This window comes from Streptomyces sp. NPDC002886 (genome assembly GCF_042888445.1).
In the GTDB taxonomy this organism is placed as follows: Bacteria; Actinomycetota; Actinomycetes; order Streptomycetales; family Streptomycetaceae; genus Streptomyces.
On sequence record NZ_JBIAPV010000007.1, the window covers coordinates 225882 to 282013 of the forward strand.

53 protein-coding genes, 3 tRNA genes and 1 pseudogene (2 of these 57 cut by a window edge) are annotated in these 56132 nt (G+C 70.9%); 33 read left to right on the forward strand and 24 right to left on the reverse strand.

The window, feature by feature from the left end; genetic code table 11:
* The 11 genes from dnaA to ACFYYB_RS29210 all read left to right on the forward strand — a co-directional run.
* Positions 1 to 1609, forward strand: partial view of a chromosomal replication initiator protein DnaA gene (dnaA, locus tag ACFYYB_RS29160; protein WP_389438709.1) — the 3' portion only. It extends 206 nt beyond the left edge of the window; only the last 1609 of its 1815 coding nucleotides appear in the window; the start codon falls outside the window, past its left edge; its stop codon occupies positions 1607 to 1609.
* Positions 1610 to 2487: 878 nt separating this feature from the next.
* Positions 2488 to 3618, forward strand: coding sequence for a DNA polymerase III subunit beta (gene dnaN, locus ACFYYB_RS29165; protein ID WP_243331110.1), 1131 nt, complete (start codon positions 2488 to 2490; stop codon positions 3616 to 3618).
* A 297-nt stretch (positions 3619 to 3915) separates the two neighbouring features.
* On the forward strand, positions 3916 to 4791 hold the full coding sequence (gene gnd / locus ACFYYB_RS29170; RefSeq protein WP_243331108.1) for a phosphogluconate dehydrogenase (NAD(+)-dependent, decarboxylating): 876 nt from the start codon (positions 3916 to 3918) through the stop codon (positions 4789 to 4791).
* 112 nt (positions 4792 to 4903) lie between these two features.
* The gene (recF, locus tag ACFYYB_RS29175) at positions 4904 to 6040 is read left to right on the forward strand and encodes a DNA replication/repair protein RecF (protein ID WP_389438712.1); all 1137 of its coding nucleotides are present in this window, start codon (positions 4904 to 4906) and stop codon (positions 6038 to 6040) included.
* A complete protein-coding gene (locus ACFYYB_RS29180) occupies positions 6037 to 6579 on the forward strand; it encodes a DUF721 domain-containing protein (RefSeq protein WP_389438713.1) in 543 nt (180 codons plus the stop codon). Before recF ends, ACFYYB_RS29180 begins: the two co-directional genes overlap by 4 nt.
* Before the next feature lie 405 nt (positions 6580 to 6984).
* The gene (gyrB, locus tag ACFYYB_RS29185; RefSeq protein WP_389438715.1) at positions 6985 to 9042 is read left to right on the forward strand and encodes a DNA topoisomerase (ATP-hydrolyzing) subunit B; all 2058 of its coding nucleotides are present in this window, start codon (positions 6985 to 6987) and stop codon (positions 9040 to 9042) included.
* Positions 9043 to 9082: 40 nt separating this feature from the next.
* Positions 9083 to 11698 carry a DNA gyrase subunit A gene (gyrA, locus tag ACFYYB_RS29190; protein ID WP_389438716.1) on the forward strand — a complete coding sequence of 872 codons (2616 nt, stop codon included), beginning with the start codon at positions 9083 to 9085 and terminating at the stop codon, positions 11696 to 11698.
* Between the two features lie 86 nt (positions 11699 to 11784).
* Positions 11785 to 12345: a DUF3566 domain-containing protein gene (locus ACFYYB_RS29195; RefSeq protein WP_389438718.1), complete on the forward strand. Its 561-nt coding sequence runs from the start codon at positions 11785 to 11787 to the stop codon at positions 12343 to 12345.
* A gap of 107 nt (positions 12346 to 12452) precedes the next feature.
* A tRNA-Ile gene (locus ACFYYB_RS29200) sits at positions 12453 to 12526 on the forward strand.
* 157 nt (positions 12527 to 12683) lie between these two features.
* Positions 12684 to 12818 carry a DLW-39 family protein gene (locus ACFYYB_RS29205; RefSeq protein ID WP_208809277.1) on the forward strand — a complete coding sequence of 45 codons (135 nt, stop codon included), beginning with the start codon at positions 12684 to 12686 and terminating at the stop codon, positions 12816 to 12818.
* Between the two features lie 124 nt (positions 12819 to 12942).
* Positions 12943 to 14247 carry a hypothetical protein gene (locus tag ACFYYB_RS29210; protein WP_389438720.1) on the forward strand — a complete coding sequence of 435 codons (1305 nt, stop codon included), beginning with the start codon at positions 12943 to 12945 and terminating at the stop codon, positions 14245 to 14247.
* Here ACFYYB_RS29210 and ACFYYB_RS29215 read toward each other — a convergent pair.
* Together ACFYYB_RS29215 and ACFYYB_RS29220 are read right to left on the reverse strand one after the other, a co-directional pair.
* The gene (locus ACFYYB_RS29215) at positions 14244 to 15539 is read right to left on the reverse strand and encodes a serine/threonine-protein kinase (RefSeq protein ID WP_389438723.1); all 1296 of its coding nucleotides are present in this window, start codon (positions 15537 to 15539) and stop codon (positions 14244 to 14246) included. The genes ACFYYB_RS29210 and ACFYYB_RS29215 overlap by 4 nt on opposite strands.
* Before the next feature lie 50 nt (positions 15540 to 15589).
* The gene (locus tag ACFYYB_RS29220; RefSeq protein WP_266879309.1) at positions 15590 to 16141 is read right to left on the reverse strand and encodes a DNA-binding protein; all 552 of its coding nucleotides are present in this window, start codon (positions 16139 to 16141) and stop codon (positions 15590 to 15592) included.
* A gap of 159 nt (positions 16142 to 16300) precedes the next feature.
* On the opposite strand from ACFYYB_RS29220, the gene ACFYYB_RS29225 reads away from it, so the two are divergent.
* Positions 16301 to 16373: transfer RNA gene (locus tag ACFYYB_RS29225), tRNA-Ala, on the forward strand.
* Between the two features lie 107 nt (positions 16374 to 16480).
* Positions 16481 to 17638, forward strand: coding sequence for an epoxide hydrolase family protein (locus ACFYYB_RS29230; RefSeq protein ID WP_389438725.1), 1158 nt, complete (start codon positions 16481 to 16483; stop codon positions 17636 to 17638).
* Between the two features lie 44 nt (positions 17639 to 17682).
* Here the strand turns inward: ACFYYB_RS29230 and ACFYYB_RS29235 are convergent, their stop codons facing one another.
* Both ACFYYB_RS29235 and ACFYYB_RS29240 read right to left on the reverse strand, forming a co-directional pair.
* Positions 17683 to 18528, reverse strand: coding sequence for a hypothetical protein (locus tag ACFYYB_RS29235; RefSeq protein WP_389438728.1), 846 nt, complete (start codon positions 18526 to 18528; stop codon positions 17683 to 17685).
* Positions 18529 to 18530: 2 nt separating this feature from the next.
* The gene (locus ACFYYB_RS29240; protein ID WP_389438731.1) at positions 18531 to 18656 is read right to left on the reverse strand and encodes a hypothetical protein; all 126 of its coding nucleotides are present in this window, start codon (positions 18654 to 18656) and stop codon (positions 18531 to 18533) included.
* A 244-nt stretch (positions 18657 to 18900) separates the two neighbouring features.
* Between ACFYYB_RS29240 and ACFYYB_RS29245 the strand changes: the two genes are divergently transcribed.
* Complete coding sequence (locus ACFYYB_RS29245) at positions 18901 to 19914, forward strand: LuxR C-terminal-related transcriptional regulator (protein WP_389438734.1); 1014 nt, start codon at positions 18901 to 18903, stop codon at positions 19912 to 19914.
* Here ACFYYB_RS29245 and ACFYYB_RS29250 read toward each other — a convergent pair.
* From ACFYYB_RS29250 to ACFYYB_RS29265, 4 genes are all read right to left on the reverse strand, one after another.
* Positions 19849 to 20883 carry a DMT family transporter gene (locus ACFYYB_RS29250; protein ID WP_389438736.1) on the reverse strand — a complete coding sequence of 345 codons (1035 nt, stop codon included), beginning with the start codon at positions 20881 to 20883 and terminating at the stop codon, positions 19849 to 19851. The two genes, ACFYYB_RS29245 and ACFYYB_RS29250, sit on opposite strands and share 66 nt — an antisense overlap.
* A gap of 53 nt (positions 20884 to 20936) precedes the next feature.
* Positions 20937 to 21671 carry a 2OG-Fe dioxygenase family protein gene (locus ACFYYB_RS29255; RefSeq protein WP_389438739.1) on the reverse strand — a complete coding sequence of 245 codons (735 nt, stop codon included), beginning with the start codon at positions 21669 to 21671 and terminating at the stop codon, positions 20937 to 20939.
* Between the two features lie 68 nt (positions 21672 to 21739).
* Complete coding sequence (locus tag ACFYYB_RS29260; RefSeq protein ID WP_327305731.1) at positions 21740 to 22945, reverse strand: argininosuccinate synthase-related protein; 1206 nt, start codon at positions 22943 to 22945, stop codon at positions 21740 to 21742.
* Between the two features lie 188 nt (positions 22946 to 23133).
* The gene (locus ACFYYB_RS29265; RefSeq protein WP_389438742.1) at positions 23134 to 23877 is read right to left on the reverse strand and encodes a hypothetical protein; all 744 of its coding nucleotides are present in this window, start codon (positions 23875 to 23877) and stop codon (positions 23134 to 23136) included.
* Between the two features lie 257 nt (positions 23878 to 24134).
* Here ACFYYB_RS29265 and ACFYYB_RS29270 point away from each other — a divergent pair, with 257 nt between their 5' ends.
* Positions 24135 to 24953, forward strand: a complete 819-nt coding sequence (locus ACFYYB_RS29270) for an isocitrate lyase/phosphoenolpyruvate mutase family protein (RefSeq protein WP_389438744.1) — start codon at positions 24135 to 24137, stop codon at positions 24951 to 24953.
* 84 nt (positions 24954 to 25037) lie between these two features.
* Here the strand turns inward: ACFYYB_RS29270 and ACFYYB_RS29275 are convergent, their stop codons facing one another.
* Positions 25038 to 26513, reverse strand: a complete 1476-nt coding sequence (locus tag ACFYYB_RS29275) for an MFS transporter (RefSeq protein ID WP_389438746.1) — start codon at positions 26511 to 26513, stop codon at positions 25038 to 25040.
* Positions 26514 to 26615: 102 nt separating this feature from the next.
* On the opposite strand from ACFYYB_RS29275, the gene ACFYYB_RS29280 reads away from it, so the two are divergent.
* The gene (locus ACFYYB_RS29280) at positions 26616 to 27098 is read left to right on the forward strand and encodes a MarR family winged helix-turn-helix transcriptional regulator (protein ID WP_389438748.1); all 483 of its coding nucleotides are present in this window, start codon (positions 26616 to 26618) and stop codon (positions 27096 to 27098) included.
* Between the two features lie 114 nt (positions 27099 to 27212).
* Positions 27213 to 27719, forward strand: a complete 507-nt coding sequence (locus ACFYYB_RS29285) for a LysM peptidoglycan-binding domain-containing protein (protein WP_389438751.1) — start codon at positions 27213 to 27215, stop codon at positions 27717 to 27719.
* A gap of 100 nt (positions 27720 to 27819) precedes the next feature.
* Here ACFYYB_RS29285 and ACFYYB_RS29290 read toward each other — a convergent pair whose 3' ends face one another.
* Positions 27820 to 28575, reverse strand: a complete 756-nt coding sequence (locus ACFYYB_RS29290; protein ID WP_389438755.1) for a DUF5324 family protein — start codon at positions 28573 to 28575, stop codon at positions 27820 to 27822.
* Positions 28576 to 28751: 176 nt separating this feature from the next.
* On the opposite strand from ACFYYB_RS29290, the gene ACFYYB_RS29295 reads away from it, so the two are divergent.
* Together ACFYYB_RS29295 and ACFYYB_RS29300 are read left to right on the forward strand one after the other, a co-directional pair.
* The gene (locus tag ACFYYB_RS29295) at positions 28752 to 29279 is read left to right on the forward strand and encodes a peptidylprolyl isomerase (protein ID WP_327305724.1); all 528 of its coding nucleotides are present in this window, start codon (positions 28752 to 28754) and stop codon (positions 29277 to 29279) included.
* 107 nt (positions 29280 to 29386) lie between these two features.
* Positions 29387 to 30256: a rhomboid family intramembrane serine protease gene (locus tag ACFYYB_RS29300; protein ID WP_389438758.1), complete on the forward strand. Its 870-nt coding sequence runs from the start codon at positions 29387 to 29389 to the stop codon at positions 30254 to 30256.
* Between the two features lie 106 nt (positions 30257 to 30362).
* On the opposite strand, the gene crgA is transcribed toward ACFYYB_RS29300, so the two are convergent.
* Entirely contained in the window at positions 30363 to 30617 is a 255-nt protein-coding gene (gene crgA / locus ACFYYB_RS29305; protein WP_250738676.1) for a cell division protein CrgA, read from the reverse strand.
* 91 nt (positions 30618 to 30708) lie between these two features.
* Between crgA and ACFYYB_RS29310 the strand changes: the two genes are divergently transcribed.
* The 6 genes and pseudogenes from ACFYYB_RS29310 (at position 30709) to ACFYYB_RS29335 (ending at position 34661) form a co-directional block, all read left to right on the forward strand.
* Positions 30709 to 31485 (forward strand): DUF881 domain-containing protein, encoded by a 777-nt coding sequence (locus ACFYYB_RS29310; protein WP_327305721.1) that lies wholly within the window; start codon positions 30709 to 30711, stop codon positions 31483 to 31485.
* Positions 31454 to 32185 carry a class E sortase gene (locus ACFYYB_RS29315; protein ID WP_389438762.1) on the forward strand — a complete coding sequence of 244 codons (732 nt, stop codon included), beginning with the start codon at positions 31454 to 31456 and terminating at the stop codon, positions 32183 to 32185. The genes ACFYYB_RS29310 and ACFYYB_RS29315 overlap by 32 nt, the downstream gene beginning before the upstream one ends.
* A 65-nt stretch (positions 32186 to 32250) precedes the next feature.
* Positions 32251 to 32451, forward strand: a complete 201-nt coding sequence (locus ACFYYB_RS29320) for a hypothetical protein (RefSeq protein WP_266960486.1) — start codon at positions 32251 to 32253, stop codon at positions 32449 to 32451.
* The gene (locus ACFYYB_RS29325; protein WP_254382122.1) at positions 32448 to 33086 is read left to right on the forward strand and encodes an aminodeoxychorismate/anthranilate synthase component II; all 639 of its coding nucleotides are present in this window, start codon (positions 32448 to 32450) and stop codon (positions 33084 to 33086) included. The genes ACFYYB_RS29320 and ACFYYB_RS29325 overlap by 4 nt, the downstream gene beginning before the upstream one ends.
* 167 nt (positions 33087 to 33253) lie before the next feature.
* A pseudogene (locus tag ACFYYB_RS29330) lies at positions 33254 to 33934 on the forward strand (class E sortase); the annotation flags it as partial.
* A 10-nt stretch (positions 33935 to 33944) separates the two neighbouring features.
* Positions 33945 to 34661, forward strand: a complete 717-nt coding sequence (locus tag ACFYYB_RS29335) for a class E sortase (RefSeq protein ID WP_389438766.1) — start codon at positions 33945 to 33947, stop codon at positions 34659 to 34661.
* A 25-nt stretch (positions 34662 to 34686) separates the two neighbouring features.
* Here the strand turns inward: ACFYYB_RS29335 and ACFYYB_RS29340 are convergent, their stop codons facing one another.
* The 7 genes from ACFYYB_RS29340 to ACFYYB_RS29370 all read right to left on the reverse strand — a co-directional run bounded on the left by ACFYYB_RS29340 (position 34687) and on the right by ACFYYB_RS29370 (position 44041).
* Positions 34687 to 35724, reverse strand: a complete 1038-nt coding sequence (locus ACFYYB_RS29340; RefSeq protein ID WP_389438769.1) for a restriction endonuclease — start codon at positions 35722 to 35724, stop codon at positions 34687 to 34689.
* Between the two features lie 141 nt (positions 35725 to 35865).
* A complete protein-coding gene (pknB, locus tag ACFYYB_RS29345) occupies positions 35866 to 37896 on the reverse strand; it encodes a Stk1 family PASTA domain-containing Ser/Thr kinase (RefSeq protein ID WP_389438771.1) in 2031 nt (676 codons plus the stop codon).
* A 216-nt stretch (positions 37897 to 38112) separates the two neighbouring features.
* On the reverse strand, positions 38113 to 39585 hold the full coding sequence (locus ACFYYB_RS29350; protein WP_389438773.1) for a peptidoglycan D,D-transpeptidase FtsI family protein: 1473 nt from the start codon (positions 39583 to 39585) through the stop codon (positions 38113 to 38115).
* Positions 39582 to 41018: an FtsW/RodA/SpoVE family cell cycle protein gene (locus ACFYYB_RS29355; protein ID WP_389438775.1), complete on the reverse strand. Its 1437-nt coding sequence runs from the start codon at positions 41016 to 41018 to the stop codon at positions 39582 to 39584. The genes ACFYYB_RS29350 and ACFYYB_RS29355 overlap by 4 nt, the downstream gene beginning before the upstream one ends.
* Positions 41019 to 41049: 31 nt before the next feature.
* Positions 41050 to 42525: a PP2C family protein-serine/threonine phosphatase gene (locus ACFYYB_RS29360; RefSeq protein WP_389438777.1), complete on the reverse strand. Its 1476-nt coding sequence runs from the start codon at positions 42523 to 42525 to the stop codon at positions 41050 to 41052.
* A gap of 147 nt (positions 42526 to 42672) precedes the next feature.
* Complete coding sequence (locus tag ACFYYB_RS29365) at positions 42673 to 43176, reverse strand: FHA domain-containing protein (protein ID WP_327305713.1); 504 nt, start codon at positions 43174 to 43176, stop codon at positions 42673 to 42675.
* A 10-nt stretch (positions 43177 to 43186) separates the two neighbouring features.
* Positions 43187 to 44041, reverse strand: a complete 855-nt coding sequence (locus ACFYYB_RS29370) for an FhaA domain-containing protein (protein WP_389438780.1) — start codon at positions 44039 to 44041, stop codon at positions 43187 to 43189.
* Between the two features lie 293 nt (positions 44042 to 44334).
* Here ACFYYB_RS29370 and ACFYYB_RS29375 point away from each other — a divergent pair.
* From ACFYYB_RS29375 to ACFYYB_RS29400, 6 genes are all read left to right on the forward strand, one after another.
* Positions 44335 to 44417: transfer RNA gene (locus tag ACFYYB_RS29375), tRNA-Leu, on the forward strand.
* 558 nt (positions 44418 to 44975) lie between these two features.
* Positions 44976 to 46613, forward strand: a complete 1638-nt coding sequence (locus ACFYYB_RS29380; protein ID WP_389439028.1) for a sensor histidine kinase — start codon at positions 44976 to 44978, stop codon at positions 46611 to 46613.
* A gap of 8 nt (positions 46614 to 46621) precedes the next feature.
* On the forward strand, positions 46622 to 47281 hold the full coding sequence (locus ACFYYB_RS29385) for a response regulator (RefSeq protein ID WP_389438782.1): 660 nt from the start codon (positions 46622 to 46624) through the stop codon (positions 47279 to 47281).
* A gap of 44 nt (positions 47282 to 47325) precedes the next feature.
* A complete protein-coding gene (locus tag ACFYYB_RS29390; RefSeq protein WP_389438784.1) occupies positions 47326 to 48771 on the forward strand; it encodes a DUF2252 domain-containing protein in 1446 nt (481 codons plus the stop codon).
* Between the two features lie 96 nt (positions 48772 to 48867).
* Positions 48868 to 49707: a J domain-containing protein gene (locus ACFYYB_RS29395; protein WP_389438786.1), complete on the forward strand. Its 840-nt coding sequence runs from the start codon at positions 48868 to 48870 to the stop codon at positions 49705 to 49707.
* A 137-nt stretch (positions 49708 to 49844) separates the two neighbouring features.
* On the forward strand, positions 49845 to 50189 hold the full coding sequence (locus tag ACFYYB_RS29400; RefSeq protein ID WP_250738739.1) for a rhodanese-like domain-containing protein: 345 nt from the start codon (positions 49845 to 49847) through the stop codon (positions 50187 to 50189).
* A 30-nt stretch (positions 50190 to 50219) separates the two neighbouring features.
* On the opposite strand, the gene ACFYYB_RS29405 is transcribed toward ACFYYB_RS29400, so the two are convergent.
* From ACFYYB_RS29405 to paaA, 6 genes are all read right to left on the reverse strand, one after another.
* Positions 50220 to 51371 (reverse strand): acyl-CoA dehydrogenase family protein, encoded by a 1152-nt coding sequence (locus ACFYYB_RS29405; protein WP_389438789.1) that lies wholly within the window; start codon positions 51369 to 51371, stop codon positions 50220 to 50222.
* A gap of 99 nt (positions 51372 to 51470) precedes the next feature.
* Positions 51471 to 52613 (reverse strand): 2Fe-2S iron-sulfur cluster-binding protein, encoded by a 1143-nt coding sequence (locus ACFYYB_RS29410; RefSeq protein WP_389438791.1) that lies wholly within the window; start codon positions 52611 to 52613, stop codon positions 51471 to 51473.
* Entirely contained in the window at positions 52614 to 53117 is a 504-nt protein-coding gene (gene paaD / locus ACFYYB_RS29415) for a 1,2-phenylacetyl-CoA epoxidase subunit PaaD (protein WP_389438793.1), read from the reverse strand.
* On the reverse strand, positions 53111 to 53869 hold the full coding sequence (paaC, locus tag ACFYYB_RS29420) for a 1,2-phenylacetyl-CoA epoxidase subunit PaaC (RefSeq protein WP_389438795.1): 759 nt from the start codon (positions 53867 to 53869) through the stop codon (positions 53111 to 53113). The genes paaD and paaC overlap by 7 nt, the downstream gene beginning before the upstream one ends.
* The gene (gene paaB, locus ACFYYB_RS29425) at positions 53866 to 54150 is read right to left on the reverse strand and encodes a 1,2-phenylacetyl-CoA epoxidase subunit PaaB (protein WP_243331024.1); all 285 of its coding nucleotides are present in this window, start codon (positions 54148 to 54150) and stop codon (positions 53866 to 53868) included. Before paaB ends, paaC begins: the two co-directional genes overlap by 4 nt.
* Complete coding sequence (paaA, locus tag ACFYYB_RS29430; RefSeq protein ID WP_389438798.1) at positions 54147 to 55208, reverse strand: 1,2-phenylacetyl-CoA epoxidase subunit PaaA; 1062 nt, start codon at positions 55206 to 55208, stop codon at positions 54147 to 54149. The genes paaB and paaA overlap by 4 nt, the downstream gene beginning before the upstream one ends.
* Before the next feature lie 145 nt (positions 55209 to 55353).
* Between paaA and ACFYYB_RS29435 the strand changes: the two genes are divergently transcribed.
* Positions 55354 to 56019, forward strand: a complete 666-nt coding sequence (locus tag ACFYYB_RS29435; RefSeq protein ID WP_389438800.1) for a DUF5819 family protein — start codon at positions 55354 to 55356, stop codon at positions 56017 to 56019.
* Positions 55956 to 56132, forward strand: partial view of an HTTM domain-containing protein gene (locus ACFYYB_RS29440; RefSeq protein ID WP_389438802.1) — the 5' portion only. It continues 1146 nt past the right edge of the window; 177 of the gene's 1323 nt are visible here — the first part of the coding sequence; the start codon lies at positions 55956 to 55958; the stop codon falls past the right edge of the window. Before ACFYYB_RS29435 ends, ACFYYB_RS29440 begins: the two co-directional genes overlap by 64 nt.

Sequence of the window (56132 nt, forward strand, 5' to 3'; positions counted from 1 at the left end):
CAGCGACGCCCTCAGCCGTGAGTGCGGCCGCCCCATCCGGATCGCCATCACCGTCGACGACTCCGCCGGCGAGCCCTCGCCCCCGGCCCCGTCCGGGTCCTCCTCCCGCGACGACTACGAACCGTACGGCGGTCAGCGCCCCGGCGGGCACACCGGACCGATGGGTCACACGGGCCCCGGCGGCCACAACGGCCCCGCCGATGACCAGCTCCCCAGCGCCCGCCCCGCCTACCCGGACTACCAGCAGCAACAGCGCTCCGAGCCCGGCGCCTGGCCCCGCGGCGGCCAGCAGGACGACTACGGCTGGCAGCAGCCCCGCCTCGGCGGCTTCCCCGAGCGCGACCCCTATGCCTCCCCGCAGCCGGGCTACATGCAGCAGTCCGAGCCCTCCTCCTACGACCAGGGCTCCTACGAACAGCAGAAGTACGAGCAGCAGCAGTACGAGGGCCAGCAGCAGCGCTCCTCCCGCCAGTACGAGCAGCAGCAGTACGAGCAGCAGTCCTCCCCGCGCCCGGTGCCCAGCCGGCCCGCGCCCTCGGCGCCGTCCGGCGGTTCCACCTCGGGACCGTTGGAGCCGACCGCCCGGCTGAACCCCAAGTACCTCTTCGACACCTTCGTCATCGGCGCCTCCAACCGCTTCGCGCACGCCGCCGCGGTGGCCGTCGCCGAGGCGCCGGCGAAGGCGTACAACCCCCTCTTCATCTACGGGGAGTCGGGCCTCGGCAAGACGCACCTGCTGCACGCCATCGGGCACTACGCGCGGAGCCTCTACCCCGGCACCCGGGTGCGGTACGTGAGCTCCGAGGAGTTCACCAACGAGTTCATCAACTCGATCCGCGACGGCAAGGGCGACGCGTTCCGCAAGCGCTACCGCGAGATGGACATCCTGCTCGTCGACGACATCCAGTTCCTCGCGAGCAAGGAGTCGACGCAGGAGGAGTTCTTCCACACCTTCAATACGCTCCACAACGCCAACAAGCAGATCGTGCTCTCCTCCGACCGGCCGCCCAAGCAGCTCGCCACCCTGGAGGACCGGCTCCGCAACCGCTTCGAGTGGGGCCTGATCACCGACGTCCAGCCGCCCGAGCTGGAGACCCGCATCGCGATCCTGCGCAAGAAGGCCGTCCAGGAGCAGCTCAACGCCCCGCCGGAGGTCCTGGAGTTCATCGCCTCCCGCATCTCGCGCAACATCCGCGAGCTGGAGGGGGCGCTGATCCGGGTCACGGCCTTCGCGAGCCTGAACCGGCAGCCGGTCGACCTGGGCCTGACCGAGGACGTCCTGAAGAACCTGATCCCGGGCGGCGAGGACAGCTCGCCCGAGATCACCGCCACCGACATCATGGCGGCCACCGCCGACTACTTCGGGCTGACCGTGGACGACCTGTGCGGCTCCTCGCGCAGCCGCGTGCTGGTCACCGCCCGGCAGATCTCCATGTACCTGTGCCGGGAGCTCACGGACCTCTCGCTGCCCAAGATCGGGGCGCAGTTCGGCGGCCGCGACCACACCACCGTCATGCACGCGGACCGCAAGATCCGCGCTCTGATGGCGGAACGCCGCTCCATCTACAACCAGGTGACCGAGCTCACCAACCGCATCAAGAACGGCTGACACCGGCTCTGTGGACGTGCCGTACGGGCGCCGCCGAGCCCTTCAAAACGCTTTTAGAGGGCGCTCCCGGGTCACTTCGGGGGCGCCCTTCTTCGTGCGTGCGCCCCTGGGCTGTTCGAATACGCCCCCTTGGAGGCAAGTCATCCACAGATTGGGCGACTTTCTTCCGTCCACACCCTGGGGACGGGTTCCACAACCCACAAGACTGTCCACAGGGCCCTGGTGTGAGGCACCATCAGGGCTGGTCAGACCCCTGTGGAATTGTGCGCAACGACTGTCCACAGGCTGTGGACGAAATATTCGTCCACAGGTCTGTCCACCGCGTTGTCCACCGGCGGTCCACAGCTTCCCGGGTCCTGTGCACAGGATCAGACGACTTCCCCACACCGTTGTCCACTGTTCGGCAACGGGGAACCCTCCATCACCGCCCCGAGTGAAAGCGGTCACACCGAAGTCGACGTTTGGGTTGTGGAGTACTCGGGAAAACCTGGGGACACACCTGTGGAGTAGTCGGGGTCATCTGGGGATGGCCTGTGCAGAAGTTTTCGTTCTCCACAGAGACACGTGGTTGTCCACCGGTACCGCCCACAGGGTGTGTGCATAAAAAACCGGGTCTGACCAGCAGAAACACTGTTATCCACCGTTTCCACAGGCCCTACTACTACCCCCATAGAGAGTTAGCCCGGTTTCGGTTTTCAAGCAGGTCCTGTGCACAACTCGGTGGATCGCCCTCCCCGACACCTCGCTCCCGACTTGACCGCCAGCAGCGACGACTGTCGGCGCCGTACGTCAGACTGGTCCCCGGCATCGGTCGAGGCATCGACGAGCCGACGACGAAGGCCGGCAGACGAGCGAGCAACAGCAGGAGGCGGTTTCCGGTGAAGATCCGGGTGGAGCGCGACGTACTCGCGGAGGCGGTGGCCTGGGCTGCTCGTAGCCTCCCGGCCCGGCCGCCGGTGCCCGTTCTCGCGGGCCTGCTGCTGAAGGCCGAGGAGGGCAAGCTGTCCCTCTCCGGCTTCGACTACGAGGTCTCGGCCCGCGTCTCCGTCGAGGCGGACGTGGAGGAGGACGGCACCGTCCTGGTCTCCGGCCGGCTGCTCGCCGACATCTGCCGCGCGCTCCCCAACCGTCCGGTGGAGATTTCCACAGACGGTGTACGGGCGACCGTGGTCTGCGGCTCCTCGCGATTCACACTCCACACCCTGCCTGTGGAGGAGTACCCGGCACTGCCGACGATGCCCACCGCGACCGGCACCGTGCCCGGCGAGGTCTTCGCCTCCGCCGCCGCCCAGGTCGCCATCGCCGCGGGCCGCGACGACACGCTGCCCGTGCTGACCGGTGTGCGCATCGAGATCGAGGGCGACAAGGTCACCCTGGCCTCCACCGACCGCTACCGCTTCGCGGTCCGCGAGTTCCTGTGGAAGCCCGAGGACCCCGAGGCCTCGGCCGTGGCCCTGGTGCCCGCCAAGACCCTCCTGGACACCGCCAAGTCGCTCACCAGCGGCGACACGGTCACCATCGCGCTGTCGGGCTCCGGCCAGGGCGAGGGCCTCATCGGCTTCGAGGGCGCCGGCCGCCGCACCACCACCCGCCTCCTCGAGGGCGACCTGCCGAAGTACCGCACGCTGTTCCCGACGGAGTTCAACTCGGTCGCCGTGATCGAGACGGCCCCGTTCGTCGAGGCCGTCAAGCGCGTGGCCCTGGTCGCCGAGCGCAACACCCCGGTCCGCCTGAGCTTCGAGCAGGGCGTGCTGATCCTGGAGGCCGGCTCCTCCGACGACGCACAGGCTGTGGAGCGCGTCGACGCGAAGCTGGAGGGCGACGACATCTCGATCGCCTTCAACCCGACCTTCCTGCTGGACGGCCTGAGCGCGATCGACTCGCCGGCCGCGCAGCTGAGCTTCACCACGTCCACCAAGCCGGCGCTGCTCAGCGGCCGCCCGGCGGTCGACGCCGAGGCCGACGAGGCGTACAAGTACCTGATCATGCCGGTCCGCCTCTCCGGCTGAGTCCGGACTCGACGCGGCAAGCCCCTCGGGCCCGTCCCCGCTCCTGGCGGGACCGGGCCCGAGGGCGTTCCCCCTCCCGCCCGCGAAGCGCCGTAGCGGCCCCGTAGCGGCCTCCAGGGGCTTCGCGGGAGTCCGTACGGAGCCTCGTGCGCGGCCCGGCCGCGCGCCTGGGCGCCGACACCCCGGAGTGCCCGTGGCGCCGGGCGCCACGGCCCGGCGTAGGCTCGGCACGGGGGGATGTCCCCGGGCAGGGGAGCACCCCGGCACAGACGGCCACAACGCTTAAGGAACCACCTGATGGAGCTTGGTCTCGTCGGTCTCGGCAAGATGGGCGGCAACATGCGCGAGCGCATCCGCCGCGCCGGCCACACCGTCATCGGATACGACCGCAACCCGGACCTCGCCGATGTCCACAGCCTGTCGGAACTTGTGGACAGCCTGCAGGCCCCCCGCGTGGTGTGGGTGATGGTCCCGGCCGGCGCGGCGACGCAGTCCACCGTGGACGAGCTCGCGGGCCTGCTCTCGCCCGGCGACATCGTCGTCGACGGCGGCAACTCGCGCTGGACCGACGACGAGAAGCACGGCGCCGAGCTGGCGGCCAAGGGCATCGGCTTCGTGGACTGCGGAGTCTCGGGCGGCGTCTGGGGCCTGGAGAACGGCTACGCGCTGATGTACGGCGGCGACAAGGAGCACGTCGCGGCCGTCCAGCCGGTCTTCGACGCCCTCAAGCCCGAGGGTGAGTTCGGCGCGGTGCACGCGGGCAAGATCGGCGCCGGGCACTTCGCGAAGATGGTCCACAACGGCATCGAGTACGCCATGATGCAGGCCTACGCCGAGGGCTGGGAGCTCCTGGAGAAGGTCGACTCGGTCACCGACGTCCGCGAGGTGTTCCGGTCCTGGCAGGAGGGCACGGTCATCCGTTCCTGGCTGCTGGACCTGGCCGTGAACGCGCTGGACGAGGACGAGCACCTGCAGCAGCTGCGCGGCTTCGCGCAGGACTCGGGCGAGGGCCGCTGGACGGTCGAGGCCGCGATCGACAACGCCGTGCCGCTGCCCGCGATCACGGCCTCGCTCTTCGCGCGCTTCGCGTCGCGCCAGGACGACTCCCCGCAGATGAAGATGATCGCCGCGCTGCGCAACCAGTTCGGCGGCCACGCGGTCGAGAAGAAGTAATCCACAACCGCTCCACAGGTCCACAGCTTCTGAGGGACCACGGCTTGTAGGTCCACAGCCTGTGGAGCGGCGTACGGCAGAGCAGCAGGAAGCCGGGGGAGGTCGGCGCCACATGCACGTTTCGCATCTCTCGTTGGCCGACTTCCGCTCGTACGCCCGGGCCGAGGTTCCCCTCGACCCGGGCGTCACCGCTTTCGTCGGCCCCAACGGGCAGGGCAAGACCAATCTCGTCGAGGCGATCGGCTACCTCGCCACCCTCGGCAGCCACCGGGTCTCCGCGGACGCCCCGCTGGTGCGGATGGGCGCCGAGCGCGCCGTCATCAGGGCCGCCGTCACCCAGGGCGAGCGGCAGCAGCTCGTGGAGCTGGAGCTGAACCCGGGCCGCGCCAACCGGGCCCGCATCAACAGGTCCTCGCAGGTCAGGCCGCGGGATGTGCTGGGCATCGTGCGCACGGTGCTGTTTGCGCCCGAGGACCTGGCCCTGGTCAAGGGCGACCCCGGGGAGCGGCGCCGCTTCCTCGACGAGCTCGTCACGGCGCGCTCGCCGCGCATGGCGGCCGTCCGCTCGGACTACGAGCGGGTGCTCAAGCAGCGCAACACCCTGCTGAAGTCGGCGGCGATGGCCCGCCGGCACGGCGGCCGCTCCATGGACCTGTCCACCCTCGACGTGTGGGACCAGCACCTGGCGCGCACGGGCGCGGAGCTGATGGCCCACCGGCTCGACCTGCTCGCGACGCTGCTGCCGCTGGCGGACAAGGCGTACGAGCAGCTCGCGCCCGGCGGCGGCCCGCTCGGGGTGGCCTACAAGTCTTCCGCGGGCGAGCAGGTGGACAGCGGCGAGGCGCGCACCCGCGAGGCGCTGTACGAGGTTCTCCTGGCCTCCCTGGCCGAGGTGCGCAAGGGCGAGATCGAGCGCGGGGTGACCCTGGTCGGCCCGCACCGCGACGACGTGGTGCTGCGCCTCGGGGAGCTGCCGGCCAAGGGGTACGCGAGCCACGGCGAGTCCTGGTCGTACGCGCTGGCGCTGCGGCTGGCCTCCTACGAGCTGCTGCGCTCGGAGGGCAGCGAGCCGGTGCTGATCCTCGACGACGTGTTCGCGGAGCTGGACGCGCGGCGCCGGGAGCGGCTGGCGGAGCTGGTGGCCCCGGGCGAGCAGGTGCTGGTGACGGCGGCGGTGGACGACGACGTGCCCGGGGTGCTGGTCGGGACCCGGTTCGCGGTGTCCGGCGGGGAGGTGACCCGGCTGTGAGCGGCAAGGAGCAGGACCCCGCGCAGGACCCGCCGCGCAGGGCGGCCGAGCCCTCGGGCGTGGACCTGGCGCGCCAGGCGCTGGCGGCCGCGCGCGAGCAGGCGCGGGCCCGCGGCAACGCGGCGCAGAACAAGAAGGGCGCCTACCGGCCGGGTCTGCGCTCGGGCGCCCGGGCGGACGGCCGGGATCCGATGCCGCTGATGGCGGCGCTGGACCGGCTGCGCACGGAGCGCGGCTGGGAGATGCCGATGGCGGTGGCCGGCGTGATGGAGCGCTGGCCGGAGATCGTCGGCCAGGACATCGCGACGCATTGCGTCCCGGACCGGTACGAGGACCGCGAGCTGGTGGTGCGCTGCGATTCCTCGGCGTGGGCGGCGCAGCTGAAGCTGCTGGCCCCGCAGCTGGTGGCGCGGCTCAACGCGGACCTGGGGCAGGGCACCGTGCGGCTGATCAAGGTTCACGGCCCGGGTGGCGGGCCGAAGCGGTACGGGCCTTGGCGGGCGCCGGGGAGCACCGGCCCGGGGGACACCTACGGGTGAGCGGACGAAGCCCGACCCGGCGTGGTTCACCACGTGCGGGCGGCTTCGCGTGCCCGTCGGCACGCACACCCGTACGGGTGAGTAGGGGTCCGGCGGTCACCCGTACGGACGGCTCCGCGGGTGGTGTCCCTCACGGTAGCGGGAGGTTGACAGCCCGAAGCGCTCAATGCCCGTGTGAGCCTCTTTGAGCCCCTCCCCGGATATGGGGAGTCGGAGAGAGGAGTTTCCGGGCGGCACATGCGGACTCAGGTACCGGCAAACGCCCATTCATGGGGGTGATACCGGTAGACTGAACGAGAATCCCGCGCACGCGCGGGATTCAGTCGAGTAAAGCTGACCACCGCTGACAACGCAGATCGACGCAGCCGCTCCCGCTTGCATGCATGCCGGCCCGGAGTACGGCCTGTGCTGTGCCAGAAAGGGCGCTTCGTGGCCGATTCCGGCAACCCCAACGACAACCAGTCCACAGTCGGCCAGAACGGCGAGGTCACTTCCTCGTACGACGCCAGTGCCATCCAGGTCCTCGAGGGCTTGGACGCGGTCCGCAAGCGGCCCGGCATGTACATCGGCTCGACCGGTGAGCGCGGGCTCCACCACCTCGTGTACGAGGTCGTCGACAACTCGGTCGACGAGGCCCTGGCCGGGCACGCGGACACCATCGACGTGACGATCCTCGCCGACGGCGGCGTGCGCGTGGTCGACAACGGCCGCGGTATCCCGGTCGGCATCGTGCCGTCCGAGGGGAAGCCGGCCGTCGAGGTCGTGCTGACGGTCCTGCACGCGGGCGGCAAGTTCGGCGGCGGCGGTTACGCCGTCTCCGGCGGTCTGCACGGCGTCGGCGTCTCCGTCGTGAACGCCCTGTCCACCAAGGTCGCGGTCGAGGTCAAGACCGACGGTTTCCGCTGGACCCAGGACTACAAGCTCGGTGTCCCGACGGCGCCCCTGCTGAAGAACGAGGAGACGTCCGAGACGGGCACCTCGGTCACCTTCTGGGCCGACGGCGACATCTTCGAGACCACCGAGTACTCCTTCGAGACGCTCTCGCGCCGCTTCCAGGAGATGGCGTTCCTCAACAAGGGCCTGACGCTCTCGCTGACGGACGAGCGCGAGTCGGCGAAGGCCACGATGGGCGCGGACACCGCCGAGGAGACCGACGACCAGCAGGCGCGGACGGTCAAGTACCACTACGAGGGCGGCATCGTCGACTTCGTGAAGTACCTGAACGCGCGCAAGGGCGAGCTGATCCACCCGACGGTCATCGACGTCGAGGCCGAGGACAAGGAGCGCATGCTCTCGGTCGAGATCGCGATGCAGTGGAACTCGCAGTACACCGAGGGCGTCTACTCCTTCGCGAACACGATCCACACGCACGAGGGCGGTACCCACGAAGAGGGCTTCCGCGCCGCGATGACGGGTCTGGTGAACCGCTACGCGCGCGAGAAGAAGTTCCTCCGCGAGAAGGACGACAACCTCGCCGGCGAGGACATCCGCGAGGGTCTGACGGCGATCATCTCGGTGAAGCTGGGCGAGCCGCAGTTCGAGGGCCAGACGAAGACCAAGCTGGGCAACACGGAGGCCAAGACCTTCGTGCAGAAGGTCGTGCACGAGCACCTCAACGACTGGTTCGACCGGAACCCGAACGAGGCCGCGGACATCATCCGCAAGTCGATCCAGGCGGCCACGGCGCGCGTCGCGGCCCGCAAGGCCCGTGACCTGACCCGTCGCAAGGGTCTGCTGGAGTCGGCCTCGCTGCCGGGCAAGCTGTCGGACTGTCAGTCCAACGATCCGACGAAGTGCGAGATCTTCATCGTCGAGGGCGACTCGGCCGGCGGCTCGGCCAAGTCCGGCCGCAATCCGATGTACCAGGCCATCCTGCCGATCCGCGGCAAGATCCTGAACGTCGAGAAGGCGCGCATCGACAAGATCCTCCAGAACACCGAGGTCCAGGCGCTGATCAGCGCCTTCGGCACGGGTGTGCACGAGGACTTCGACATCGAGAAGCTCCGCTATCACAAGATCATCCTGATGGCCGACGCCGACGTCGACGGCCAGCACATCAACACCCTGCTGCTGACCTTCCTGTTCCGCTTCATGCGGCCGCTGGTCGAGGCCGGGCACGTGTATCTGTCGCGTCCGCCGCTGTACAAGATCAAGTGGGGTCGCGACGACTTCGAGTACGCGTACTCGGACCGCGAGCGCGACGCCCTGGTCGAGCTCGGCAAGTCGCAGGGCAAGCGGATCAAGGAAGACTCGATCCAGCGCTTCAAGGGTCTGGGCGAGATGAACGCCGAGGAACTGCGCATCACCACGATGGACGTGGACCACCGCGTGCTCGGCCAGGTCACCCTGGACGACGCCGCGCAGGCCGACGACCTGTTCTCGGTGCTGATGGGTGAGGACGTCGAAGCCCGGCGCTCCTTCATCCAGCGCAACGCCAAGGACGTTCGCTTCCTCGACATCTGAGTCGGCTCAGCTGACCGCCTGAAAGGACCTTTGACCAGCAATGGCCGACGAAACCACGCCCACCGCCGCGGAATCCGCGGAGGAGCAGCCCGTCATGCGCATCGAGCCCGTCGGGCTCGAGACCGAGATGCAGCGCTCCTACCTCGACTACGCGATGTCCGTCATCGTCTCCCGCGCGCTGCCCGACGTACGGGACGGCCTCAAGCCGGTCCACCGTCGTGTGCTGTACGCGATGTACGACGGCGGCTACCGGCCCGAGAAGGGCTTCTACAAGTGCGCCCGCGTCGTCGGTGACGTCATGGGCACGTACCACCCGCACGGTGACTCCTCGATCTACGACGCCCTGGTCCGCCTGGCCCAGCCGTGGTCGCTGCGCATGCCGCTCGTGGACTCCAACGGCAACTTCGGCTCCCCGGGCAACGACCCGGCGGCCGCGATGCGCTACACCGAGTGCAAGCTCATGCCGCTGGCCATGGAGATGCTCCGGGACATCGACGAGGAGACCGTCGATTTCAAGGACAACTACGACGGCCGCAACCAGGAGCCCACGGTCCTGCCGGCGCGGTTCCCGAACCTGCTGATCAACGGCTCCGCCGGCATCGCGGTCGGCATGGCCACCAACATCCCGCCGCACAACCTGCGCGAGGTCGCGGCCGGCGCCCAGTGGGCGCTGGAGCACCCGGAGGCCTCGCACGAGGAGCTCCAGGACGCGCTCATCGAGCGGATCAAGGGCCCGGACTTCCCGTCGGGCGCCCTGGTCGTGGGCCGCAAGGGCATCGAGGAGGCGTACCGGACCGGTCGCGGCTCCATCACGATGCGCGCGGTGGTGGAGGTCGAGGAGATCCAGAACCGCCAGTGCCTGGTGGTCACGGAGCTTCCGTACCAGACCAACCCCGACAACCTGGCGCAGAAGATCGCCGACCTGGTCAAGGACGGCAAGGTCGGCGGCATCGCCGACGTCCGCGACGAGACCTCGTCCCGGACCGGCCAGCGCCTGGTGATCGTGCTCAAGCGCGACGCCGTCGCCAAGGTCGTGCTGAACAACCTGTACAAGCACACCGACCTGCAGACGAACTTCGGCGCGAACATGCTGGCGCTGGTGGACGGCGTGCCGCGCACGCTGTCGATCGACGCGTTCATCCGCCACTGGGTGACGCACCAGATCGAGGTCATCGTCCGGCGCACGAAGTTCCGCCTGCGCAAGGCGGAGGAGCGCGCCCACATCCTGCGCGGTCTGCTCAAGGCGCTGGACGCGATCGACGAGGTCATCGCGCTGATCCGGCGCAGCAACACGGTCGAGATCGCCCGCGAGGGCCTGATGGGCCTGCTGTCGATCGACGAGATCCAGGCGAACGCGATCCTGGAGATGCAGCTCCGCCGCCTCGCGGCCCTGGAGCGGCAGAAGATCGTCGCCGAGCACGACGAGCTCCAGGCCAAGATCAACGAGTACAACGCGATCCTGGCCTCCGAGGAGCGTCAGCGTCAGATCGTCAGCGAGGAACTGGCGGCCATCGTCGAGAAGTTCGGCGACGACCGGCGTTCCAAGCTGGTGCCCTTCGACGGCGACATGTCCATGGAGGACCTGATCGCCGAAGAGGACATCGTCGTCACGATCACCCACGGCGGGTACGTCAAGCGCACCAAGACCGAGGACTACCGCTCGCAGAAGCGCGGCGGCAAGGGCGTGCGCGGCACGAAGCTGAAGCAGGACGACCTCGTCGACCACTTCTTCGTGTCCACCACGCACCACTGGCTGCTGTTCTTCACGAACAAGGGCCGGGTCTACCGCTCGAAGGCCTACGAGCTCCCGGACGCCGGCCGTGACGCCCGCGGGCAGCACGTGGCGAACCTGCTGGCCTTCCAGCCGGACGAGAAGATCGCCCAGATCCTCGCGATCCGCGACTACGAGATCGCCCCGTACCTGATCCTGGCCACCAAGGGCGGCCTGGTGAAGAAGACGGCGCTCAAGGACTACGACTCGCCCCGTTCGGGTGGCGTCATCGCGATCAACCTCCGGGAGACCGAGGACGGCAGCGACGACGAGCTGATCGGCGCCGAGCTGGTGTCCTCCGAGGACGACCTGCTGCTCATCAGCAAGAAGGCGCAGTCGATCCGCTTCACGGCGACCGACGACGCGCTGCGCCCGATGGGCCGCGCCACTTCGGGCGTGAAGGGCATGAGTTTCCGCGGAGGGGACGAACTGCTCTCCATGAGCGTGGTCCGGCCCGGTACGTTCGTCTTCACCGCGACCGACGGCGGCTACGCCAAGCGGACGCCGGTGGAGGAGTACCGAGTCCAGGGCCGTGGCGGCCTGGGCATCAAGGCAGCGAAGATCGTGGAGGACCGCGGGTCGCTCGTCGGGGCGCTCGTGGTGGACGAATCGGACGAAATCCTCGCCATCACGCTCAGCGGTGGTGTGATTCGTACGCGCGTCAACGAAGTACGGGAGACCGGCCGTGACACCATGGGCGTCCAGCTGATCAACCTGGGCAAGCGCGATGCCGTCGTAGGCATCGCCCGCAACGCGGAGGCCGGTCAGGAAACTGACGAGGCCGACGACAGCGAGAACGAGATCGGGACCGAGGCGGCCGTCGAAGGACAGGCCGCCGAGGCTGCCGGGGGCACGGAGCCCTCGGCTGGGGAGCACGAGGAGTAAGCGTGAGCGGAGCCACGGGCGCCGGACCGGCCCACACTGGAGCGAACGGTGCCCGTGGCCCCGCCGCGGACTCGCAGGGGGGAACCGTGACGGACACCCGAGGACCGCAGCCGCCCCAATCGCCTCAGTCGCCTCAGACTCAGGCGGGGGCCGGCCCTCAGCAGCCGTACCACCCGCCGCAGGCGTACTCGGTGCCCCAGGGCCCCGGTGCGCCGCGGGGGGCGGGCGACCCGGGTGCGCAGCGCAAGCCGCGCACGGGGGCCCGTATGGCACCCAGGACGCGCAAGGCGCGGCTCCGGGTGGCCAAGGCCGACCCCTGGTCGGTGATGAAGGTCAGCTTCCTGCTGTCGATCGCGCTGGGCGTGTGCACGATCGTCGCGTCGGTGGTGCTGTGGATGGTCATGGACGCCATGGGCATCTTCTCCAGTGTCGGCGGCACGATCAGTGAGGCGACCGGCTCGAACGAGAGCAACGGCTTCGACCTCCAGACCTTCCTGTCGCTGCCGCGCGTTCTGATCTTCACGACGGTGATCTCGGTCATCGACGTGGTGCTCATGACGGCGCTGGCGACCCTGGGCGCGTTCATCTACAACCTGTCGGCGGGCTTCGTCGGCGGTGTGGAGCTGACGCTCGCCGAGGACGAGTAAGAGCTTCGGAAACGGGGCTGGTGACCTGCGCAGACGGGTCACGGGAACCGATTTTGGAGTCACCGGGTCTGTGCGCTAACCTTCAGAAGTCAGCGCGCAGCGCGGATGGGGCTATAGCTCAGTTGGTTAGAGCGCATCCCTGATAAGGATGAGGCCACAGGTTCAAATCCTGTTAGCCCCACAGTGTCGAAGACCCTCAGGCCCATGGCCTGGGGGTCTTTGTCGTTGGGCCGGTTGGTGGGTCGGTCGGTCCGGTGGTAGGTCACCGATCGGTATCGGTCGGTGTGTATTGTTGGGCGCCAGAAGTCCCCTACGTCAACGAAAGACGAGGTCGCGCGGTGAAGAAGCTGCTCCTGGTCGCACTGGCCGCCATCGGCGGGCTCCTCGTGTACCGCCAGATCCAGGCGGACCGTGCGGAGCAGGACCTGTGGACGGAGGCAACCGACTCCGTGCCTTCTGGTTCCGGTGTGTGAGACCCGAGGTTGATCCCAGAGCCCCGACTGCCGCTGCGGTCGGGGCTTTGTGCTGCTCTGTGACGAATTGTTGCGGTATGCAAAGAAGTTGCTTGCGTTGGCAAACTCGGGGTGGGTGCGTGTGATGGGTGGGGTACGTCGGGTACGGACGGGCGCGGCGACGCTGGCCGCCCTCGGGCTGGTCGCGGCCCTGCCGGGGGCCGCGGGCGCGGCGGGGAGCCCGCAGCCGGTGCCCTCCTACCGGGGCGCGGACGGAGCGGTGGCGGTGAAGGGGAAGCCCTCCACGGCCGGAGCGCCGCAACTGAAGACCGGGTCCGTCTACAAGGACTCGATGGCGCCGGGGGAGCGGTACTACGCGCTCGACCTCGACGACAGTTCGAGCGTGTACGTCTCCGCGGTGCTCCAGCCCCCGGGAGGCGCCAAGGTGAGCTACGGCGACGGCCTGGAGGTGGAGGTCCTCACCATCGAGAACCGTTCCTGCCAGAGCGGTCCGGGGCGGGCGTCCTTCGGCTACGACCCCGTCCCCATCAGCGCGGTCGGCGGCCGGATCATGCAGGAGGACGGGGACTGCCAGGGGAGCGGCCCCTACTACGCCAAGGTCACGCGCGAGACGGCCAAGGACGGGGACCCGTCGCCGTGGCCCCTGGAGCTGCGGGTCCAGCGCGAGCCGAAGCTCGGCGGCAGCAACGCGCCCACCACCGCCCCCAGCGTCTGGCCCTCGGCCTCCCCGACCCTGCCGGGCGGCGACGCGGCCCGGCGGGCCGGCGGGACCGGCTTCAACGACGCGCGGGCGCTGGACAGCGGCGTCTGGAGCGACGAGCTGCGGCCCGGGCAGACCCGCTTCTACCGGGTGCCGCTCGACTGGGGGCAGCAGCTCGGGCTCGCGGCCGAACTCTCCGCCGCCACGCTGACGAAGGACTCCGGGTACGCCTCGCCCGGGCTCTCCGTCTCGCTGTACAGCCCCTACCGGTCGCTGATCGACAGCGAGGACGCCTCCTACGACGGGAAGCAGGCGGGGCTCACCCTGCCGCGGACGGCGCCGGTGGCCTACGAGAACCGCTTCGCCTCCGACCGGAAGCTCGGGGCGGTCCGGGTGGCCGGCTGGTACTACGTGGCGGTGACCATGGCGGGGAAGACCGGGGAGTTCACCCGGGACGAGGTGCCCGTACCGCTGACCCTGCGCACGCAGATCATCGGGACGCCGGGCAAGGCGCCGGCCTACGCGGAGGACCTCGCGGCCGGCGGGTTCGGGGTGGGCGCCGGAGACCGTACGGCCGCCAAGGACGGCAGCACGGTCGTGGAGGCCGAAGCCGCCGCGGAGAACCGGTCGGTGATGCGGGTGGTCGCGGGCGCCGGCTTCGGTACGGGGACGCTGCTGCTGCTCGTCCTGGGCGGCTGGATCCTGCTGTCCCGGCGGCGGGCCTCCTAGAGCCCGGTCAGGGCCCAGATCCCGACGGCGAAGCACAGGACGGCGGCGAGCAGGATCCCGGCGGTGACCTTGGCGGGCGGCGGCGCGAGGGTGCCCGCGCGGGGCCCGGCCGGGGGGACGGGCTGCGGGTGCGGCTGCGGCTGCGCGTACGGGTGCGGATACGGGGCCGTCGGGCCGGTCGGTACCGTTTGCGCGGTCTGAGGTGTCTGAGGTGTCTGCGGGGTCGGGGCGGTGGCCGACTGCGGCGGCGGGAGGTGGAAGCTGCCCGTCTCCGAGGGGCCGAACACCCCGAGGGGAGCGCCGGGGGGAGCGGTGACCGGCGCGGGGGCGGCGGCGGAGGGCTGCGCGGGCACGGTGGGCGGGGTTGTCCGGCCCGTCGGACCGGCCGTCGGCGGGGTCTCGTGGGCCGGCTCCCGCAGGGCCCGGGGCGTGAAATCGTGCGGCACCGGGCCGAGTTGGTCGAACACTTCGACGGGATCCCCGTCCGGGCCGGGCGGCGGGAGCAGCTCCACGGCCTCGGCGAGGGCCCTGCGCGCCCCGGTGGCGGTCTGGAACCTGCTCCGGGGGTCCGGCTGGAGCAGGGCGGCCAGGACGTCCCACAGCGGCGCGGGAACGCCCTCGGGGGCCTCGGGAGTGCCGTGGGTGAAGAACTGCTCCGCGAGGGCCTGGGAGTCGGGCTTGCTGCCCTGGAGCAGGTACAGGCCGACCAGTCCGACGGCGAACAGGTCGGCGGTGAAGTCCGGCTCGGAGCCGAGGAGTTGTTCGGGGGCGAGATAGCCCGGGGTGCCGACCACGTAGGCGGTCTCGGTCAGCCGGGGCTCGCCCTTGCGCATGGCGATGCCGAAGTCGGACAGCCGCAGGTGCGGCCGCCCGGTTCCGGTGGCCTCCATCAGGATGTTGGCCGGTTTGATGTCGCGGTGCACGACACCTTCCGCATGCACCGCCGCCAGCCCCGCCAGGAGCTGGTCGAGCAGCGTGCACACGAACCGGGGCGGCAGGGCCCCGTAGTCCCCGATCACATGGGCGAGGGAGCCGCCGGCGACGAGGTCCATGGTGAAGAGGACCTTGTCGTCGTCCGCCGCCCAACTGGCCGGGGCCAGTACGTGCGGGTGATCGATCCGCAGTGCCTGCTCGCGGACGAACCGCAGCAGGGTGTGGGCATCACTGTGCAGGAGGACCTTCGCTGCGACGTACCTGCGGCGCCGGTGGTCCCAGGCTCGCCATACGGCGCCGGCGCCGCCACGTCCGATCGGGTCGATCAGTTCGTACCGGCCGGCGAAGATCTCACCCATTGCTGCGCCCGTCCCCCGTCGTCAGCTGTGTCCGTCGCGATCGTCGCGTGTCAGTTCTGGTGCGCCTCGTAGTGCGCGACGGCGTCGGAGGTGCGGCCCGCTCCGTACACCCGGAGGAACTCTGCCAGTTCCGGGTGGGTCGGGGCGAGGGTGTCCGCCGCGTCGATGATGTCTCCGGCCGCGGAGACCGAGCGCAGCAGCGACTGGATCTCGCGCACGACGCGCTTGACGGTGGGTGCGCCGGAGCCGGTGGCGGTCTGGCTGGTGCTGTTGCTGAGGACGGAACCTCCCTGGGTCTTCTTGATCTCGTCCATCCGGTCGGTGGCCTCTCCCGCGCTGACGCTCCCGTCGGCCACCTGGCCGGCGAGATCCTGGAGCGCCTGGACCCGCTGGACCACGGCGGGGTTGCCGATCTTGGCCCGCTGTCCGCTCATGAGCTGGGACAGCATCGGCGCCGACAGTCCGAGGACGGCAGCGAGGCGGGCCTGGTTCAAGCCGAGGTCATCTATGAGCCGGCGGAACAGCGCGCCGAGCGGCTCCCCGTACCAACTCCGCTGGAGTTCCCTGGCTCTGGCGGTCGCCTCTTGCTGTACTGCGTCCACTCTTACTACTCCCCTTCGCTGGTGCGAACCTCGCGAGCATCTTACGGAGCGTGGTCGCGGGGCGGGAGTCCCTATCATTTTGCGGGATGAGGGGGTACACCCGGTACTCTGTCCTACGGAACGGTCACTCGCTCGCGGGGGACCGGTACGTCCACATCCGGGGCCTTAGCTCAGTTGGTAGAGCGCTGCCTTTGCAAGGCAGATGTCAGGAGTTCGAATCTCCTAGGCTCCACAGTGCACAAAGGTCTCCTGATCTGCGACAACGCGGATCAGGAGACCTTTTTTGGTACCTGCGCCCGGCCACGAGCCGGCACTGCGGTCGAAGTGAGGATGCGTCGCGTGATCCCCGAAGAGAACCTCACCCCGTTCCGGATCGACTTCCCCCAAGCCGATCTGGACGATCTCCACGAACGCCTGGACCGCACCCGGTGGCCGGACGAGATTCCCGGCTCGGGCTGGGCGTACGGGATTCCGGGCGGGCACCTGAAGGAACTGGCGCGGTACTGGCGGCACGCTTACGACTGGCGGGCCGCCGAAGCCAAGCTGAACACTTGGCCGCAGTTCACGACCGAGATCGACGGGGCGCACGTCCACTTCGCGCACATACGGTCCCCGGAGCCGGACGCCACCCCGCTGCTCATGACCCACGGATGGCCCGGCTCGATCGTCGAGTTCACCGATGTCGTCGGGCCGCTCACCGACCCGGCCGCCCACGGCGGCGACCCGGCCGACGCTTTCCACCTGGTGCTGCCGAGCATCCCCGGCTTCGGTCTGTCCGGGCCGACCCGGGAGGCGGGGTGGGAGTTCCGGCGCGTGGCCGCCGCCTTCGGCGAGCTGATGGGGCGGCTGGGATACGAGCGGTACGGGGTCCAGGGCGGCGACTGGGGCGCGGCGGTCTCCCGCGAGATCGGCCGTACCCGGCCCGAGGTGATCGGCGTCCATCTGAACCTGATCCCGAACGCCTACATGGCGAGGGAGCCGGAACCGGCCGACCTGCTGGGCCTGTCCCCGGAGCAGGCCGCGCGCACCCGGCTTTCCTGGGAGCGGTTCAAGGAATGGGCCCGCGACCGGCAGGGGTACGCGGACATCCAGTCCACGCGCCCGCAGACCCTCGCGTACGGCCTGACCGACTCGCCCGTCGGCCAGCTGGCCTGGATCGCCGAGAAGTTCGAGGAGTGGACGGGCTCTCCCGTCGACCGCGACCTGCTCCTCACGAACGTGATGCTCTACTGGCTGACGGCCACGGCGGGCTCCTCGGCGCGGCTCTACTACGAGCGGGCGCACGCCGATTACTGGGGTGCACCGCCCGAGCCGTCGAAGGCGCCCACCGCCCTGGCCCACTTCCCGCACGAGAACTTCGTCCTGCTGCGACACCTCGCCGAGCAGACCAACAACATCGTGCGGTGGACCGAGTTCGAGCGCGGAGGCCACTTCGCGGCCCTGGAGGAGCCCGACTTGCTGGTCGGAGACGTCCGGGGCTTCTTCCGCTCCCTCTGAGTCCCTGGTCCCCGCTGCCCCGGTCCCCGTTCCCGCGACTCGCGTCAGGGGACCGGGCGGCCGCACAGTTCGTGGAGCCGGGAGATGCGCCAGCCCTCGCCCAGGGGTGCGCCCCGGGGGGTCAGGAGGACGCCCGAGTTGGCCCGTACCGCCTCGGTCAGTGCCGGGCCGCGCAGGTCCGGGGCCGCGGAGAGGGTACGGGCGAGGGCCGTGACGGCGCTGTCGGCCCGGCGCACCGCGCAGGAATGGGCGTGGACGGCCCAGACGTCGAGGCCCGCCGCGGCCGGGCCGAGGGAGGCGAAGGTGCCGAGCCCGCGGTCGGCGGGGATGAGCACCGGGCCCCGGGGCGCCGCCGCGCGGGCGAGGCGCAGGCAGTGTTCCTGGGGTGCCAGTACCGCGAGGACGTCCCCAGTGCCGGTGCCGGTGCCCGCGGACTCGGACGGGGCCAGGCCGGCCGCGCCGGCCCGCTCGCCGACCCGCAGGGCCAGCTCCGTCCACCGTGGACTTCCGTCGTGCAGGGTCGAGAGAGCGGCCGCCCCCAGCGCGGCCGCTCCCTCGACGATCAGGCGCGCCAGTGACTCCTCGTCGGGGGCCCAGCCGAGCGCGCCGGGCTCGGGCGGCAGGAAGGGCAGCAGGCAGGTCAGCCCCGCCGCCCTGTAGGCCGCCGCCGCCATCGGGCCGCGGGCCGGGTCGCCGTGTCCGACCACCGCCGCGTAATCGCCCGCCACGACGTCGTCCACGACCCCCGCGGTCTCGTCGTGCACGCGCCAGTCGGCCGCCGCGGGGTGCTCGGCCTTCGCCCGCTCGATCCCTCCGAGGAGTACCGCCCCCCAGGCGGCCCGGGGGCCGGTCAGCGGGGCCACGACCGCGACTTCCGGTCGCTTGGTCATGGTCAGCCCCAGATGAAGGAGTCGGTCGAGGCAGCGGCCGGCTGTTCCGCGGCAAGGGCCGCCGGGGCTCCTCCGAGGACGAGGGCGGCGGCGACGACGGCGAGCAGAGCGGTGCGGACACGAGACATGGAGAACCCCCGGAAGACGTGTGCTGTGGTGTGGAACCAGCATGCTGCGGGGGCTTCCGCGGAGGCTACGGATGCGAAGTTCCGGGACCGGACATGGCCAGGGGCGGACACCGCGGGCGGTGCGACAACCGCTCCGACCTCGCTGGATGTCCGTATGCCGGACCTCGCTGGCCGTATTGCGGACCCCTTTCTAGGATCGCGTGTGCGAACCGCGGGGGATGGTTCGCCGAGCCGAGGGGGCGGTGTGGACGACGTACGGGCCAAGGCCCAGGAGCTGTACCGGATCGCACTGGACGACGCGTCCTGGCGGCCGGAGCTCGTCACCGTCGAACGCGGGTGGACCGACCCGGAATTCGCGGAGGCCCTGCGTCTGCTCAACCGGCTCGGACTGTTCGTCCCCTCGCCCGAGACCCGCAACGGCTGGACTGCGCTGGCCCCGGACACCGCGCTGCGCAACCTCCTGCTGGAGGAGGAGCAGCACACCGGGGCCCTGCTTTCGGCCGTGCAGCAGACCCGGGCCGCACTGGCCCAGGTCGTCACGGACTTCCAGCCCGTGCACGCCCGGGAGCTGTCCTCCGTACAGATGGAGGTGGTCACCGGCGCCGCCAACGTCTCGGCCGCCCTGGAGGACGCCTCGCAGCGCGTGGAGCACGAGGTGCTCTCCCTGCACCCGGGGCGGGCGCTGCCCGCCGGGATGATCGAGGCGGGCCTGGAGCGGGACCGACTGGCACTCGGCCGGGGGGTGCAGATCCGTACGATCCACCTGGGTTCGGCGGCCGCCGTGCCGCACATGAGCGCGTACCTGCGCGGGCTGAACGCCGCCGGGGCCCAGGTGCGCACCGCGCACACCCTGCCCCTGCGGCTGATCGTGGTGGACCGCTCCCTGGCCATCGTCCCCGCTCCGGAGCCGGTGGACGGGGACATCGCCGCGGTCGTCCTGCGCGGGGAGACGCTGGTCGGTGTCCTGCGCGGGATCTTCGAACACTGCTGGGCGGCGGCCGGCGTGCTGGGCGAGGCGGGCACCGCGTCGAGTCCGGCGGCCCCGGGGGGCGCGGGCGGCTGGCAGCCCACCGGCCGCCACCGCGAGCTGCTGAGGATGCTGGAGGGCGGACTGACGGACGAGACGATGGCCCGCAAGCTCGGGGTGTCCGAGCGCACGGTCCGCCGCCTCGTCTCCGAGCTGACCGAACGGCTAGGCGCGGCCAGCCGGTTCCAGGCCGGTGTGTGCGCGGTCCGGCTGGGCTGGCTCGACGACTGAGGCCGTGGTGGCCGCGGGCTTCGTGACCGTGGGCTCGGTGCCGGCCGCAGGCTCCGCGGAGGCCGGGCCGGAGGCGGCTGTGCGGCCCCAGGCGGTGCCCGCGAGGACCAGCAGCGCGCCCGCCAGGCCGAGCAGTCCGGGCCGGTCCCCGGCCAGTGCGATGCCGAACACGGCGGCCCACACGGGCTCGGTGCCCAGCAGGAGGCTGACCCGCGAGGGCGAGGTCTTGCGGACGGCCCACATCTGCGTGAAGAAGGCGAAGAGCGTGCAGAACACGGACAGGTAGACCAGCCAGAGCCAGTCGGAGACGCCGAACGAGGCGGCGGCCGCCCACGGGGCGGCGCCGGTGCCGGGTGCGAGGGACAGCAGGGCGAACACCGTGACCGCGCCGCCCAGCTGGACCGTGGTCATCGACATCGAGTCCGCGCCCTCGACCGACTTCATCCGCGACATCGCGAGGACGTGGACGGTACGTGCGAGGGCCGCGCCCAGCATCAGCAGGTCCCCGAGGGAGGGTGCGGTGAAGCCGGCCCCCTGGGTCAGCAGCAGGACGCCCGCCACCGACAGCCCGGCCGCCGCCATGAACGGGCGCGGCAGCGCGGTGCCGCGGATCCGGCTCTCCGCGATCGGAGTGAAGATCATCGTGAGGCTGATGATGAGCCCCGCGTTGGTCGCCGAGGTGTGCACCACCCCGTAGGTCTCCAGCAGGAAGATCCCGGCGAGGATCAGCCCGAGGAGGCCCGCGCCGCGCACCTGCGCACCGCTGAGGGCGCGCAGCTTGCGCCACCCCGCGATGACGAGCACGGGCAGGGCCACCGCGAACCGCAGGACCAGCACCGCCAGCACGGTCTGGGTGGTGGTGACGCCCTTGGCGGCCAGGTAGCTCGATCCCCACACCACGGCGACCAGCAGGACGGGCAGATCGGTCAGCCAGGCACGGCGGGCCGCGGCGGTGGCGGTGGCGGTCATCGGGACTACTCCTACGGGGGTGTGGGGGAGGGGCGAGCGAGCGCGGGGCGGGCTCAGCGGGCGGTGTAGGCGATCACCAGGACGTCGCGGTGGGCCGTGGACAGCGGGTCGACGGGCCGCAGCCCGGTCACCGAGTGCAGGGTCCGGCGGTCGTCGCCCAGCAGGAGGTCCCCGGGCTCGGTCAGGGTGGTGGTGAGCAGGTGCTCGCCGGCGTCGGTGTAGACGCCGCTCTCGCCGCCGGTGACGTTGGTGCGGCCGATCATCAGCGAGGTGATGAAGGTGACGCCGTCACGGTGGCGGCCTTCGGGGGCCGGCTGCCCCTCCTGGTCGGCGGAGGCGATGATCCGGTACGGGTGGAGCTTGATGTTCCAGGTCTTCGTACCGTCGACCGCCGTGAAGATCCGGCCCAGTTCGACCAGGACCGACCGCAGGAGCTGGTCGCCGACGAAGGCGCCGGTCAGCGGGTCGAAGACGCGCTCCACTCCGCCGTTGAGCGGGTTGACGTCCATTTCCTGCCTGTAGGGCTCGTGGGGGAGCAGGCTGAGCTCGCCGGAGTCCGCGTCGAGCTCGAACTGGCCGTAGCGGCGGAAGCGGTAGGTGCCCCCGTCGGCCATGTGCGTGTCGAGCGTCAGCTCGTCCCAGTGGGTGGCGAAGCGGGCCCAGTCGGAGGCGTCGGCGTCGACCAGGTCCGAGAGGGCCCGGGAGGGCATCAGGTGCCCGCCGGGGCCGGCGAGGGCGGCGGTGGCGTCGAGCGCGACGGGGTGCGTGGTGGAAGCGGCGGTGGTCATGGAAGTGCTCCGGGGAAACGAGGAAGAACAGTCGGTACGGGGAAGGGCGGTGGCCGGGCCTAAGGGGCTCAGGCGGGCGTGAGCAGGGAGCCGGCGCGGGCGAACGGCGCGGACTCGGCCTCGATCGCCCGCTCCTCCCAGGCCTCGCGGTCCCGCAGGTACAGCGGCTTGGCGGCGGTGATGGCGCGGGTGTCCGCCCCGCCGGTCCGCAGTCGCCAGGTCACCGAGCCGCTGGTGCGGGCGGCGCAGGTGTCCATGAACGCCTGGACGGTGAGGCGCAGGTCGCCGAACCAGCGGCCTTCCAGCGCCTCGCGCACCCAGACCTGCTCCAGATGGCGCTTCTCCCGGATGAGTTCGGCGTCCAGGCAGGCGCTCTCGACGTGCCGGTAGCTGCTGAGCAGCAGGTAGGCGCCGGGCATCTCGCGGATCTCCAGCACCTTCTCGCCGTGGTCGAGGTGCTCCAGGCCGGAGTAGCGGCCGAGGCCGTAGGCGCCGACCCGGTGGTTGAGCTGGTCGATCAGGTCGGTGAGCTGCATCGGGGCACCGTCGATGGCGACCGGGAGCCCGCGCTCGATGGAGACCGTCAGGGTCTCGGAGTCACCGGGCAGGGCGGTGGGGCGGCTCCAGGTGTACATGTCGTCCGGGACCGCGTGGCGCTCCGGGTCGTCGAGGATCCCGGACTCGAACTCGCGGCACCACAGGTTGGAGTCCCCGCTGACGATCCGGCCGGCGAGCAGGTCGATCCCCGCGGACCGCAGCTCGACGAGCTTCTCCTCCCGGGTGACCGGGTCGAGGTCGTACGGGCTGCCGAAGCTGCCTTCCCAGCCGAGCAGGGTCAGCGCGCCGTTGAGCCGGCGCAGGGTGTTCTGCGAGCGGTTCGCGGTGTGCAGGACCGTCTGGGCGCCGAGGGTGCGGGCCAGCTCGACCGCGCTGCGGGCGATGAGCGGGCGGCTGAGGGTGGAGCTGACCGGGTGGATGCCGAGGTAGACGGCCTGGGCGGCGATCGCCGGGGCGACGTACTGACCGGCGAACTCCTCGCGCCGGTCGAGGATGTGGATGGTCGCGCCGAGAGCCTCCGCCACCTGGCGCTTGTACTGGCTCGACTCGTCCTCGCCGATGTCGACGCTGACGGCGTGCACGTCGCGGACGCCCATGCGGCGCAGCCGCAGCAGCAGGTACGAGCTGTCGAGGCCACCGCTGAACAGGGTGACGACGGGGCGGTTCGGGTCCAGGGTGTCGAGCTGCGAGAAGGAACGTATGAGCGGGGACTGCATGGTCTCTCCAACCTTGGCGCGGTTCACAAGAGAGGAGATTTCCCTGCGGCGGGCTTCCGGACAATGGATTCCGGCCGTCCGCGCCCGGCCATGACCGGTCCCGGACGTGGCCGGCCGCCAGGGCCGGCCGAACGTGAAAAGGCCCCCTCGAACCGGCGGGAGCGCGGGTTCGAGGGGGCCTTCGTGGTTCAGCCGCGGGCGCGGGCCTTGCGGGCGCGGACCATGAACGCGGCGCCGACGCCGGCGAGTATCGCGATGAGGGCGGCGCCGGTGACGGCGGCGTTGGCGGTGTCGCCGGTGTCGCCGGTGGCCGCGGCGGTGGTGGTCCCGGTGATCTCGGCGCCCGCGGCGACCGGGCCCCGGGGGACGACGACGGTCTGCGGCTTGAGGGAGGCGGGCTTCACGGCGGGCTTGGTGGTGGGCTTCGCCGAGGGCTTGGTGGTGGGCTTGGCGGTGGGCTTCGGAGTGGGCTTGGCGGCCTTCGGCAGGATGTACCAGCCGTCGGCGGCGCCCCCGCCCAGGACGCGGACACCGAGGCCGTAGCGTCCCTCGTTCGGGCCGGAGGCGATCTTCTTGAGGTCGTACCGGATGCCGTCGATGACGGCCCGCTTGTGGGCCGGGTCGAGCTTGGCCAGCACGCGGCCGGCCCAGCCGTCGCCGGGCTTCCAGTCGGGCGCGACGGCGCGGATCCAGACCTCCGGGCCCTCGGCGCCGTTGCGCAGCACCGCGAGGCGGCCCTTGGCGACGAGGTGCTTCTCGCCGTCGTAGCGGTCGCTGCCGGAGGTGCTCCCGGACGCGGCCGACACCGCGGTAACCGTCGACGTGGAGCTCACGGCCTGCGCGGCAGGCGCGGCGATGGCCGTCGCGGCGGGCGCCAAGAGCGCTCCGGCGAGGGCGGCGGTGACGATCGAGGTACGGAGGGCGGTACGCATAACGACTCCTTGCAAGCATTGTCTGTGAAGGGGCGGAGAGTCGCATGCCGCGGTGTCGCTGTCGGGGTTTCGTCCGGTCAGGTCTGCGGGGCTGCTGAGGGGAAATCTACGGATCTTCCTCGACCGGAAGGTGGGCTTCCTGTCATGGATGCGTAACGGGGAGCGGCTGGGTGACCAGCGCGTTCTCCGGCGGGCTTCCTCTACCGTGGGGCCGATGTGACGAGCACTTAGAAATCTTGTGGCTGAGGAGAGTTCGGATGACCGTAGAGGCGAAGACCACCGAGAAGGCGCTGCGGCTGCGGGAGCTGGGTGCGTCGCTGATCGTCCTCCCCAACGCCTGGGACGCGGGCAGCGCGGCGGTGATCGAATCGGCCGGGGCGCAGGCCATCGCCACCACCAGCGGGGGTGTGGCCTGGTCGATCGGACGCGGGGACGGGCAGCACGCGACGAAGGCGGAGATGCTGGCGGCGGCCGCCCGGATCGTGGCGGCCGTGGACGTCCCGGTCACGGTGGACATCGAGGGCGGCTACGAGGACGTCGAGGCCACCGTGCGCGAGGTGGTGGCGCTGGGAGCCGTCGGGATCAACCTGGAGGACTCCGAGGCGGCCGACGGTACGCTCCGCACCGCCGCGGAACAGGCCGAACGGATCCGCGCCGCCCGTGCGGCGGCCACCGCGGCCGGGCTGCCGGAACTGGTGATCAATGCCCGTACCGACGTCTTCCTGTTCGGGATCGGCGAGGAGTCGGGCCGCCTCGCCGACGTACTGGCGCGGGTGGAGGCGTACGCCGCCGCCGGGGCCGACGGGATCTTCGTTCCGGGGCTGCTGGACCTGGAGGTCCTGGGGGAGATCGCGCGGGGCCCGCTGCCCGTCAACGCCCTGGCCGGTCCGGGTGGTCCTTCCGTCGCCGAGCTGGCGAAGGCCGGAGTGCGCCGGGTCAGCGTCGGCACCGGCCTGGCGCAGGCGGCGTACACGGCGGCCCGCGCCGCGGCGGTGGAGGTGCTGGAGCAGGGGACCTACGGGGCGCTGGACGGGGCGGTCGACTACGGCACGCTGAACGGCCTCTTCGTGAAGTAGGACCTGGTGGAACGGCTGTGGGCCGCTCCGGTGGAGCGGCCCACAGCCGTGTTCCGGTGTTTCACGTGAAACATCGAGCGGGAGTCACCGGCGCGGGCCGGTCCGCAGCAGGGTCGCCGCCACCACGAGCGCGGTGAGCATCAGCCCGGCTCCGATACCGAAGGCCAGGTGGTAGCCGGAGGTCAGGGCCGCGGCGCGGTCGGCGCCGGTGCCGAGCAGGGAGTCGGTGCGGGCGGCCGCCAGGGTGGAGAGGACGGCGACGCCGAGGGCCATGCCGATCTGCTGGGTGGTGTTGAACAGGCCCGAGGCGAGCCCCGCGTCCTGCGCGTCGGCTCCGGACATTCCGAGTGCGGTGAGGGCGGGCAGGGCCAGACCGAAGCCGGCGGCCAGCAGCATCACGGGGAGCAGGTCGGTGACGTAGTCGGCGTGGACCGGGAGCCGGGTCAGCAGGCCCAGGGCGGCGACGAGCAGTCCGAGTCCGGCGAGCAGGACGGCACGCTCGCCGAAGCGGGCGTTCAGCGGGGCCGAGGCGAAGAGGGAGACCCCGCCGATGACCACGGCCGCCGGGAGCATCGCCAGGCCGGTCTCGGCGGCTCCGTAGCCGAGCACGTTCTGCAGGTACAGGGCGACGAGGACCTGGAAGGAGAACAGCGCGGCCACCATCAGCATCTGGACCAGGTTCGCGCCGACCACGGTCCGCGAACGGAAGATGCGCAGCGGTACCAGCGGGGTGCGGGTTCTGGCCTGGCGTGCGGTGAAGCCGGCGAGCAGGGCGATCGAGAGCGTGCCGAGGCCGAGGGTGTGCGCCGAGAGCCAGCCGTAGCGCTCCGCCTCGACGACGGTGAAGATGCCGAGCATCAGGCCGGCGGTGACCAGCAGGGCGCCTATGACGTCCGCCCCGGCCCGCAGGCCCAGTCCCCGGTCGGTGGGGAGCGCGGGCAGGGCCAGCGCGAGGGCGGCGAGTCCGATGGGCAGGTTGATGAAGAAGATCCAGTGCCAGTCGAGGGCGTCGGTCAGGACCCCGCCGAGCACCTGACCCAGGGAGGCTCCGGCCGCTCCGGTGAAGGAGAAGACGGCGATGGCCTTGGCCCGCTCGCGCGGTTCGGTGAACAGCGTGATCAGGATGCCCAGGCTGACGGCCGCGGCCACGGCGCTGCCGAGGCCCTGCAGGAACCGGGCGGCGATCAGCACCTCGGGCGAGACGGCGAATCCGGCGAGCAGGGAGGCTCCGGTGAAGATGCCGGTGCCGGCCAGGAACATCCGCTTGCGGCCGATGAGGTCGCCGAGCCGGCCGGCGAGGAGCAGCAGGCTGCCGAAGGCGATCAGGTAGGCGTTGACGACCCAGCTCAGTCCCGCGGGGGTGAAGCCCAGGTCCTTCTGGATGGCCGGCATCGCGACGGTGACGATGCTGCCGTCGAGGACGGTCATCAGGACGCCGGTGGACAGCACCCCGAGGGCGGTCCAGCGGGAGCGCAGCCCGCGCGGTGCGGCCGGCGCGGCGGAGGCGGCGGAGGCGGAGAGGGAAGGAGCGGGGGCGGAGGGAGCGGAGGTGGCAGGCATCGGGGTCCCCAGTCGTGAGCGGCGGGCTGACTTGGTAAGACCGTATCAGATAGTTCTGTTGTAGACGATCTGTTGGGGACTGAAATTGCTAGACTGGCGGACATGACAGCCATGGCGCCCGCAGCAGAGAACGAGCCGGACCTCTCCTTCCTCCTGGACCACACCAGTCACGTCCTGCGCACCCGGATGGCGGCCGCGCTCGACCAGGTCGGGCTCACGGCACGGATGCACTGCGTGCTCGTGCACGCGCTGGGAGAAGAGCGGACGCAGATCCAGCTCGCCGAGATCGGGGGCATGGACAAGACGACGATGGTCGTCACCGTCGACGCCCTGGAGAAGGCCGGACTGGCCGAGCGGCGCCCATCCAGCACGGACCGCCGGGCCCGCGTCATCGCGGTCACGGAGAAGGGCGCGGCCCTGGTGAAGGAGAGCAGCCGCATCGTCGACCAGGTGCACGCCGATGCGCTCGGCTCGCTCGCGGACGCGGACCGCGAGGCCGTGGTGCGGGTGCTGAACCTGCTGGTCAAGGGCGATCTGCAGACCCCGTCGGAGAGCCCGAGGCCGGCCCGCAGGGCGCGCCAGTAGAGCCGGAGCCGTCCCCCGGATGGCCCCGTCACAGGGCCGTCCCGCGCCTTCTGGCAGACAGTGGAAGAAGGCAATCAGCCCAGGGGGGCACCACCATGCCGGAGGCGTACGCACATGGGACTGTTCGACTTCATGAGGTCCGACAAGAAGAAGGAACAAGCCGAGAAGGCCGCCGAAAAGGCGGCTGAGCAGGTGCAGCAGCAGGCCGCGGCCGCCCCGGCGCCGCCGTCCGCGATGCCCGCCGACACCGGGATCAAGTACACCGACTCGGCAGCGGCGACCAAGGCGGCCGCCGAGCGCATGGCGGCGGCGGCGCCGCCGAAGATCGCCCCGATGCCGCCCAAGGCCGCACCGGCGCCGCCCGCGGCGAAGCCCGCCCCGCACACGCCCACGCCGGCGTCCGCCGCGCACAAGGCGGTGCCCGCGGCCCCGATGCCGAAGCCCGCGCCCAAGGCGCAGCGCACGTACACCGTCCGCTCGGGCGACTCGCTCTCCGCGATCGCCCGCCGCGAACTCGGCAACGAGGGCCGCTGGCGCGAGCTCTACGCGATGAACAAGGGCGTCATCGGCTCGAACCCCGACATGATCCACCCGGGAATGAAGCTCAACCTCCCCGGCTAGCAACCCGGGGCGCACACACGAGAGCGGGGCCCGGATCCTGGAAACGGATCCGGGCCCCGCTCTCGTTCATTCCTTCGCGTTCCATTCCTTCACGCGTTCCTCAGCGGTGCTTGCGCTTCGCGTCCTCCGCGTCGATCCGCTCCTGCGCGGCCTCGGCCTCCGCTTCCAAGCCGGACACGAAATCCGAGGTCCCGCCCTCGGCCTCCTTCGCCGCCAGCTCCTCGTCGAAGGAGGCCGGGGCCTCCTCACGAGCCGAGAGCTCGGTGGCGGCCGGCGGCTCGACGAGCCAGTCCGGGTTCGACTGCTGGTCCCACCACCGCCACGCGGCGTAGGCCCCGCCGGCCAGGACGCCGACCACGGCCGCGCCCTTGAACCACCGGCCGCAGCGCGCCCGCCGCTCGTGCTTGCGCACGAGCTTGTGGACTTCCTTGGCCGACACCTGGCCGCGCAGCGCCGCCAGGGCCGCCGTCGACCGGGACGCGGCCTCTTCGGCCACCGGCTGGGCCGCCGCGAGGGCGCTCTCCAGCCGCGGCTGCGTGTAGTCCACGGCGGAGCGGGCCGCCAGGCGGGTCTGCTTCACGGCATTGGACGCCGCCCGGTCGACGTTCGGCGGCACGTGGGAGCGCGCCGACTTGATCCGGGGCTGTACGTGGCAGTCGTACGTCTGGCGGGCCTGCTTGGCAGCCTCGCCGGCCGCGTACGACACCTTCGGCGCCAGCCGTTCATTTGCTTCGTGGGCGTAATGCACCGCAGCGTGCTTGGCGGATTCCGCGTACGGCGCCACCACTTCCGCTGCGTGCCGCGCCGTATCCCTGGCACTTGATGCTGCCAGGCGCACGCTTTCCTTGCGGGTCACAGGATCCTCCTCCTCGGTGGCGGACACAGTTCACCTTTCCACCCTTTGTCGGATCATGCCTCCCATACCGTCGACCGGCATGCGTGACAGGGCATACGAGTGGACGATTTCCGTCCTGTGCAGCTCTCCGTGGGAGGATCTGAAACCGACAGTGACGACGAGAGAAAGGCAGATCCGTGGCCGAGAAGCTCTACGCCACCCTGAAGACCAACCACGGCGACATCGAGATCGAGCTTCTGCCGAACTTCGCCCCGAAGACCGTGCGGAACTTCGTCGAACTCGCCACCGGTGAGCGCGAGTGGACGCGTCCCACGGACGGGCAGAAGACCACGGACCCGCTCTACGACGGCACCGTCTTCCACCGCGTCATCAGCGGGTTCATGATCCAGGGCGGCGACCCGCTGGGCAACGGCACCGGCGGCCCCGGCTACCAGTTCGCCGACGAGTTCCACCCCGACCTGGCCTTCACCAAGCCCTACCTGCTCGCGATGGCCAACGCCGGCCCGGGCACCAACGGCTCGCAGTTCTTCATCACTGTCGCCCCCACCGCCTGGCTGACGCGCAAGCACACCATTTTCGGCGAGATCGGCGACAAGGCCAGCCAGAAGATCGTCGACGCCATCGCCGCAGGTCCCACCAACCCGCGCACCGAGCGCCCCCTCGACGACGTGATCATCCAGTCGGTCGTCATCGAGAAGCGCTGACCGCAGGGGAACCTTTCGGCCCCGCCCGTCCGTCCTCGATACGTACCGGACGGGCGCGGTGGATCCGCCGCCTGGCCGCTGCGTTCTCCGTCCGACCGAGGGGACCGATGGACACCGACCGTCTTCCGGGCTGCTACCGGCACCCGGACCGCGAGACCGGGATCAGCTGCACGCGCTGTGAGCGGCCGATCTGCCCCGACTGCATGATCAGCGCCTCGGTCGGCTTCCAGTGCCCCGAGTGCGTCCGCGGAGGCTCGGGAACGGGCCACGGGCCCGCCGCCAACGCTCCGCGGACGATCGCGGGCGGGGTGGTGGCGGCCGATCCGTACCTGGTCACCAAGATCCTGATCGGGATCAACGTGGCGGTGTTCCTCCTGGTGAAGGCCGTCCCCGGGCTGGACGTCGATCTGGTGATGCTGGGCTGGTACGGCGACCAGGCCGGCGTCTCCACCGGCGAGTACTACCGGCTGCTGACCTCGCCGTTCCTGCACGTCGAGTGGTGGCACATCTTCAGCAACATGCTTGGCCTGTGGTTCATCGGCGGACCGCTGGAGCAGGCCCTCGGCCGGGCCCGCTACCTCGCGGTGTACCTGCTGTCCGCACTGGGCGGCAGCGTCGCGGTCTATCTGCTGACCGGGCCGATGGTCGCGACCCTCGGTGCCTCCGGCGCCGTGTTCGGTCTGCTCGGAGCCACCGTGGTGCTGTTCCGGCGGATGCGGTACGAGATGCGCCCGCTGATCACCATGGCGGTGTTCATGCTGGTGCTGACCTTCATGCCGGGGCTGAACGTGTCGTGGCAGGCCCATATCGGTGGATTGTTCACCGGTGCGCTGGTCGCCCTGGGCTTCCTGTGGCCCGCCAAGGACATGGGCGCGCGGAATCGCAAATTCGTCCAGTGGGGCACCTGTGTGGCGGTGTTTCTGCTGGCCACAGCCCTGATCGCGCTCCGGACGGCCGAACTTTCCGCACTCACCTGATCACACCGGCGTCAACTCTCCACAGAGTTATCCACAGATCTTCTGTCTTTTCCTCAGGTGTGGATGACGCTGTGGATAACTCATGGGGAGAGCTTGCGGAGCCGGACTACTTCCACTGCGTGGAGACGCCGAATCCTGCCGCAATGAAGCCGAATCCGACCACAATGTTCCAATTTCCGAGGGCTTCGATCGGAAGCTGGGTCTCGGACAGATAGAAAACGACGATCCACGCCAGGCCGACCAAGAAGAACGCCAGCATGACCGGGGCGACCCAGTTGCGGTTCGTCAGCTTGATCGACTGCGGCGTCCGCGTGGGGGGCGGCGTGTAGTCGTCCTTCTTGCGGATACGTGACTTCGGCACGAGGGGCTCTCCTGTCGATGGGCTGGGGACCTGGCCTGCCCCGGGCGTCCGTTAGCGTAGTGGACCTGTGGCGTTGAAGGAGAAGGGTACGTTGAGCAATTCCGACGACTCCTCCGCGGGTCCCCGTCGCCGTGCCAGACCGGTCCGGCTGCTCACGGCCGCCGTTTTCGCTCTCGCCGGCTTGATCTTCGTCACCAGCTTCAACACCTCCAAGGGTACGAACATCCGGACGGACGCCTCCCTCCTCAAGCTGTCCGACCTGATCCAGGAGCGCAGCCAGAACAATCTGGAGCTGGAGAAGAGCACCGCCACCGCACGCGGCGAGGTCGACGCGCTCGCCGACCGCGACAACGGGAGCACCAAGGCCGAGGACGCCAAGCTGGCCGCCCTGCGCGCCGCCTCCGGCACCGAGGAGCTCTCCGGCAAGGGCCTGACGGTGACCCTGAACGACGCGCCCCCCAACGCCACGGCGCGCATCCCCAACGTGCCCGAGCCGCAGCCCAACGACCTGGTGATCCACCAGCAGGACCTCCAGGCCGTGGTCAACGCCCTGTGGCAGGGCGGAGCCCAGGGCATCCAGGTCATGGACCAGCGGCTGATCTCCACCAGCGCCGTGCGCTGCGTGGGCAACACCCTGATCCTCCAGGGCCGGGTCTACTCGCCCCCGTACAAGGTGTCGGCCGTCGGCGACCCCGGCGCCCTGAAGAAGGCCCTCGCGGCCTCCCCGGCGCTGCAGAACTACCAGCTGTACGTGAACGCGTACGGCCTCGGCTGGAAAGTGGACGAGCACAAGGCGCTGACACTTCCGGGCTACTCCGGCACAGTGGACCTCCACTATGCGAAGCCGCTGGAGTCCGCGACCCCGTGACGTCGACGTGCCGCGCCTGCTGGTACGGACGTTCAGCGAGGTGTGTCTGACCGCGGGCTCGCTCATCGTGCTCTTCGTGGCCTACGTCCTGCTGTGGACCGGGGTCAAGGCCGACCAGGCCATGGACGGGGAGATGGCCCGCATGCGCGACCGCTGGTCCGCGGCGCCCGCGGCCGCCCCGCTGCCCGCGCCGTCGAAGGCCCCGGCCGGGCCCGAGACCGCCGCGTACCCGCCGGGCCGGGCCTTCGCCGAGATGTACGTCCCGCGCTTCGGGCCCGACTGGAACAAGCCGGTCCTGGAGGGCACGGGCACGGAGCTGCTGAAGAAGGGCCTGGGCCACTACGCCGGCACGGCCCGGCTCGGCGGCACCGGGAACTTCGCGGTGGCGGGCCACCGGCGCACGTACGGGGACCCCTTCAAGGACATCCCCAAGCTGCGCCCCGGCGACCTCGTCATCCTCAAGGACGCCGCCGGCTGGTACACGTACACCGTCCGCGCCGACGTGCTGCGCACCCTCCCCACGGAGGTCGGCGTCGTCGATCCGGTGCCGGCCCGGTCGCCCTTCACCGGGCCGGGCAAGTACCTGACGCTGACCACCTGCGACCCGGAATGGGGCCACAGCCACCGGCTCGTGGTCTGGGCCGAACTGACCGGTATGCGGACCCTCGCCCAGGGCTCACCGGAGGGTTTGGCAAGGTGACCCTCCGCGCCGGGCGGGTGGCTTTAGGCTGTGGACGTACCGCCCCTGCGGTGCGTTGAACGATCGTGGACGAAAAGGACACAGGCGGCATGTACGGCTGGATCTGGCGGCATTTGCCGGGCAACGCGTGGGTACGCGTCGCGATCTCCCTCGTGCTGGTGCTCGCGGTGGTGTTCGTGCTGTTCCAGTACGTCTTCCCGTGGGCCGAGCCGCTGCTTCCGTTCAACGATGTGACGGTGGACGAGGGATCGGGAGCGACTCCGTGAGCGCGCGCATTCTGGTTGTCGACAATTACGACAGCTTTGTCTTCAACCTGGTCCAGTACCTCTATCAGCTCGGCGCCGAGTGCGAGGTGCTGCGCAACGACGAGGTCGAGCTCGCCCACGCCCAGGACGGCTTCGACGGCGTCCTGCTGTCCCCGGGCCCCGGCACGCCGGAAGAAGCCGGCGTCTGTGTGGACATGGTCCGCCACTGCGCTGACACGGGCGTACCGGTCTTCGGCGTCTGCCTCGGCATGCAGTCGATGGCCGTCGCCTACGGGGGCGTGGTCGGCCGGGCTCCGGAACTGCTGCACGGCAAGACCTCTCCGGTGGTCCACGAGGGCCTCGGCGTCTTCGAGGGACTGCCCTCGCCGTTCACCGCGACCCGCTACCACTCCCTCGCGGCCGAGCCGCCGACCCTCCCGGACACCCTCGAGGTCACGGCGCGGACCGAGGACGGGATCATCATGGGCCTGCGCCACCGCGAGCACGACGTCGAGGGCGTGCAGTTCCACCCCGAGTCCGTGCTGACCGAGTGGGGCCACCGGATGCTCGCGAACTGGCTGGTGCGCTGCGGTGACGCGGGCGCGGTGGAGCGCTCGGTGGGGCTCGCCCCGGTGGTGGGCAAGGCCGTCGCGTGACGGCGCTCGCGCCGTCCGCGCCCACCGAGGGCCGGGCAGCGCGACGCAGGGCGGCGCAGGAGGCCGAGAAACGCGCGCGCACGCGAGGCGGGGGCCGCGGCCAGAGCCGGGGACAGGGCCGTGGTCGGGGCCGGCGGCGCAGGCGCCCGGCGTCGGGCGGGCCGGTCGTGGTCCTCAGCAGGCTCGCGGGGGAGCTGTTCATCACGCTGGGCGTGGTGATGCTCCTCTTCGTCGGCTACCAGCTCTGGTACACGAACTACCTGGCGGGCCGGACGGCCGACAACGCCGCCGGCTCCCTCCTCCAGAACTGGGACCGCGATCCGGCCGGGTCGGCCGCCCCGCCGGTTGCGGCGGCGTTCGAGCCGGGCCAGGGCTTCGCGATCCTGTACATCCCGAAGCTGGACGTGAAGGTGCCGGTCGCGGAGGGCACGAACAAGGCCAAGGTCCTCGACAAGGGCATGGTCGGCCACTACGGCGAAGGGCCGCTCGCGACCGGGATGCCGGCCGATCCCCAGGGCAACTTCGCCCTGGCGGGCCACCGGAACACGCACGGCGAACCGTTCCGCTACATCAACCGGCTGGTGCCCGGCGACAAGATCGTGGTGGAGACCCGGGACGCGTACTACACGTACGAGATGACCTCGCAGCTCGCGCAGACCCCGCCGTCGAACGTGTCGGTCATCAAGCCGGTGCCCGTCGGATCGGGCTTCACTTCCCCGGGCCGGTACATCACGCTGACCACCTGCACCCCGGAGTTCACCAGCACCTACCGGATGATCGTATGGGGCAGGATGACCGCTGAACGCCCCCGCAGCCAGGGTGCTCCGCCCGAGCTGAACAGCCCGTAGAGGATCCGCAGTGTCACGTGTCGCACCGCCCCCGCGCCGCAGCGCCCTCGCGGGGTTCCTGAGCCTGCTGGGCGAGCTCCTGATCACGGTGGGCCTGGTGCTCGGGCTGTTCGTGGCGTACTCCCTGTGGTGGACGAACGTCCTCGCGGACCGGGACGCCTCGGCGCGCGGGGACGCGGTGCGCCAGCAATGGGACCGGGCGCCCTCGCAGGCGGCGTCCGCGGCGCCGGGAGCGCTGGACACCCAGGGCGGGCTCGGCTTCCTGCACGTGCCGGCGATGAAGAACGGCGAGGTGCTGGTCAAACGGGGCACCGACGCGGAGGTCCTGAACGACGGGGTCGCGGGCTACTACACGGAGCCGGTGAAGTCGGCGCTCCCGGGGGACCCGGCGGGCGGCAACTTCGCGCTGGCGGCGCACCGCGACGGGCACGGGGCCAAGTTCCACAACATCGACAAGCTGAAGAGCGGCGACGCGATCGTCTTCGAGACCCGCGACACCTGGTACGTGTACAAGGTCTTCGCCGACCTCGCCCAGACCTCGAAGTACAACGTGGACGCGATCAGCCCGATCCCCAAGGAATCCGGCCGCACGGCGCCCGGCCGCTACATCACCCTGACGACCTGCACCCCCGTGTACACCTCGAAGTACCGCTACATCGTGTGGGGCGAACTGGTCCGCGCGGAAAAGGTGGACGCGAAGCGGACGCCTCCGGCGGAGCTGCGCTGAAAGGGACAGCCCGTCCCTTTCGAAGTCACCGCAGCACCTGGAGCCGCACTCCGGCGCTCCAGGCCTCCAGAAGCCCCCTGTGGACGGCCGTGACGCCCCCCTGAGTGGCGATGGCCAGGGCCTCGCGCGTGAAGGCGCAGGTGGCCACGTAGAGGGCCACGTCGGCCCGCCGCAGCACTTTGGCGGCACCCAGAAACTTCTGCATCTCGCCACTGAGCACGTGGCGGAAGGGCGCGAAGTTCTTGCACTGGACGGCGACCGTCCGCCCGTCGGCGGTGCGGGCGCTGATGTCGACGCCACGGTCGCCGCCGTGGCCGCCGTACACCTCGACGTCGGTGCACCCGTCGCGACGCAGCAGGCCGGCGACGTGGTGCTCGAACTCCTTCCATGTCATGGCGTCGATGGTTCCGATCAATCCGGTGAGGGCCTTTACGTCCTGGCCCCGCTGGAGGCGGCTGAGCTGGAGATCGTGCTCGACGAGACGCTGCTGGATCTGCCTGACGTCTTCCCGGAGGGAGATCAGCTCGTGGCGCTGTTCGCCGGCTGTCTCGATCAGGACGTTCAGCATCGGCACGACGGTCTTGCCGAGCACGTCGGTGATGCGGTTGTCGATCCGCTCGTCGAGCTCGTCCCAACTAGCCCTGTGGACAAGGTTATCCACAGGGCCGGGGCGGACCTCGGTCTCGGCGTCGAGGAGGTACGTACGCACGTGACGTGCGACTTTGCTGTCTCGGAGCAGCATGCCCGCATTCAGCACCGCCCGTCGGGACCACAGGGCGATGGCCGCAGCGCGGGTGTTGAGCCCACTGACCTCCTTGAAGGAGGTCAGTTCTGGACCTGTCAGAACCTGATAACCGTTGACCCTGAGTTCGTCTCGGTGATCGATCACCAGAGATTCGAGGGTCTTGATACCGACCTCGAAATAGGCCGCCACCATCGCCGTCGTGACATGCAGCCCGTCCGGCAGCAGTGACAGCGTCTTCACCTTGTCCAGCACTTCCGTCCGCTCCAGGACGCTCGTGCGCAGGGTCCTGGACTCCAGCAGCACCGATTCGTTGATCATGACCCGTCCCTCCCGGGCGGGCTCTGCTGCCCACCCCCGTCCGGGCTAACGAATTTCGTACATATGAAGACACGTACGAAAAATGGGTCCGGCCTCTCTCGTGGAGAGGGGCCGGACCCGGGTGTGCTCGGTGGTGCGGGGCTAGTTGCCGCCGAGGCCTCCGAAGAAGCCGCCGCCGTCGTTGCCGCCGTTCTGCTGGTTGTCGGGGACCGTGTTCACGTTGATCACCGCGTTGGGGTCCACCGGGCTGCCGGCCGGCGGGTCCGTGCTCAGGATCCTCGCCTTGCCGTCCGAGGAGCCCGACAGGACGGATCCGAAGATCAGGCCCTTGGAGGCGAGCTCGGCCCTGGCCTGGTTGATGGTCCGGCCGACCAGGTTCGGGACCTGGAGCTGCTTGATCTCCTTGGCGATGGAGATGTTGACCGTCGCGCCGACCTCGGCCTCGCTGCTGGGGGCGGGGTCCTGGCTGACGACCGTCTTGGGGGCCGTGCCGGCGGGCGCGTCCACCTCCGTCTGGCTGCCGAGCTTCAGCTTGGCGTCGTTGAGGAGCTTGATCGCTTCCTCGCGGGTCTTGCCGGTCAGGTTCGGGACGGTGACCTTGGAGACTTCCTTGGCGACCGTCACGGTGATCGTCGAGCCCTTCTCGGCCTCGCCGCTCTTCGGGCTCTGATCGATGACCGTGCCGGCGGGGCGCCTGGACTCTTCCAGCTTCTTGTCGATCTGGAAGCCCTTTTCCTGGAGCGCCTTCTCCGCGTCGGCGATCGCCAGGTTGACGACGTTCGGGACGAGGACCTTGGGCGCGCCCGTGGAGACCTTCACCTTGACGACGAAGTTCTTGGCGACCTTGGTGCCTTCGGCGGGGTCCTGCTCGCAGATGCTGCCCTTGGGGGCGGCGTCGCAGGGCATTTCCCCGACCTGTTCGACGCCGATGCCGACGTTGGTGCCGTTGGCCTTGGCCGCTTCGAGGGTCTCGCCGATGAACTTGGGCACCGTGGGCCGGTTGTCGGCCTTGGTCTCGAAGAGGGCGCGTCCGATGAGGATCGCGCCGACCAGGACGAGGATGCCGGCGGTGACCAGCAGGATCGTGGAGGCCTTGCTCTTCTTCTGCGGACGCCGGCCGCGGCCGCCCTGGTCGTAGCCGCCCTGGTCCGGGTACCCGGGGCCCCCGTATCCGCCGTCGCCCGGGGACATCGGCGGGAGCATGGAGGTCTGGTTCGGGTCGGTGGTGCGCAGGGCGGTGGTGGGCTGGTCGTAGCCCTGGTGTCCGTAGCCGTGCCCCTGGTCGGGGTAGCCGTAGCCGGCGGCGCCCATGGAGGCGGTGGCGGCGACGGGCTGGCCGTCGAGGCAGGCCTCGATGTCGGCGCGCATCTCGTCGGCTGACTGGTAGCGGTAGTCGGCGTCCTTGACCAGCGCCTTCAACACGATCGCGTCCATCTCGGGCGTGATCTCGGAGTCGAAGTTCGACGGGGGCTGGGGCTCTTCCCGTACGTGTTGGTAGGCGACGGCGACCGGGGAGTCGCCGATGAACGGCGGCCGGACGGCGAGGAGCTCGTACAGCAGGCAGCCGGCCGAGTAGAGGTCGGAGCGCGCGTCGACCTGCTCGCCCCTGGCCTGCTCCGGGGAGAGGTACTGGGCGGTGCCGATGACGGCGGCGGTCTGCGTCATGGTCATGCCGGAGTCGCCCATGGCGCGGGCGATGCCGAAGTCCATGACCTTGACCTGGCCGGAGCGGGTCAGCATGACGTTGGCGGGCTTGATGTCGCGGTGCACGATGCCGGCGCGGTGCGAGTACTCCAGCGCCTGGAGGATCCCGATGCACATCTCCAGGGTGCGCTCGGGCAGCAGCTTGCGGCCGGAGTGCAGGAGCTCGCGCAGGGTCGAGCCGTCGACGTACTCCATCACGATGTACGGGATGGAGATGTTGTCGACGTAGTCCTCGCCGGTGTCGTACACGGCGACGATCGCCGGGTGGTTGAGCGATGCGGCCGACTGGGCCTCGCGGCGGAACCTGGCCTGGAAGGACGGGTCACGAGCGAGGTCGGCGCGCAGGGTCTTGACGGCGACGGTACGGCCGAGCCGGGTGTCGTGGGCGAGGTAGACCTCGGCCATGCCACCGCGGCCGAGCACGTGGCTCAGCTCGTACCGGCCGCCGAGGCGACGCGGCTCTTCCATAACGTTGCAGCCCTCTCCGTCAGTCCCGACCGCACCCGTGTGTGGTCCGGCGGTGTGCTGTTCGCGCAAAGGCTACCGGCCGATCGCCGGTGATCGGTTCGTGACCACAGGCTGATACCGGACCGGTACCCTACGCTCCGATCCGGGCGGGAACGGTGTCCCGGATCACAGAATTGTCGCCCCGTGCGCTTCTCGCGTGACGGTCGGCCCCACCCGTCACTGCTTGTTGCTCTTGAGCACGGCCTGCATGACGGCCTTGGCGACGGGGGCGGCGAGGCCGGCGCCGGAGATGTCCTCGCGGTCCGCGCTGCTGTCCTCGATGACGACGGCGACCGCGACCGGGGAGCTGCCGTCGGGGTTCTGGGCGTAGGAGATGAACCAGGCGTACGGGCGCTTCTTGTTGCCCTCGCCGTGCTGGGCGGTGCCGGTCTTGCCGCCGACGGTCGTGCCGGGGATCCGGGCGGAGCGGCCGGTGCCGTTCGGGTTCTCGACGACGTTGACCATCATCGCCCGGACCTTCTCCGCGTTCTCGGGGGAGAGGGGACGGCTCATTTCCTCCGGCTCGTGCTTCTCGACGATGTCGAGGCCGGGCGATTCCAGCTGGCTGATCATGTACGGCTTCATCAGCTTGCCGTTGTTGGCGATGGCGGCGGTGACCATGGCCATCTGCAGCGGGGTGGCGGCGGTGTTGAACTGGCCGATCGAGCTGAGCGCGTTGCCGTCCTTGCCCATCGTCTTGTCGTAGACGCTGGGGTAGGCGCGGACCGGGGTGTCGATCTTGCCGTTGTTGAAGCCGAACTTCTCGGCGGTCTTCACCATGTTGTCCCGCCCCACCTTGTTGCCCATGTTGGCGAAGACGGAGTTGCAGGAGACCTGGAGGGCGTAGTTGAGGGTGGCCTTGCCGCAGCCCTGGGCGTGGTTGACCATCTCGGTCTTGGTGCCCGGGAGGATGTACGGGTCCTCGGTGTCGGTCGGCGCGTTGATGTCCGTGACGACGCCGTGCTCCAGGGCAGCGGCGGCCGTGACCACCTTGAAGGTGGAGCCGGGCGGGTAGGTCTCGCGCAGGGCGCGGTTGACGAGCTTCTTGTCCTCGCTGTCCTTGAGCTCGACCCAAGCCTTCTCGTCGGTCTTCGCGTTGCCGGCGAAGGCGCTGGGGTCGTACGAGGGGGTGCTGACCAGGGCGAGGATCGCGCCGGAGCGGGGGTCGATCGCGGCGACGGCGCCCTTCTTGTCGCCGAGCTGCTTGAAGGCGGCTTCCTGCGCGGCCGCGTTCAGCGTCGTGACGACGTTGCCGCCCTGCTTCTTCTCGCCGGTGAACATGCCGATGGTGCGGTCGAAGAAGAGCCGGTCGTCGTTGCCGGTGAGGATGCCGTCCTCGAGGGATTCGAGCTGGGTGGAGCCGAAGGCCTGCGACGCGTAGCCGGTCACCGGGGCCCAGAGGGGACCGTTGAGGTAGGTCCGCTTGTACTTGTAGTCGCTGCCGTCGGTGACCACGGAACCCGTGACCGGCTTGCCCTCGACGATGATGTTGCCGCGCTCGGTGGCGTACTGGGCGATCTGGACCCGGCGGTTCTCCTTGCGGGTGCTCAGGTCCTCGGCCTTGACGTACTGCAGCCAGTTGGTCCGCACGAGCAGTGCCAGGACGAGCAGCCCGCAGAAGATCGAGATGCGGCGCAGGGGCTTGTTCATGACGGGCGGACCACCTGGGTCATCTCGGAGTCGGGGGACGGAGCCGGGGCCGGGGCAGGGCGGCGTGCGGTGTCGCTGATCCGGATGAGGACGGCGATGAGGATCCAGTTCGCGAGGACGGACGAGCCGCCGGCCGCGAGGAAGGGCATGGTCATGCCGGTCAGGGGGATGAGGCCCATGACGCCGCCGGCGACCACGAAGACCTGGAGCGCGAAGGCGCCGGAGAGGCCGATCGCGAAGAGCTTGCCGAAGGGGTCGCGGGCGGCCAGTGCGGTGCGCACGCCCCGCTCGATGATCAGGCCGTAGAGCAGCAGGAAGGCCATGACGCCGGTGAGGCCGAGCTCCTCGCCGACCGTGGCGAAGACGAAGTCGGAGTTGGCGGCGAACAGGATGAGGTCGGAGTGGCCCTGTCCCCAGCCGGTACCGAGGACCCCGCCGGAGCCGAAGCTCATGATCGACTGGGCGATCTGCTCGCAGGCTCCGGCGTCGTTGCCCATGCGTGCCCAGCAGCCGAAGGGGTCCTGCCAGGCGCTGATGCGGGCTCCGACATGGCTGGAGAAGCCGGCGACCACGACGGCGCCGCCGACCGACATCAGCAGGCCGATGACGATCCAGCTGGTCCGCTCGGTGGCCACGTACAGCATGATCACGAACATGCCGAAGAACAGCAGTGAGGAGCCGAGGTCGTTCTCGAAGATCAGGATGAGCAGGCTCACGGCCCAGATCGCCAGGATCGGTCCGAGGTCGCGGCCGCGCGGCAGGTAGAGGCCCATGAACCGGCGGGAAGCCAGGGCCAGGGCGTCGCGCTTGACCATCAGGTAGCCGGCGAAGAACACCGCGAGGACGATCTTCGCGAACTCTCCGGGCTGGATGGAGAAACCGGCGACGCGGATCCAGATCTTGGCGCCGAAGACGTCGGCGCCGAGGCCGGGGACGAGCGGCAGGAGGAGCAGCACCAGGGCCGCGGCCATCGAGATGTACGTGAACCGCTGCAGGATGCGGTGGTCCTTGAGGAACAGCAGCACGCCGGCGAACAGGGCGATGCCGAGTGCCGTGTACATCATCTGCCGGGGCGCGGATTCGGAGAAGGCGCCGAAGGACCGCTTCGCCAGGTTCTGCAGGCGCTCGGACTGGTCGAGGCGCCAGATCAGGACGAGGCCGAGACCGTTGAGGAGCGTGGCGATCGGCAGCAGCAGCGGGTCGGCGTACTTGGCGTAGCGCCGCACGACGAAGTGGGCGATGCCCGCCAGGGCGCCGAGGCCGAGTCCGTAGGTGAACATGCCCGGAGGCAGGTCGCCGTCGATCGACAGGCCCGTGTTGGCGTAGGCGAACATCGTGATGACCACGGCGAAGGCGAGCAGCAGGAGCTCGGTGTTCCGCCGGCTCGGCAGCTCGATGGCGCCGATGGTGGTCGTGTTGGTGACAACGCTCATGGTGTGGCGGGCCCCCTGTGCCCGCGTATGTCTACTGCTTCTCGCACTGGCCGGCGACCTGCTGCTCGGCGGCAGTCAGGACGGGGCCGGGTGTCTGGTTGCCCGCCGCTTCGGCCGCGCGGCGCTCCTCGTCCTTCTTGCACGCGGAGGCCTGGGTGCCGAGTTCGTCGATCTTCGTACGGGCCGCGTCGAGGCTGGTTTCGCTGATCGTGTCCACGACCTGCTTGCGCTTGAAGGACGGCAGGTACTTCAGTTCGATGTCGGGGCGGTCGGTCTCCACCTTGGAGAGCTCCAGCGGGCCCAGCTTCTGGCTGATCCCGCGGAACAGTGCCACGTGCTCGTCCTTGACCCCGACGTAGAACTGCGTCTGGGTCCAGCGGTAGCCCGCGTACAGTCCGCCGCCGATGACACCGAGGACCACGAGCAGCGTGAGCGTGCGCGTGGTCCACTTGCGGCCCTTGCCGCGGCGCCTGCGCGGGTGGTCGTACGTGTCCTCGTACCCGGAGTCGCCGTCGTACTGGTCGGGCTCGCCGAAGCTGCCGTAGGCGTCGGCTCCGCCGCCCTGTCCCTGGGCGCCGTAACCGCCGTAACCCGGGGCCTCGCCGCTGCCGGGAGGCCCGAAGGAGCCTGCGGGCGGGGGGCTCTGGCGGCCGAGCCCGGAGGCGCGGCCGGCCGGGGTCTGCATGGCGTTGCCGCCGTCGAAGAGCTGGTGCTGCTGGTTCTCGGCGACCGCGCCGACGACGACCGGGGTGTCGTTGACCTGCGCGGCCAGGGTGTCGTTGCTGTCGGTGTCGAGGACGTCGGCCACGATGCAGGTGATGTTGTCGGGGCCGCCGCCGCGCAGCGCGAGCTGGATGAGCGAGGCCACGGTCTCACGGGGGCCGTGGTAGTCGGCGAGGGTCTCTTCCAGGGTCTGGTGGGAGACCACGCCGGAGAGTCCGTCGGAGCAGATCAGGTAGCGGTCGCCGACCCGGACCTCGCGGATGGAGAGGTCGGGCTCGACGATGTCGCCGCTGCCCAGGGCTCTCATCAGCAGGGAGCGCTGCGGGTGGGTGGTGGCTTCCTCTTCGGTGATCCGGCCCTCGTCGACGAGGCGCTGCACCCAGGTGTGGTCCTGGGTGATCTGCGTGAGGACGCCGTCGCGCAGCAGGTAGGCGCGGGAGTCGCCGACGTGGACCAGGCCGAGGCGCTGGCCCGTCCACAGGAGGGCGGTGAGCGTGGTGCCCATGCCCTCCAGCTGGGGGTCCTCCTCGACCATGACGCGCAGCTGGTCGTTGGCGCGCTGCACCGCGGTGCTGAGCGCGGTGAGCATGTCGGAGCCCGGGACGTCGTCGTCGAGCTGCACGAGGGCGGAGATCACCTCTGAGCTGGCGACCTCACCGGCGGCCTGGCCGCCCATGCCGTCGGCGATCGCGAGGAGACGGGGGCCGGCGTAGCCGGAGTCCTCGTTGCCCTCCCGGATCATGCCCTTGTGCGATCCGGCGGCGAACCGCAGGGACAGACTCATGCGCACCTGCCCTGTCGACGACGATGCCTCGGGATACAACCGGTCTCGAGCCACACTGCCCACCCTCCGGCCTGGAGCGCGCGCGGGTCCGTGTCCCCGGTGGGACGGACCGCTGCGGCTCGCTCGCTCCGCTCGCTCATTCTCGTACTACTTCCGCAGCTCGATGACGGTCTTGCCGATGCGGATCGGGGCGCCCGGCGGAATGGGCGTCGGGGTGGTCAGCCGGGTCCGGTCGAGATACGTGCCGTTGGTGGACCCGAGATCCTCGACGATCCACTGGCCGTCACGGTCGGGGTAGATCCTGGCATGCCGGCTGGAGGCGTAGTCGTCGTCCAGCACGATCGTCGAGTCGTGGGCCCGGCCCAAGGTGATCGTCTGGCCTGCGAGGGCCACCGTGGTGCCCGTGAGGGTGCCCTCGGAGACGACGAGTTTGGTCGGCGCACCGCGGCGCTGGCGCTGCTGTGGTGGAGCAGCGGCCTGGCGGCCCTGCTGCGCCGGGGCGCCGGAAGCGCCCCCGCCGCGGCGGGAACCGCGTTGGGTGACTCTCGTACCGAAGAGATCACTGCGGATGACCTGAACGGCCACGATGACGAACAGCCACAGAACGGCCAGGAAACCCAACCGCATGACCGTCAGGGTCAGCTCTGACATTGCCCCCGCTTCACCCTTCGGCTTGCCGGTAAATGATGGTGGTGCTGCCCACGACGATCCGTGAACCGTCGCGGAGCGTAGCGCGGGTGGTGTGCTGCCCGTCCACCACGATGCCGTTGGTGGACCCGAGATCCTGGATCGTCGAGGGCGTTCCGGTCCGGATCTCACAGTGCCGGCGCGATACGCCGGGATCGTCGATCCGCACGTCGGCCTCGGTGCTTCGGCCGAGTACGAGCGTAGGGCGCGAGATCTGATGACGGGTGCCGTTGATCTCGATCCAGTGGCGCCTGACGGCGCCTCCGGAGGGTACGGGGGCCGGTCCGCCGGGACCGCCCGCGGCCGGCCTGCGTGCGCCGGGTCCGCCCGGGGGCGGACCCGCGGGCATGGGCGGCGGTGAGGCCGGGGGGTACCCGTAGCCGCCGGGCTGGGCCGGGGGGGCTTGGTGGCCCTGACCCTGGCCCGGACCGGGCTGGCCGGGGGACTGGGAGGTGCTGGAGGCGAGCGTGCGGCTGCGGACCCGGTAGAGCCCGGTGTCCAGGTCGTCTGCCTTCTCCAGCTGGACCTTGATGGGGCCCATGAAGCTGTAGCGCTGCTGCTTGGCGTAGTCGCGGACGAGGCCCGCGAGCTCGTCGCCGAGCTGGCCCGAGTAGGGGCTCAGGCGCTCGTAGTCGCCCGTGCTCAGCTCCACGATGAAGTCGTTGGGGACGACGGTGCGCTCGCGGTTCCAGATGGTGGCGTTGTTGTCGCACTCGCGCTGGAGGGCGCCCGCGATCTCCACCGGCTGGACCTCGGACTTGAACACCTTGGCGAAGGTGCCGTTCACCAGACCTTCGAGTCGCTGCTCGAACCGCTTCAGGACTCCCATGGGGCACCTCCTCCGTCGTTGTCGCCCTGTACTGCTTACTGATCGTATCCACGCGTGGCGGATTCGGGTGGTTCCCCATCGGTCACGTGCGCATGAGTGTTGGTCCTCACAAGCGATCGTAGGGGCGCCCCGAGGACAGTGTCCCGCACCGGCGGCCGAGTGCGGGAGGGGCGGTCGTCGACGGGCGTCGGGAGAGCACGAAAAGCGATGTGAATCCAGCCCCTCCGACGTGCTAATGTTCCGATGTCGCCAGGGGAACGGCCCGCAAGGGAAGAACCGCTGGTAGTCACTTTGCGCGAGTGGCGGAACGGCAGACGCGCTGGCTTCAGGTGCCAGTGTCCTTCGGGACGTGGGGGTTCAAATCCCCCCTCGCGCACAGATCGAAGAGCCCCCGCTCCGGAGAAATCCGGAGCGGGGGCTCTTTCGTCGTGCCCGGGGGCCACCGGCCCGGGGGCGGCGGCCGGAGGACGTCCGGGATGCGGACGCGGGCGTGACGAGGGTCTCGGGGGGATCGCGGGATCTGGGGCTCGGGTGCGGATGGGGCCTGGCGGTCCGGCGGGAAGCGTGAGGGAACCGTGGGCGTTGCGTGCGGGAATTCAATCCCGCATAAAAGCCCGGCAATTCACGGACGCGGCGGACGCCGGAGGGTGCTCGTGCCCGCCACCACGGCCCTGATGGGCACGTGGGCGTGGTGGGCACCGGCGCCGCCGGCCCGCTGGTGGTTCCGCTACGGCTTCCGGGAGTCCGCGGCCGGGGAGCGTACGGGGCCTGCGGCGCGGGCGGACTGCGCCGGGAGACTTTCGTAGCGGGGGGACGCGACCAAAGAGGGCAGCCGGGTGGTGGTCCGGTGTCTAGGGTCGGCCGGGTGGATGTGACGGCGAGGGCGCGTGCGGGATGGGACTGGGTGAAGGGGCCCGAGCCCTGGACCCGGCGGATGCTGGCGGGGGACCTGGCGCTGGCCGGGGTGCTCGCGCTGCTCGGGATCGGGGTCGAGGAGCTGGACAAGGGCTCCGCGGCGCGGATGCTGGCCAGCGCCGTGACCGTGGTGGTGCTCACCCTGCTGCGGCGGCGGCTGCCGGTGTCCACGCTCGTGGTCGGCTCGGCGGTGGGCGTCTACCTGCCGGGGGCCTTCCTCGTGGCGATCCCGCTCGGCTGGTCGGCGGGGCGGCGCATCGTCGGCGTCGGCCGGGCGCTCGGCGCCTTCACCTCGGCCTTCGCCCTGGCCGTGTCCCTCAGCGTGGTCAAGGAGGCGTCGCAGGGCCGTGCGGTGCTGGTCGTCGTCTTCAGCGCCCTGATGTTCCTGGCCATGGTGGTCATGCCCGGTCTGGCCAGCCGCTACTGGTCCCAGCGCCATACGCTGCTGCGCGCCCTCCAGGAGCGCAACGCCCAGCTGCTGCGCGAGCGGGCGATGGTCGCGGGCCAGGCCCGGCTGCGCGAACGCCAGCGCATCGCCCAGGACATGCACGACAGTCTCGGCCACCAACTCGCCCTGATCTCGGTGCACACCGGTGCGCTGGAGGTCGATCCGGTCCTGACCGACCGGCAGCGCGAGGCGGTGGGCGTCCTGCGCCAGGCCTCGGTCGCCGCCATGCACGAGCTGCGCGAGGTCGTCGGCATCCTGCGGGACGGGGTGGAGGCGCCCCTGCCGGTCGAGGAGGCACAGCCCGCCGCGCGCGGGGTGGCGGGCATCGCCGGGATCGTGGAATCGGCGCGGAGCGCGGGGACGGACGTACGGCTCACCACCGCCGGGCAGCCCAGGCCGCTGGTCGCGGCGTGCGACCACGCGGCGTACCGGATCGCGCAGGAGGCGCTGACCAACGCCTACAAGCACGCGCCGGGCGCGCTCATCACGGTGGAACTGCGCTACGAGGACGACTCCCTCGTGGTGGAGATCGCCAACGGCCCGGCGGCCGGTCCGGGCGCCGGCGAGGTGGTGTCCGGCGGGCAGGGGCTGACCGGACTGCGCGAACGGGCCCGGCTGGTCGGCGGCATGGTCTACGCGGGGACCGTCGAGGGCGGCGGGTTCCGGGTGGCCGGGGTGCTCCCGTACGGGACCGAGCCGGCCGGAGCCGAGGAGGCGGGCGCGGGCGGGGTCGCCGACGACTTCGGACAGCAACTGCAGGCCAGGAACCTGGGCGCGGCTGTCGGCGCGGGCGGCGGGCCGGTGGACTGGGACGCGATCGACCGGAAGCTGCTCAGCGGGAGCGGTCGGGCCGGGGGCGTGACGCTGGGCTGCGGGATCGCGGTCGCGGCCGTCGTGGTGCTGCTGATCGTGATCGGGGCCGCGGTGGCGCTGCTGGTGGGCTCGGTGGGCGATGCGATGCTCGGCAAGGCCGAGTACGACGCCGTCCACGTGGGCGACGCGGAGGAGGCGGTACGTTCGCAGCTGCCCAGCGGGGACAGCATCCTGACCGAGGGGCTGGACCGGAAGGGGCCGCCGCGTCCGCAGGGCGCGGCCTGCCTGGTCTTCCTGGCGGACGACGACACCGACTTGGGCAGCGACAGCGTTTTCCGGTTCTGCTTCAAGGACGGCAAGCTCGTCGACAAGCAGGCGTACCAGGCCAAGCAGTAGGAGCAGGGGTGACAGCCAAGGTGATCCGTGTGGTGATCGCTGACGACGAACCGCTGATCCGGGCCGGGATCAGGATGATCCTGACCTCGGCGGCGGACATCGAGGTCGTCGCCGAGGCGGCGAACGGCCGGGAGGCGGTGGAACTGGCCCGGGCACACGGCCCGGACGTGGTGCTGCTGGACATCCAGATGCCGGTGATGGACGGGCTGACGGCACTGGCCGAGCTCGGGCGGGCGGTGCCCGAGGTGCGGGCGCTGATCCTGACCACCTTCGGGGAGAAGGAGAACGTGCTCCGGGCGCTGAGCGGCGGCGGCGCGGGCTTCCTGTTGAAGGACTCGGCGCCCGGCGAACTCATCGGCGCCGTACGGGCGGCCGCGGCGGGGGACGCGTACCTGTCCCCGGCGGCGACCCGGCACGTGGTGGACCAGATCGCGTCCGGCCGGACGGCCGGCCGCGAGGAGGAGGCGCGGCGCCGGGTGGCCGAACTGAGCGAGCGCGAGCGCGGGGTACTGGCGCTGCTCGGGGAGGGGTTGTCGAACGCGGACGCGGGGCGCCGGCTGCACATGAGCGAGGCCACGGTGAAGACGTACGTCAGCCGGATCCTGGCGAAACTGGAATGCGAGAACCGCGTACAGGCGGCCCTGCTGGCCAGGGACGCCGGGCTGTAGGTACGGTCGGGCCGAAATCCGATGGCGATCAGGGGGCGGGGCGCATGACGGCGGTAGCGCAGGAGCACGGCGTGGGACCGGAGTCGAAGGTACGGATACCGGCGGTCGAGGGGTTCGCTCCGCGGGCCGGATCTCCTGCCGTTTCCCCCTCCGTGTCTCCCCGGGCGGCGGGCAAGGCGCTGCGCGTGAGGGTGCCCCGGTCGGCGCACGCGCTCTTCGAGGCCCCGGCCGACCGTCCGGACGCGGTGCGTGCGGTCGAGGAGTCCAACGTCGGGCGGGTCGCCGAACTCGCGCCGATACGGACCGGCCGGATGGCCGCCAACCCCTTCGCGTTCCTGCGCGGTTCGGCCGGGCTGATGGCGCACGACCTTTCCGGCGGTCCCGTGACCGGGATCGGCGCGCAGATCTGCGGAGACGCGCACGCGGCCAACTTCGGCCTGTACGGGGACGCGCGCGGCCGGCTGGTCATCGACCTCAACGACTTCGACGAGACCGTCTTCGGCCCGTGGGAGTGGGACCTCAAGCGGCTGGCCACCTCGCTGGTCCTGGCCGGCCGGGTGGCCGGTGCGGACGAGGACACCTGCCGGGCGGCCGCGCACGACGCGGCGGGCGCCTACCGGCGCACGATGCGCCTGCTGGCCAAACTGCCGGCCCTCGACGCGTGGAACGCCATCGCGGACGAGGAACTGGTCTCGCACACCGACGCCCGAGACCTGCTGGGCACGCTGGAACGGGTCTCGGAGAAGGCCCGCAACAACACCTCCGCCCGGTTCGCGGCCAAGTCCACCGAGCCGACGTCCGACGGGGGCCGGGCCTTCGTGGACGCGCTGCCCGTGCTGCGCCGGGTCGGGGACGGGGAAGCGGCGGCGGTGGCGGCCGCGCTGGGCCCGTACCTGGAAACCCTCCAGGGCGACCGGCTGCCGCTGCTGGCCCGGTACGCGATCCACGACGTGGCCTTCCGGGTGGTGGGCACGGGCAGCGTCGGCACCCGCTCGTACGTGGTGCTGCTGCTGGACCACCGGGGTGAGGCGTTGGTCCTCCAGGTGAAGGAGGCCAGGCCCTCCGCACTGCTGCCGCACCTGCCCGGGCTCGGCTTCGTCTCCCCGCCGGAGGAGCACGAGGGCCACCGGGTGGTGGCGGGGCAGAAGCGGATGCAGGTGGTCTCCGACATCCTGCTGGGCTGGACGACGGTGGAGGGGCGGCCCTTCCAGGTACGCCAGTTCCGCAACCGCAAGGGCAGCGTGGACCCGGCGGCGCTGGCCGCCGACCAGTTCGACGACTACGGGCGGATGACCGGAGCCCTGCTGGCGCGGGCGCACGCGCACAGCGCGGATCCGCGGCTGCTGGCCGGGTACTGCGGCAAGAGCGACGAGCTGGACGAGGCCATCGCGGGCTTCGCCGTGGCCTACGCCGACCGGAGCGAGGCCGACCACGCGGTGCTGGTGGAGGCGGTGCGGTCCGGGCGGATCGCGGCGGAGTCCGGGGTCTGAGCGGCCGGCGGCCGAGCCCGCGCGCGGGATGTTTCACGTGAAACCGGTCGATGTTTCACGTGAAACACCCGGGCCCGAGGGCCTTAGGCTGGCCGGGTGAGCGAGCAGACTGTTCCCGAAGAGTCCGAGCCCGGCTCCGGCCCCGGCCCCGCTGCCGACGAGCGGCCCGAGGCGCGCCTGGAGCGCGCCGTGCGGGCCGCCGAGCAGGCACTGATCGAGTTCGAGATCGCGGTGGAGACCTTCCGTGTGGAGGTGGAGAACTTCTCCCGTCTGCACCACCAGAAGCTCGGACCGATGTACTCGCGGCTCGACGAGCTGGACGCCCTGATCGCCGAGGCGAAGGCTGCCAAGAGCGGGGACGCGGAGGACCTGCGCCGTGCGCGCGAGGCCCGCTCGCTGGTGATGCCGATGCCCGGGGTGGACGAGCTGTTCCACGACTGGCTGGACGCGGACGGGATGTCCGACGACGCCTCCGCGATGCTCACGGACCGCGCCGTGCGGCCGCCGGAGCGGGTGCGCCCCTCGGAGGAGGTGCGCCGTCTCTACCGCGAGCTGGTCCGCAAGGCGCATCCCGATCTGGCCCAGGACGAGGCCGAGCGCGAGCGGCGCGACGAGTTCATCGCGCGGGTCAACGCGGCCTACGGACGCGGCGAGGAGCAGGTGCTGCGCGAGCTGGCGCAGGAGTGGGCGGAAGGCCCGGCACCGGCCGAGCAGCGGCTGAGCGAGAGCGAGGAGCTGTACGAGCGCCTGGAATGGCTCTCGCGCCGCAAGGAGCTGTTGTCGGTGGTGGCCCGGGACCTGGAGGAGAGCGCCATCGGGTCGATGCTGCGGATGGCTCCGGAGGACCCGGACCGGCTGCTGGAGGAGATCGCCGAGCAGCTGCTCGGCGACGTCGAGAAGCGTGAGGCGGAGCTGGCGGCCCTCGCCGCCGAGTGAGGCCCGGGGCAGGACCCCGGTCGGGCTCCGGCCGGGCTCCGGCCGGGCCCGGCCGAGGGTGAAGCCGTCGCGGGCGGGTCGGCAGGCCGGGTCGGATAGGTTGGCTCAGCTATCCGTGACGAGAGAAGGCGACAGACATGAACTCCGGACCGCTTCCCTCGGTGGCCGCCTCCGCGCTGCCCTCCGAAGCCTTTGTCCTCGACGTTCGCGAGAACGACGAATGGGCGGCCGGCCATGCCGAGGGTGCGCTGCACATCCCGATGAGCGAGTTCGTGGCGCGCATCGGTGAGCTGACCGAGAAGATCGAGGACGAGCGCCCGGTCTACGTGATGTGCCGGGTCGGCGGGCGCTCCGCCCAGGTGGCCCAGTACCTGCGGGGTCAGGACATCGACGCCGTGAACGTGGCCGGCGGCATGCAGGACTGGGAGGCCGCGGGCCGCCCGGTCGTCACCGACGCGGGCACCCCGGGCTTCGTCGTCTGAGACCCCGGGGCCCCTGCGGGCCCTGGCCGCTCAGGCGAGGGGGTGGGCGGCCAGCAGGTCGCCCAGTGCCTCCTCGTGGGCCGCGGCCGGGCCGAGCTGAAGCTCCAGCTGCTTGGCCCAGGCGTGGTAGCGGTGCAGCGGGTAGTCGGTGTCGGCGCCGAAGCCGCCGTGCAGGTGCTGTGCGGTCTGCACGACGCGGCGTACGCCCTCGGAGGCCCAGATCTTGGCCACGGCCACGTCACCGGCGCTGGGCAGCGGTCCGCCCGCTCCGCCCGTGGCGGCGTCGAGCCGCCAGGCGGCCTGCCAGAGCGTGACCTCCATGGCGCGCAGGTCGATGTAGCGGTCGGCGGCCTGGACGGCCACGGCCTGGAAACTGGCCACCGGGAAGCCGAACTGCTCGCGCTTGCTCGTGTACTGACTGGTCATGGTGAGCACGTTCTCGCCGAGGCCCAGCGCGAGCGCGCAGGTCCCGGTGGCCAGGAGCTGGCGCAGGTGGTCCCAGGCGCCCGGCGCTTCGATCAGGTGCGAGGCCGGGACCCGTACGCCGTCGAGGGTGAGCTCGGCGAGCCGCTCCCCGCTGGTGGAGTACTGCTCCGCGAGGGACAGGCCCCCGGCGCCCCGGGGGACGAACGCGAGGACCGCCTCGCCCTCCCCGGTGTGGGCCGGTACGGCGATCCAGTCGGCGCTGTGCGCCCAGGCGACGGTCGTCTGCACGCCCTCCAAGAGCCAGTCGTCGGCGTCCTGTCGTTCCCGCCGTGCGGTGACGGCCAGTTCGGCCGGGTCGTGGCCGCTGCGGCCGTGCGCGGCGACGGTGAGGACGAGGCCGCCGTTCCCGGCGCCGGGCAGCAGGGCGCCGGCCAGCTCGGGGCTGCCGTGGGCCTGGACGGCCATGGCGGTGGCGCAGTGCTCCAGCAGCGGCACCCGGGCCAGCACCCTCGCCGCCTCGCGCAGGACGAGGCACAGGGCGATGGCGTCGAGGCCGGAGCCGCCGTGCTCCTCGGTGAGGACCAGGCTCAGCAGGTCGGAGTCCGCGAGCTTGGCCCACAGCTCGCGGTCGAACTCCTCGGCCACCGCCCTCGGGGTGAGCGCGGGGCTGGGTACGCCGTCGGGGGCCACGTCCGCGAACACGGCCTTGGCCGCCTCGACGGCGGCCTGCTGCTCCTCGGTGAAGGTGAAGTCCACTGCCTGTCCTCCCGCGTGCCCGGATCGTGCTCTGCCTGACGGTGCGTCAAGATAGAACACGTTCCTGAAATTGGACAGGGGGAGGCGTGGGGCGGCCCCTCAGCGGTCGAAGTCGATCTCCACGTCCTCCGACACCGGGTGCGACTGGCAGGCCAGCACGAACCCGGCCTCCGTCTCCTGATCCTCGAGCGCGAAGTTGCGCTCCATGCGCACCTCGCCGGTCACGAGGAAGGCCCGGCAGGTGCCGCACACGCCGCCCTTGCAGGCGTACGGGGCGTCCGCGCGAGCCCGCAGCACCGCGTCGAGCAGGGATTCGCCGTCGCGCACCGGCCAGGTGCCCGAGCGGCCGTCGAGCCGCGCCGTGACCCGGCCGCTGGTGACCTCGGCCGAAGCGGTGCGGGCGGGCGGGGCGGTGTCCTCGACGTGGAAGACCTCCTCGTGGACCCGGGTACGGACCACGCCGAGCGCGGCCAGCGCCTGCTCCGCTCCCGTCACCAGGCCGTACGGGCCGCACAGGAACCAGCCCGTCACCTCGGCGACCGGCAGCAGGGCGGGCAGCAGCTCCGTCAGCCGCTCCTCGCCGAGCCGTCCGGAGGGCAGCCCGGCCTCCTGCTCCTCCCGGGACAGCACGGTGACGAGCTGGAACCGGTCGGGATAGCGGTCCTTGAGGTCGGCGACCTCCTCCAGGAACATCGTCGAGGCCGCGCTGCGGTCGCTGCGCACCAGGCAGAACCGTGCGTCGGGGCGGGCGGCGAGGAGGGTCGCGGCGATCGACAGCACCGGGGTGATGCCGCTGCCGCCGACGATCGCGGCGTAGTGCGCGGCGGGCGGCGCCGCCGCGGGGTCCAGGATGAACCGGCCCGCCGGGACCATCACGTCGAGGACGTCCCCCGCGGCGATCTCCTTGTGGGCGAAGGAGGAGAACTCCCCGCCCTCCACCAGCCGCACCCCGACCCGCAGTGCGGCGGGACCGGGCCCGTCCGCGGCGGGGGCCTGGGAGCAGATCGAGTAGGTGCGCCGCACCTCGGAGCCCCCCGCCGCGCCCCGGCGCAGGGTGAGGTGCTGGCCCGGCGAGTGCCGGTACTCGGCGCGCAGCTCCGGCGGGACGGCCAGGGTCAGGGCCACGGAGTCCTCGGTGAGCCGGTCGACCGCCGTCACCGTCAAGGTGTGGAACGCGCCGTGGCGCGCGGGGCGCACCGGGTTCGCGGACACCGGTGTGGCTGACGGCGGTGACACGGCCATCTACAGCTCCTTGAAGTGGTCGAACGGTTCGCGGCAGGCGGTGCAGCGGCGCAGCGCCTTGCATGCGGTGGAGGAGAACCGGCTGAGCAGCTCGGTGTCGGTCGATCCGCAGTTCGGGCAGCGGACGGACAAGGTGAGCGGGACCGGTCCGCCGGCGGCGTGCGGCCGCGGCGGGGCGATGCCGAACTCCGCCAGTTTGCGGCGGCCTTCGGCGCTGATGTCGTCGGTGGACCAGGCGGGGGCCAGCACGGTCCGGACCCGGACCTGCGCTATGCCGTGGTCGATCAGGACCCGCTCGATGTCGGCGGACATGGCCTCGATGGCCGGGCAGCCGGTGTAGGTGGGGGTCAGGGTGACCTCCACGTGGCCGTCCTCGTGCATCCGCACCCCGCGCATCACGCCGAGCTCCGCGAGGGTGAGCACGGGCAGCTCCGGGTCGGGGACGGAGCCGGCCAGTGCGGCCAGCTCCACCTCCAGCCGGGTCTGCTCGGTGCTGGTCACCACGATGCCCCCGGGTGGCTGCGGTGCAGGTGCTGCATTTCCGCGAGCAGCCGGCCGAAGGACTCGGTGTGCAGTCCCTGCCGACCGGCTCCGGCGGCCCAGGCGCCGTGCCGCGCGCCCTGGGGCAGCTCCAGTCCGGCCCGCTCCAGTACGCCGCCCAGCGCGGCCAGCCAACGGCCTTCCAGGGCGGCCCAGTCGAGTTCGTCGAGCCCGTCCACCGGCCGGAACATCTCCCCGGTGTACTTCCACAGCCCGTCCAGGCCGGCGCGCATCCGGCGCCGGCTCTCCTCGGTGCCGTCGCCGAGCCGCAGCGTCCACTGCTCGGCGTGGTCGCGGTGGTAGGCGGTCTCCTTGACCGCCTTGGCGGCGAGCGGCGCGAACGGGCCGTCGCCGCGCGCCAGTTCCCCGTAGAGCTCGTGCTGGTAGAGCGAGAAGTAGAGCTGGCGCGCGATGGTGTGGGCGAAGTCGCCGTTCGGCTGCTCGACCAGCTGGAGGTTGCGGAAGGACCGCTCCTCGCGGAGGTAGGCCAGCTCGTCCTCGTCGCCGGCCGTCGACAGCAGGACGCGGGCCTGGCCGAGGAGGTCGAGGGCGATGTTGGCCAGGGCGACCTCCTCCTCCAGGACGGGCGCGTGGCCGGCCCACTCGGCGAGGCGGTGCGAAAGGATCAGCGCGTCGTCGCCGAGGGCCAGGGCCGCCGTCACGGCGGCCGTCCCCGATGCGGTGCTCGTCTCGGTGCTCGTGTCGGTGCTCGTCACAGGTGCTGCACCCCCTCGGGGATCTCGTAGAAGGTGGGGTGCCGGTACGGCTTGTCGGCGGACGGGGCGAAGAACGGGTCCCGCTCGTCCGGGGAGGAGGCGGTGATCTCCGTGGAGGGCACCACCCAGATGGAGATGCCCTCGCCGCGCCGGGTGTAGAGATCGCGGGCGTTGCGCAGGGCCATCTCCGCGTCGGGGGCGTGCAGGCTGCCCGCGTGCGTGTGCGAGAGGCCGCGCCGCGAGCGGACGAACACCTCCCACAGGGGCCAGTTCTGCGTCATACCCGAGCCTCGCTTCCGATGGTCACCGCGGCGGCCGTGGCCGCCGCCTGCTTCTCCGCATACGCCGCGGCCGCGTCGCGCACCCAGGCGCCTTCCTCGTGTGCCGTGCGGCGCTGTCCTATCCGCTCCTCGTTGCACGGGCCGTTGCCCTTGAGGACCTCCCAGAACTCCGTCCAGTCGATGGCTCCGAAGTCCTGGTGCCCGCGCTCCTCGTTCCACTTCAGGTCCGGGTCGGGCAGGGTCAGCCCCAGCGACTCGGCCTGCGGGACCGCGATGTCCACGAAGCGCTGGCGCAGCTCGTCATTGGTGTGGCGCTTGATCCGCCAGGCCATCGACTGCGCGGAGTGCCCCGACTCGGCGTCCGGCGGGCCGAACATCATCAGCGAGGGCCACCACCAGCGGTTCACGGCGTCCTGCGCCATGGCGTGCTGGGCCTCGGTGCCCCGGGAGAGGGCGAGGAGCAGCTCGTACCCCTGGCGCTGGTGGAAGGACTCCTCCTTGCAGATCCGGACCATGGCCCGCGCGTACGGACCGTAGGAGCAGCGGCAGATCGGGACCTGGTTGGTGATCGCCGCGCCGTCCACGAGCCAGCCGATCGCGCCTACGTCGGCCCAGGTCAGGGTGGGGTAGTTGAAGATCGAGGAGTACTTCTGCTTCCCGGCGTGGAGCTTGTCGAGGAGCTCGTCGCGGCTGGTGCCCAGGGTCTCGGCGGCGCTGTACAGGTACAGACCGTGGCCGGCCTCGTCCTGGACCTTCGCCATCAGGATCGCCTTGCGGCGCAGGGAGGGCGCGCGGGTGATCCAGTTCGCCTCGGGCTGCATGCCGATGATCTCGGAGTGGGCGTGCTGGGCCATCTGGCGGACCAGGGACGCGCGGTACTCGTCGGGCATCCAGTCGCGCGGTTCCACCCGCTCGTCGGCCGCCACGGCCGCGTCGAAGGCCGCCGCGAGCTGCGCGCCGAGGTCGGCGGTCACGCCGATCCCCGCGTCCCGCACGGCGTCCTGCTTCGCGTCCCGGCCCCCCGTCCCCGATGTCGCTGCCGGGGTCACTGCCACCATCACGGCCCCCTGTCAGAGGTCTTTTCCCGCCTCGTCCCGCCCGACCGACCGATCGTTCGGTTCATCCTCTTCAATGGTGGGACGAGGGCCCGTAGGGTGTCAACCTCTGTGGTCAACCCTGTGGACGCCGGATGATCGGGGCGGGATGGATTCGAACGCGCTGGAGCCCCTCGAAGGAGCGGCTCCACCCCCGCCCAGGGAGCCCGGAATCGCCGGCCTGTCCACCCCGTACCGGGTCGTCACGGCCCTCGCGCTCGGCGCGGTGGCGGTGGCCGCCTGCTTCCACCTGGCCCTCGTCTTCCTGCACGTGGCCCCGTCCAACACGGTCAGCAAGCGGCACGCGGCCCGGATCGACTGGTGGGTCTACCCCGAGTTCGAACAGAACTGGAAGCTCTTCGCCCCCAACCCGCTCCAGCAGAACATCGCCGTGGAGATGCGCGCGGAAGTGCGGACCGACGACGGCCGGCTGGTGACGGGCACCTGGCGCGGGCTGTCCGCCGAGGACGGCGCGGCCATCCGCCACAACCTGCTGCCGAGCCACACCCAGCAGAACGAGCTCCGCCGGGCCTGGGACTTCTTCACCTCCTCCCACGACGAGAACAACAAGTCCACCGGCGACCGCGGCGAACTCGCCGAGGAGTACCTGCGCCGGATCGCCGTGGACCGGCTGGACACCGGCCGGGTCGCGGAGGGCCGGATCGTACGGATCCAGGTGCGCGGGGCGACGACGGAGGTCGCCGCACCCCCATGGTCCGACGAGAAGGCCGACACCCAGACCTACTACCGGGAGCTGCCGTGGTGGACGGTGTGACGGGGCCCGGTGCGGCGGGACCTGGTGTGACGGGGCCTGGTGTGACGGGGGCCGGCGCGAAGGGGGCCGGCGCGAAGCGGCTCAAGGCCTCCGGGGCGCGGGCGCTGGCCCGG

Bases quoted from the DNA above. Each gene is read 5' to 3' on its own strand.
- gnd (WP_243331108.1), top strand. From the start codon at position 3,916: ATGGAGCTTGGTCTCGTCGGTCTCGGCAAGATGGGCGGCAACATGCGC.
- recF (WP_389438712.1), top strand. From the start codon at position 4,904: ATGCACGTTTCGCATCTCTCGTTGGCCGACTTCCGCTCGTACGCCCGG.
- gyrA (WP_389438716.1), top strand. From the start codon at position 9,083: ATGGCCGACGAAACCACGCCCACCGCCGCGGAATCCGCGGAGGAGCAG.
- ACFYYB_RS29210 (WP_389438720.1), top strand. From the start codon at position 12,943: ATGGGTGGGGTACGTCGGGTACGGACGGGCGCGGCGACGCTGGCCGCC.
- ACFYYB_RS29215 (WP_389438723.1), bottom strand. From the start codon at position 15,539: ATGGGTGAGATCTTCGCCGGCCGGTACGAACTGATCGACCCGATCGGA.
- ACFYYB_RS29235 (WP_389438728.1), bottom strand. From the start codon at position 18,528: ATGACCAAGCGACCGGAAGTCGCGGTCGTGGCCCCGCTGACCGGCCCC.
- ACFYYB_RS29240 (WP_389438731.1), bottom strand. From the start codon at position 18,656: ATGTCTCGTGTCCGCACCGCTCTGCTCGCCGTCGTCGCCGCCGCCCTC.
- ACFYYB_RS29250 (WP_389438736.1), bottom strand. From the start codon at position 20,883: ATGACCGCCACCGCCACCGCCGCGGCCCGCCGTGCCTGGCTGACCGAT.
- ACFYYB_RS29255 (WP_389438739.1), bottom strand. From the start codon at position 21,671: ATGACCACCGCCGCTTCCACCACGCACCCCGTCGCGCTCGACGCCACC.
- ACFYYB_RS29260 (WP_327305731.1), bottom strand. From the start codon at position 22,945: ATGCAGTCCCCGCTCATACGTTCCTTCTCGCAGCTCGACACCCTGGAC.
- ACFYYB_RS29265 (WP_389438742.1), bottom strand. From the start codon at position 23,877: ATGCGTACCGCCCTCCGTACCTCGATCGTCACCGCCGCCCTCGCCGGA.
- ACFYYB_RS29270 (WP_389438744.1), top strand. From the start codon at position 24,135: ATGACCGTAGAGGCGAAGACCACCGAGAAGGCGCTGCGGCTGCGGGAG.
- ACFYYB_RS29275 (WP_389438746.1), bottom strand. From the start codon at position 26,513: ATGCCTGCCACCTCCGCTCCCTCCGCCCCCGCTCCTTCCCTCTCCGCC.
- ACFYYB_RS29280 (WP_389438748.1), top strand. From the start codon at position 26,616: ATGACAGCCATGGCGCCCGCAGCAGAGAACGAGCCGGACCTCTCCTTC.
- ACFYYB_RS29285 (WP_389438751.1), top strand. From the start codon at position 27,213: ATGGGACTGTTCGACTTCATGAGGTCCGACAAGAAGAAGGAACAAGCC.
- ACFYYB_RS29300 (WP_389438758.1), top strand. From the start codon at position 29,387: ATGGACACCGACCGTCTTCCGGGCTGCTACCGGCACCCGGACCGCGAG.
- ACFYYB_RS29315 (WP_389438762.1), top strand. From the start codon at position 31,454: ATGCGAAGCCGCTGGAGTCCGCGACCCCGTGACGTCGACGTGCCGCGC.
- ACFYYB_RS29340 (WP_389438769.1), bottom strand. From the start codon at position 35,724: ATGATCAACGAATCGGTGCTGCTGGAGTCCAGGACCCTGCGCACGAGC.
- pknB (WP_389438771.1), bottom strand. From the start codon at position 37,896: ATGGAAGAGCCGCGTCGCCTCGGCGGCCGGTACGAGCTGAGCCACGTG.
- ACFYYB_RS29350 (WP_389438773.1), bottom strand. From the start codon at position 39,585: ATGAACAAGCCCCTGCGCCGCATCTCGATCTTCTGCGGGCTGCTCGTC.
- ACFYYB_RS29355 (WP_389438775.1), bottom strand. From the start codon at position 41,018: ATGAGCGTTGTCACCAACACGACCACCATCGGCGCCATCGAGCTGCCG.
- ACFYYB_RS29360 (WP_389438777.1), bottom strand. From the start codon at position 42,525: ATGAGTCTGTCCCTGCGGTTCGCCGCCGGATCGCACAAGGGCATGATC.
- ACFYYB_RS29365 (WP_327305713.1), bottom strand. From the start codon at position 43,176: ATGTCAGAGCTGACCCTGACGGTCATGCGGTTGGGTTTCCTGGCCGTT.
- ACFYYB_RS29370 (WP_389438780.1), bottom strand. From the start codon at position 44,041: ATGGGAGTCCTGAAGCGGTTCGAGCAGCGACTCGAAGGTCTGGTGAAC.
- ACFYYB_RS29380 (WP_389439028.1), top strand. From the start codon at position 44,976: ATGCTGGCGGGGGACCTGGCGCTGGCCGGGGTGCTCGCGCTGCTCGGG.
- ACFYYB_RS29390 (WP_389438784.1), top strand. From the start codon at position 47,326: ATGACGGCGGTAGCGCAGGAGCACGGCGTGGGACCGGAGTCGAAGGTA.
- ACFYYB_RS29400 (WP_250738739.1), top strand. From the start codon at position 49,845: ATGAACTCCGGACCGCTTCCCTCGGTGGCCGCCTCCGCGCTGCCCTCC.
- ACFYYB_RS29410 (WP_389438791.1), bottom strand. From the start codon at position 52,613: ATGGCCGTGTCACCGCCGTCAGCCACACCGGTGTCCGCGAACCCGGTG.
- paaB (WP_243331024.1), bottom strand. From the start codon at position 54,150: ATGACGCAGAACTGGCCCCTGTGGGAGGTGTTCGTCCGCTCGCGGCGC.
- paaA (WP_389438798.1), bottom strand. From the start codon at position 55,208: ATGGTGGCAGTGACCCCGGCAGCGACATCGGGGACGGGGGGCCGGGAC.
- ACFYYB_RS29435 (WP_389438800.1), top strand. From the start codon at position 55,354: ATGGATTCGAACGCGCTGGAGCCCCTCGAAGGAGCGGCTCCACCCCCG.